We start from the raw sequence: 57,671 nt of genomic DNA, 5'->3' as shown, positions 1-57,671 counted from the left end.
ATCGACGACGTCGAGCGCCTGCTGACCAAACCGGATGCCACCCCCATCACTCACTAAGCCCGCCCTCGGTTGACGGCCAACAAGAAGCCCGCATGATGCGGGCTTCTTTTTATCCACGGCTCGGCAGGCACTTACTCCGGCAAGGGCAGCGCCTTTCTGTCCAGTTTGCCGCTGCCGGTCTTGGGCAGGGCATCCAGCAGGATGAGCCGCGCCGGCACCATGTAGTGCGGCAGCGTTGCCTGCAACCCCTTGCGCAGGGCCAGGCGATTGAGGGTCACCCCGCTTTTCGCCTCCACGTAGCCCACCAGCATGGCCTCGTCCCCCTCGCCCACCAGGCGCACCGCTGCCTCCTGCACCCCGGCCTGGCGGCGCAGCCCCGCCTCCACCTCGCCGAGCTCGATGCGAAAGCCCCGCAGCTTGACCTGATCGTCGCGCCGTCCCAGATAGAGGAAGCTGTCCGCCCCAAGGAGGCGCACCCGATCGCCGGTGCGATAGAGGCGATGGGTGGCAAGGCGCAGGAAGGCGGCGCTGGTCAAGGCCGGCTTGCGCCAGTACCCCTCGCACAGGGCCGGGCTCTCGATGCAGAGCTCGCCGCACTCCCCCTCTGCCACCGGCTGCCCCGCCTCGTCCAGCACCCAGTGCCGATAGCCTGGCAGGCTGTGGCCGATGGTGATCTGCCCCTCCGCCGGCGGCCAGCGCACCTCGCTCACCAGGGACCAGACGGTGGCCTCGGTGGGCCCGTAGCAGTTCCACAGTCGCCGGGTGCGGGCACAGAGCTGCTCGGCCAATCCCAAATCCAGCGCCTCGCCGCCGCACAGGGCGGTGAGGGTATTGCGCCCCTGCCAGCCAGCCTTGAGCAGCATGCGCCAGCAGGCCGGGGTGGCCTGCAGCCAGTTGAGGGAGGGGTCGGCCTCGAGCAGCGCCAGCATCCCCAGCGGATCCTTGTTGTGCTCGCCGCCAGCCACCGTCAGCCGGCCACCGCCCCAGAGCGGTCCCAGCATCTCCAGCAGGGAGATGTCGAAGGCCGGGGTGGTGATAAAGAGCCAGTGACAGTTCGGTGAGAGCCCGAGCCGCTCGCGGATCCCGTCGAGGAAGCAGAGCAGGGCCCGCCGGCTGATGACCACCCCCTTGGGCTCGCCGGTGGAGCCCGAGGTAAACATCATGTAGGCGGCCAGGGCGTCATCCACCAGGGGCCAGGAAACGGCCCCTGCCGCTGCCGACCCATCCAGGGTGAGCAGCGGGCAGCCAAAGGCGGGAGCCGGCCTGTCGCCGTCGCAGATCACCGCCGACAGGCGCGCCTGACGGGCGATCCCCTGCAGCCGCTCCACCGGAAAGTCCGGCTCAAGAGGCACGAAGGTGAGACCGAGGCGCAGGCAGGCCAGCAGGCTGGCCACCAGATCGGGGCTGCGGGAGAGATAGAGACCGACCCGCTCCCCCACCGCCAGCCCCTGCAATCGGGCGGCAATCTGGGCAACCCGATCATTGAGCGCGCCGTAGCTAAGCCACTGCTCATCTGATCCGCCCTCACTGATGCCCTCCCCGCCCATACGGATGGCGGGGGCCAGCGGGGTGGCGGCCAGACATGCCGCCAGCCGCGCACCCAGATTGGCCGCCCCCTCGCGGGGGGCGGGCCGGGTTTGCACGAGCGAAGCCTCATGCTTGATGGTCACCGTCATAGCGCGGCCTCCGTTTGGCGCACCAGCCAGTGTCGATAGAGCCGGCTGGGGGATGGGTGGGCCTTGAGCGTCTGCAGGGTAAGCGGCGCCCGCTCCTGGCCAAACGCCTCGTTGAGGGCCGCCAGCAGGGCGAGCTGCTGCACCGAATCCACCCCGAGTTCACACAGGGTCTGCTGCCAGATGCCGGGTACGCCGCACTGGCGCTCCCACAGGGCCACCAGCACACGGGCCTCGGCCGGCGGCTGAGCCAGGCCGGACTCCGCCCTGGTGGAGGCCACCTGTGGCATCACCGGGGGCTGTGCCGCCGCCACTCTGGCCGGCTGGCTCAGATCCGCCTGCGCCAGCCAGTCGAGCTCGGCCAGCCAGGCAGCCAGCACCGCCTCGGCCCGGTCCTCGGGGATCTGCTCGCCGTCGAATTCGAGGCGCAGCTGGAGCGTCTCGCCCCGGCTGCTGACCACCAAGGAGAGCGGCAGCTCCACCTTCTCCACCACGGTGCCAAAGCGCGGCACCAGCTGGTGGGGTTCGGGGGCGGCAGGGACCGCCGGCATGGGGTAGTTCTCGAACACGAACAGACTCTGGAACAGGCGTGCTCGGCCTTTGGTCAGTGCCGCCAGTGACTGGGTGCCGTGCTCGTTGAGCGCCATCAAATCGGTCTGCAACCGGGCGATATGCTCGGCCAGGGTCAGCTCGGTGCACCACGCCAGCGCCAGTGGCAGGCTGTTGATGTAGAGCCCGACGCTCGCGGTGATCCCCTCGATGGGGTAATCCCTACCCGGGGTCACATTGCCCACCAGGGTGACGGCATCGCCAGAGCGGCGTGCCAGCAGACGGTGCCAGGCATATTGGGCCAACAGGCCCGCAGTCACGCCAAGCTCGCGGGCACGGTGCGCGAGCAAGGTCGCCACCTCGGCCGGCAATGCCGTGGCTCGCACCGCCGGTCGCTGCTGGGTATGGCGCCCGCTTGAGCTAGCGTCCAGCGTCACCCCAAACAGGCAGGTGAGATCGTTAGGCATTGCCAAGAGCTCGCCCCGCCCCTGCCAGTAGGCGTCGGCGCTGCGGGTTTGGCTGGCGATATGGCGGCCAAATTCGAGCCAGGCCGTATCCGGCTCGCGCTGCGGCAACAGGCCGTTCATCAGCGCCTGATAGCCGCGATGCAGGGAACCCAGCAACACGGGGCCGCTCCAGCCATCCAGCACGCCGTGATGGGCGCTGAAGATCACCTTGTGGTGATCGGGGGCCAATTTGAAGCAGGCAAGGCGCAGCAGGGGCGCCTGTTCCAGCGGGATCGGGCGGGCCAGATCCTGCTCGCGATAGGCCTGGACCCGTGCCTCGGCCTCTCCCGCCTCATTCCCTACCTCGGACAAGTCCTCATAGTGGAATGGCAACTCGGCATGCTTGAGGATGCGCTGGAGCGCCACCCCGTCCGCCAGCACCAGTTCGCTGCGAAGGGCCGGCCAAAGGGCGATCTGCCCCTGCCAGGCCTGACGGTAGACCGCCACGTCCAGCGGCTGGTGATAGTCCATCTCGGTCTGCAGGTGATAGGCGTGATCCCCGGGCAGCAACGCCCTGTGATGGAACATGCTCTGCTGCAAAGAGGTCATCGGCAGCAGAGTCTCCACCTCGCGCCCGCTCAGCACCCGATCGAGCGCGCTTTGCGAGAGGCCAAGCCCCGGGAAGTCGCTCGGGGTATGGCGTGGGGCCTTCACCGCGCAGCAGTGTTCCACCAGCGCCGTCAGGTTGTCCGCCAGCCGCGCCATCAAGGCGTCGCTCGCCTGCTGGTTGAGGGCGCCCACCTGGCGCAGGGTGAGGCGGCCATCAAACACGCCCCCGTGCAGACTGACCAGCTCGCGCGGCAGGTTGTCAGGGGACGTGGGGGCCCCCGGCGCCAGCGGCAGGGGTTGCCAGGGTTGAGCGGCCTCGCCCTGATGGCTGACCCCCAGATAGTTGAAGACCACCAGGGCTTCGGGCAGTGCCCAGCCACGTGGGTGGTGCAGCCGCAGGGCGTTGAAACCCACCCCCTTGTCCGGCACGGCGCGCAGCTGCTCCTTGGTGGCGCACACCAGCGCATCCCACGCCCCGGCATCCGCCAGCGCCAGCGGGTAGGTGCTGGTAAACCAGCCGAGGGTACGGCTCACGTCCAGTTCAGCATCGATGGCCTCACGGCCGTGTCCTTCCAGCATCACGCAGTGACGGCTGCCGTAACCCTGCTCGCTCAGGGTACGAGTCAGTGCCGCCAGCAACAGGTCGGGCACCCGGGTGAAGTAGGCCTGGTTGGCGGCGTCGATGAGACGAACCGTGGTCTCCTGACTCAGTTGCAGCAGGCTGGCGGCGGCTCGGCCATCGGCGGCGCGCGCCGCTTCCAGCAGGTGACCCTGGCTGCCTTCCCCCTGAGCCAGCCAGAAGCCAAGCTGTTCCTCTTCCCGTTTGGCGTAGGCCGCCAGCCCCTCGCCCCACTGGCGATAGCTGCTGCCCTTGGCGGGCAGCGGCTCGCCCCTGCTCACCCGAGCCAGATCTTCGGCCAGAATGCGCCAGGAGACCGCATCGATGACCAGGTGATGGAAGGCGAGGAAGAGCCCCTCCACCGTCTCGCCCTCGCGCGCCCCCTCGAGGGCGAGATTGCGCAGGCGGGCCCAGGCCAGGGTGTGGCCGCTGGCAGGGTCGAAATCTCCCTGCAGCTCGGTCAGGCGGGCCTGCAGCTTGGCCTCATCGAAATTGGCGGCATCCAGGGTCGGCAGCGGCGGCAATGGCAGTTCGGCCAGGTAGCGCTGGCCGGTCGGGGTCACCGCCAGACGCAGGGCATCGTGGTGCTGGCGCAACGCATCCAGCCAGCCGCGCAGGGCCTCATCGTCCACCCCGGCCGGCAGGCGCAGGATCACCCCCTGGTTCCAGTGACCGGACTTGGCAAAGCCCTGCTCGAAGAACCAGTGCTGAATGGGGTGGAGCGGGAACTCGCCGGTCAGGCTGCCCTGCTCGCTCCTGTGGCTGACTGCCTGCTGCTGGCCGAGCTGGCGGCAGAGGCGACGCACCGTCTTGGCTTCGAACACGTCCTTCACGCTGCAATGCAGTCCCGCATCCCGCAGCCGGGTGGTGAGCTGGATGCTGAGGATGGAGTCACCGCCCAAGCGGAAGAAGTCATCCTCCACCCCGAGCGGTTGCTTGAGCACCCCTTGCCAGATGGCCAGCACTGTCTGCTCCAGTTCGTTTTGCGGCTCGCCCTTGCTCTGCTGCCAGACGATGGCGGGCAAGCGGCGCAAGTCCAGCTTGCCGTTGGGGGTGAGCGGCATCTCGGGCAGCCAGCAGAGGCGCGCCGGCACCATGTATTCGGGCAGGCACTCGCCGGCTCGCTGCAGCAGGGCGTCGCCGTCGGGCTCGCTCGCCCCGGCCTGCAAACAGGCGTAAGCGAGCAGACGACCCTCCTGCACCACCACCTTGATCTGGCGGATGACCGGGCACAATTCGGCAAGCCGGGTCTCTATCTCCCCCGGCTCGATGCGATAGCCGCGCAGCTTGATCTGCTCGTCTATCCGGCCCAGATACTGGATGTTGCTATCGCGGCGCAGCAGGGCCCGATCGCCGGTGCGATAGAGGCGATGGGTACGTTCCGCCAGCGCCAGCTCGATAAAGGCCTCCTGGGTGCGCTCCGGCAGATTGAGGTAGCCGCGGGCCAGCCCCAACCCTGCCAGGCAGAGCTCGCCGGGCACCCCCACCGGGCAGAGGTTGCCCGCCTCGTCCAGGATCAGCGCCTTCAGGTGGTTGACCGGTCGACCTATGGTGATGGGCTCCCCCGGGGTGAGCCGCGCGCAGAGCGCGGTGACGGTGCACTCGGTCGGGCCGTACATGTTGAACAGCGCCACCCGCTCCCCCCAACGCTCCACCAGGCTGCTCGGGCACGCCTCGCCGCCAAAACCGATGGCCTTGAGGGAACCGAGATCCGCCGCTGGCAATAGATTCGCCAACAGCGCCGTGGGCAGGATCATATGGCTGGCACCGCAAGCGATCGCGGCACTGATCACCCCCTCGCCCGGCTCGCCGAAGTGCAGGGCCGCACCGCAGTAAAGGGGCAGCAAGCTGGTCATGTTGCCCGCATCGAACGAGAGGGACATGCAGTTGAACATGGCCCCATTCTGATCAAGGGCGATGCGCTCGCCATGATCCGCCATCAGGTTGACCAGGCTGCCCTGCTCCACCATGACTCCCTTGGGCAGGCCGGTGCTGCCGGAGGTGTAGATGATCTGGGCCAGCATGGCGGCGTCTCGAGGCAGTGCAGGCGTGCTGGTTGGCATCTTGTCCAGCGCCAGCCCGTGCAGATCGTGATACGCGGCAGTCGTGCCCGCCAGCGCCTCGCCAAGCCGCGGGTCCGGCACGCCACCCAGCACCAGGCTGATGGATGCATCGCCGAGGATATGGGCCAGCCGCTCGGCGGGATAGGCAGGGTCGAGGGGTACATAGGCCGCCCCCGCCTTCCAGCTGGCGAGCAGGGCAACCACGAAGGCGACATCGCGTCTCGCCTGGATGCCGATGGCGGCGCCCGGGGTGACGCCGCGAGCCTGCAGCCAGTGGGCCAGCCGGTTGGCGCGAGCCTCCAGCTCGCCATAGGTCAAAGATTGCGCACCGTCGCGGACCGCCAGGGCGTCTGGGCACTGCCCAGCCCGCCGTTCGATATGACAGAGCAGGGTATCGCGGTTGTGGTAATCCGGCGGCAAGTCGGCAAGCTGTGCGGCCATCGCTGCCTGGTCGGTGCCCGCCTCCAGCGGCAGTTGCCAGATGTCGGTCTCGGGGGCCGCCACCACGGCGCGCATCAGGTGCAGCAGGCGATCGGCATAAACCTGGATGGTCTCTCGCTCGAACAGGGCGGTGGCAAACAGCCAGTCCACCCTGACGGAATCCATCAGCTCGGTCACCTTGACCGAGATGTCGGTCTTGGCCGGTAGCACAGGCGAGGTCTCCTCCACCAGCTGGCAGCCGGGGATGAGATCGTTGAAGTCCACCTTGGCCTGATAGACCAGCATGATCTGGAAGATGGGGTTGATGGCGGTGGTGCGATCGGCGCCGATGGCCTCGGCCAGCGCCTCGAAGCGGTAGAGCTGGTGATCGAAGGCCGCCAGATCCTCCTCCCGGCACTGCTGCAGATAGTCGACAAAGCTGGGCTTGCCGCTGAGTTGAGTGCGCAGCACCAGGGTGTTGACGAAGAAGCCCACCAGCGACTCGATCTCATGGCGCTCGCGATAGGCGAGCGGGGTGCCGATCACCACCTCCTTCTCGCCGCTCTGGCGCACCATCAGCAGGGCAAACAGGGCGTGCAGACCGATGAAGTTGGAGGTGCTGTGACGCTGACAGAGGCGCTTGAAGCTCTCCCACAGATCGTTGTCGATGGTGGAGAAGACCAGCTCGCCGCCGCTGTCCTGATGGGCCGGGCGCGGCTTGTCCAGCGGCAGGCCGTGCACCTCGGGGCTGCCACCGAGCCTGTCGACCCAGAACGGCTTGAACTCGGCGTGATAATCGAGAAAACGCGGTGAGTTGAACCAGCGGGCATAGTCGATGTAGGTGAGCGGCAGCTCGCTCACCTGCAGGGGCTCGCGGTTCTGGTGGGCAAGAAAGGCGCGCTTGAGATCCGCGAACATGTTCTTGACCGACCAGCCGTCGGAGATGATGTGGTGCTGGGTGATCAGCAACACGTGTTCGCGGCTGCCCAGCCGTATCAGATGCACCCGGCTGAGATCCCCCTGGGTCAGGGAGAAGGGGCGGCCAATCTCCTCGCGCACCCGGCGGGCCACATAGGCCTCCCGCTCGGCAATGGGCTCTGCGCTCACGTCCTCAATCTGCAGCGTGAAGGGCACGTGGGGCAGGATCTCCTGCGCGCCCCTGCCCGCCTCATCCTTGATGAAGCGGGTGCGCATGCTGGGGTGGCGGGCAAACAGGTGGTCGAAGGCAAACTCCAGCGCCGCCGTGTCCAGCTCTCCCTTGACGCGAAAATAGACCGGCATGTTGTAGAGGTGGGAGGCCTCCTCGTACTGCTCGATAAACCAGAGCCCGCTCTGGGACGACGAGAGCGGCCCCTGCAAGGCCCCCTCGGCGACGATAGGCGCCTCGAAGGCGGCACGGGCCGCCAGGCAGCGCACCAGCTCATCCTTGTGGGCCTTGATGGTGGCGCCGATGGCCGGTGTCACCGCCTCCTTGCTCGACTGGGAGATAAGCTGGCCCTTGTCGTTCAGCGCCAGCTTGACCCCCTGCCGTTCCAGCTGTTTCAACAGCAAAATCATATTGTTCATCTGTTTCTCAAGCCTCAGGCACTCAGGGTGGCGCCGCCGTCGACGACCAGATCCTGCAGCGTGATGTGGCTGGCCAGATCCGAGGCCAGGAAGAGGACGGTATGGGCGATCTCCGCCGGGGTGGCCACCTTGCGCAGAGGGATGCCGAGCTTGAACTGCTCCGGCAACCCGGCGATGGTGCGGGCCATGGCCTCCTCGCTTGGCAGCATGCCGCGCAGCATGGGGGTATCCGTCGAGCCCGGCGACACCAGGTTGGCGCGCACGCCGAAGGGGGCCAGCTCCAGCCCCACCGTCTGGGTCAGGCTGGTGACCGCCGCCTTGGAGGCGCAATAGGCCGCCATCTGCATGCGCGGCACATGGGCGGCGTTGGAGCCGATGGTGACGATGGCACCGCGCCTCTGTCCCTTGAAGTGGGGCACCAGGGCCCGCAGCAGATAGAAGACGCCGCTGGCGTTGACCGTCATGCAGTCGTGCCAATCGTCATCGCTCAAGGCGTCGGTGGGGCCGAGGCGCAGCACCCCGGCCCCGTTCACCAGCACATCCAGCCCGCCGTCCGCCAGCAGCGCTGCGCAGCAGGTGTTGACCGCCTTCGAATCGCCGATATCGAGCAGCCGGGTGGCATAGGGGTAGTCGGCTTCGGGAAACGCCAGATCCAGCCCCACCACGATTGCGCCGGCCGCCACGAACTGCGTGGCCACCTCGCGGCCGATGCCGCGCCCGGCCCCGGTCACCCAGACCCGCTTGCCAGTGAAATCAAAGGCCATTGCTTGTTGCTCCTTATCCATCACCACACCATCTCCACGCTCTCTTCGTCCTCGGCAAGCAGGCCGTCGAGGAAACGGCAGAAATCATCCAGGCGAGGGTGATCGAACACGTCGGAGACCTTGACCTGCACCCCGAACTCGGCACCGAGCCGGTTGACGATCTGGATGGTCTGCAGGGACTGGCCCCCCAGTTCGAAGAAGTTGTCAGCGGGCCCCATGGTGGCCAGCCCCAGGATCTGCTGCCAGATGGCGCCAACCCGGTTCTCGGTCTCGCTGCCCAGGGTCAGGGCTTCGCCGCCCGCCTGGTAGGCGGCCAGCAGGGCCTTGCGATCCAGTTTGTTGGAGCCGGTACGGGGCAGCTGGTCATAGTGGCGATAGTCGGTGGGGATCATGGCGGCAGGCAGCACCCTGGCCAGCTGCGCCTTGATGACCCGGCTGTCGCGCTCCGGCCCCGCCACGAAGGCCACCAGCCGGCGCACGCTGCCGATGCTCACCCCCTGCACGCAGGCCTCGTCCAACCCGGGCAGGGCCAGCAGCTGGGCCTCCACTTCGCCGGGCTGGATGCGATAGCCGCTTATCTTGAATTCGTTGTCGCGCCGACCGAGGTAGACCAGCCGGCCGGCCACCAAGCGCACCCGATCGCCGGTGCGATAGACGGGCATCTGCTTCGCCCCGACACGCAGGGTGCCAAAGCTCCCCTGCACACCTCCCACGTAGCCGTTGGCCAGCTGCGGGCCGAGCAGCACCAGCTCTCCCTCGCTGGCGGGTTGCTCCCCCGCCCCCAAGATAAGCGCCTGCATACCGGGCAGCGGCAGGCCGATGGGCAACTGGGCCTGGCTCGGGTCTTCCTGCTGCAGCTCCTGGGTGGTCACCACCACTGTGGTTTCGGTGGGGCCGTAGGTGTTGAACAGGCGCACATCGGAGCGGCCCTGACGCTGCCACTGGGCCAGCTGCTCGGGGTAGACTGCCTCGCCGCCGATGATGACGGTGGCCAGATTGGCAGGAATGTGGGCCTGGCCCGCCGTCAGCGCCACCACCCACTCGTTCCAGAACGCGGTGGGCAGGTCGAGGTGGGTGATCCCCATCTGCTCCACCCCGGCCGCAAAGGCGGGCATGGATTCGAGCAGGGCGTCGGTGCGCAGCACCAGGGTGGCACCGGCGCTCAGGGTGGCGAACACCTCCTCGATGCTGGCGTCGAAGTTGAAGGGGGCGAATTGCAGCATCCGCGCGCCCTCGCCCAAGTGGTAGCGGCAGCGGGCGGCGGCGGCGAAGTGATCCAGCGCGCCGTGGCTCACCGCCACCCCCTTGGGCAGACCGGTGGAGCCCGAGGTAAACATCAGGTAGGCGACGGCGCGACCGGCGGCCGGCTGGTTGAGCCGATCAATGCTCACTAGATCCCCCGCCAGCAGGGTGCGCCCCTCAAACAGGCTGGCCAGCTTGTGGCGGTACTCCGCCTGGGTGATCAGGGTCTTGACCTCCCCCAGCCGCAGAATATGGCCCTGGCGCTCCAGCGGCTGCTCGGGGTCGAGCGGCACGTAGACAGCGCCGGCCAGCAGCACCGCCAACTGGACGAAGATGGCCTGGGGGGTGCGGGCCAGCATGACCCCCACCTTGTCGCCGGGGGCGACGCCTTCGGCCTGCAGGGCGGCCGCCATCTGTTCGGATCTGGCCAGCAGCGCCTCGTAGCTGAAGCGGACCTCTCCCTGCTCCAGCGCAATCTTGTCCGGGGTCTGGGCAGCAAAGTGGCAGAGCGCCTCCAGCACCGGCCGCACCTGGAGAGCTTCATGGACGGGGCCGGCGATCAGGGCGCTGGCTCGCTGCTCGGCCAGCCAGTCGGCCTTGAGGGTCCCCAGGGTCTGGGCGGGCTCGGCCAGCCAGCGTCCCAGCAGGGCAAACAGGGTATCGGCGATGGCCGCCAGCTCCCCCTGCTGGTAGCAGCCGGGGTTGGCGTCCAGATCCAGTCTGGGCTGGCCATCGACGCCGACCTGCACCTCTATGGTGAGATCCTCCACCGGGCCGGCGCTGATGTTGAGAATATGGGCAGATAACGGCCCGAAAAGGCGAGCGTGATCGAACGGCATGATGTTGACCAGCGGGCCGAACAGGCGCTTGTCACCCCCCACCAGGCCAAGATCGCGGCGCAGCAGCTCGTAGCGGTAGTGCTGGTGTTTACGCACCCCGCGTTTGGCCTTGACCACGGCGCCGGCAGCCCCGGCCAGATCCAACGCGTCATCAAGCTCCAGAGCCAGGGGAGTGATGTTCATCTGCATGCAGGGCACGGTCAGGGACGCCGAGCCGATGCGGTTCATCATCATCAGGCCGAGCAGGGTCTTATCCTGGCCGCTCGAAAGCGACAGTTGGGCAGAGAGGCCGGCCAGCAGCAGATCGGGCCAGCCCAGCTTGTGCTCGTCGGCAAAGCCGGTCAGGGATTGCCACAGCGCCGCCGGCAGCGGGCGGCTCTCGCGGAGAAATTCGGCCGCGATGGGCGCGCGGGTCTCGCCAAAGGACTTCACCTCGGGCCAGCCTTGCAGCTGCTCCTGCCAGAAGCCGCGGGCGGCGGCGTTCTTGCCGCTCTGCTCGCGGCTCGCCTCTTCCGCCAGCACCTCCGCCAAAGAACCGAAGGGCGACGGGGAGTTCATCTCACCGGCCAGCCCCTCTGCATACAGCTCGGCGATGCGCTGGAACAGCAAGGTGGTGCCAAAGCCATCCAGCGCAATATGGTGCACGCAGCTGTAGAGATAATCGCGGCCGGGGCCGCGCAACAGGGCGAAGCGGCAGGGCGCCTCTTGGGTCAACTCGAACGGGCGGCGCAGATCGGCCCAGGCCCAGGCGCGGGCCAGCGTCTCGTCATCGCGCGCGAGAGAGACCTCTTCATAGGCCAGGGGCCGCTCATGCGAGACGAAGCAGACCGTCTCCTTATCGTCTTCGAAGTGGCCCTTGAGCGCCTCGCACTCCCCCACCGCCTTGGCAAGGGCTGCGACCAGCACGGTCGCCTCGACCTTGCCGTCGAAGGCGATGCACTCGGCGGTGTTGAACATCGCCTTGTCGTCGTTCAGCAGATGTCCGGACCAGAGCCCCTGCTGGGGGATGGTCAAGGGGAAGCGGTTCATGGGGTCACCTCCAGGGCCTGGGCTGCCAGCCTGGCCTCGATGAGGCGCCACCAGCCGTTGAGGGTCGGCAGCTTGGCGAGATCCACGAAGCCGAGCTCCACTCCGGCGGCGCGCCACTCGGTAAGCAGGGCCATGATCCGCACCGAATCCAGACCGTAGTCGATGAGGTTCTCGTCGGGGTCAAACTCATCTTCGTCCTCGTCGATGTGACTCAGCAGCCGCGCCTTGAGCCCCTCATACGTCAGCAACGGATTGGCGGACAACGGATTGCTCTGGGCGGCAGAAACGGAAGCCGGGGCAAGGACCAACACCTCCTCGCAGCGGATCACCTTGCCGCAGCGGGTCGCCACGTAGTCGAGCGCCATCTGGTGGTCGGCCAGGGAGAAATCCGCCACCCCGTCCGCCAGGAAGAAGGGCTGGATGTCGCGCATGAAGGCGTCGCAGGCGGTCATCATGCAGCCGATATGGCCGTAGATGCCGCCGATGATCAGCTGATCCCGCCCCAGCGCTTTGAGCATCTGCTCGAGCTCGGAGCGCTGGAAGGCGCTGTAGCGCCACTTGACCAGCACGGTGTCGTCCCGCTCTGGGCAGAGTGCTGCGACCACCTGCTGCTGCTCTGGCCGTTTGTTGAGCCCCGGGCCCCACATGTCATTGAGCAGGGCGCGATCTTCAGGGGATTGATCCTTGGGCTGGGCGGTGTAGAAGACCGGGATGCCGAGGGCCTTGCACTGCTTGCGCACGGCGGCCAGGCGCTGGGTGAGTTCCGCGATCAGCGGGCTGTTCTCGCCATAGAAGGCGGTGAAGTACTCCTGCATGTCGTGGATCAGCAGGGCGGCGCGTTTGGAGTCCAGGGACCAGTCGACCTTGTTGGCCTTCCACTGGCTGGGCATGGCGTAATTGTTCAGGGTTGGGATAGCCATAACGTCATGATTCCTTTTTAGTTTTATGCTGTAGAGGCTGGTTGGCGGCGATGGCGTGCGCAATGCGCGCCCGCAGCCCCTGCTTGTCAATCTTGCCCACCGCCGTCATGGGCAGGGCGTCCAGGGTTTCGAAACGGTCGGGCAGCTTGAAGTCCGCCACCCCGCGCTCACGCAGAAACTTGCGCAAGGCCAGCGGCTTCAAGGCGGGATCCGTGCTGACGATGAAGGCGCAGCTCTTCTCCCCCATGGCGCTGTCGGGCATGGAGACCAGGGCCGCATGGGTGATGGCCGGGTGGTGCAGCAGCTGGTTTTCCACCTCTTCCGCCGCGATCTTCTCGCCGCCCCGGTTGATCTGATCCTTCTGCCGCCCGACCACGGTGAGGTAACCATCGGCATCCTGTACCACCAGATCGCCGGAGCAGTAGAAACCCTCGGCATCGAACACCCGGGCGTTGTGGGCCGGACTCTGGTAGTAACCGCGGAAGGTGTAGGGACCGCGGGTGTGCAGGGCGCCAGGCTCGCCGGGGGCAACCGGGTTGCCCGCCTCATCGAGGATGCGCACCTCGTCGTCCGGGCTCATAGGGCGGCCCTGGGTGTGAATGACCTTCTCGTCGGGGTCGTCCAGCCGGGTGTAGTTCACCAGCCCCTCCGCCATGCCGAACACCTGCTGCAGCCGGCAGCCGAGCAGCGGCCCTATCTTGCTGGCCACCGCCTCCCCCAGCTTGGCGCCGCCCACTTGCAGCAAGTCGAGGCTCTCGAGCTGAGTGCGCGCAGTGGGGTCCGCTTCCGCGGCCTGCAGCCAGAGCGAGACCGCCGGCGGCACCAGCGAGGTGAGGTTGACCCTGTGGCGGGCAATCAGCGGGAAACAGCTGATGGGGCTGGGGTCGGGCGCGAGCACCACGGTGCCGCCCGCCTCGAACACCCCCAGAGCGCCAGGGGAGCTCAGAGGGAAGTTGTGGGGCGCCGGCAGGGCGCACAGATAGCGGGTATGGGGCCCCAATTCACAGATTTCATTGCTGCGGCGCACGCTGTACAGGTAATCGTCGTGGGTGCGGGGGATGAGCTTGGGGGTGCCGGTGCTGCCGCCGGAGAGCTGGAAGAAAGCCACCTCGTCCGCCGGGGTCGGGCCAGATTTCACCGGCTCACTCTCAGCCCCCTTCGCCAACCAGCGGGTCAGCCCCAGCTCCCCCTCATCGCCATCCAGCAGCACCAGCTCGGCGCCGATGGTTGTCAGCAGCTCGCTCTCGCGACCCTTGCTCGCAAACAGCGGATGGGCCAGCGAGCCGACAAAGAGGCGCGGTGTGATCTGCTCGGCATAAGAGAGGAGCTCCAGCCGGTTGTGACTAAAGAGCGCGTTGACCGGCGCGATACCGGCTTTCAGCAGGGCGAAGAACACCAGATAGAACTCGGCCACGTTGGAGAGCTGCACCAGCGCGGTGTCCCCCACCCCCAGGCCATGGTGGGCCAGATTCGCGGCCAGCCGGCTCGAGGCGGCGTCCAGCTCGCCATAGCTGAAGCGGCGCTCGCCGCAGAGGATGGCCTCGGCATCGGGGGCCAGCTCGCACTGACGCGCCAGCATGGCGGTCAGCGGCTCGCCGCGCCAATAGCCCTTGGCGCGGTAACGCTCCGCCAATGCGTCGGGCCAGCGGGTATAGGGCAGGAAGCTCATTGCGCCACCTCCAAATCCAGGCCCAGGGCTTTGAGCATGGTCCCCAGCTTGGTGCCGGTCTCGGCCCACTCCATGGCGGGATCCGAGCCCGCAACGATACCGGCGCCGGCAAACAGCTCCACCTGATGGCCGTCGAGCACCCCGCAGCGGATCACCACGGCCCACTCGCCGTTGCCCTGGCTGTCGCACCAGCCGACGATGCCGCTGAAGAGGGCTCGCCGGAAGGGCTCCTGCTCGCGAATAAACTGGCGGGCCAGATCGGTGGGATAGCCGCACAGGGCCGGGGTGGGATGAAGCTGGCAGGCCAAGGAGAGCACCGATGCCTCGCCGCCATTGAGCCGCCCGGCGATGGGGGTGCCCAGATGCCAGAGGGTATCCGTGCTCATCAGCGAGGGGCTGGACGGGATCGCCAGCTCGCGGCAGTGGGGGGTCAACACCCGGCGGATCTCGTCGATCACCAACTTGTGTTCATGCTGATCCTTGCGAGAGGCCAGCAGATCCCGGGCGACCATTTCGTCTTGCGCCGGCTCGCTCGCCCGTCTGGCGGAGCCCGCCAGCGGGTGGGTGAACACCTCTCCCCCGCTGACCCGCAGCAGCAGCTCCGGACTGGCGCCAAGCAGGCGGCGGCCCTGGCCGAGCGGCAGGGAGAAGTGGAAGGCGTGGGGATTCTGGGCCATCAGACGGGTCATCACCCGCTTCGGATCGGCGGGTTGATGCAGGGTGAGTGTCAGCTTGCGCGACAACACCACCTTGGATAGCCGGCCTTGTGCAAACGCATCCAGCGCCGCGCTGACCGAGGCCTGGAATTCGCTGGCCGGCGGGGTGCTCTGCACCGAGATGACCCGGTTGGCCTCGACGGTCTGCTCCACTTCTGTCGCCGGTGTCGGCTCTATCGGGGCTAGTTTCTCGCCCCACTTATAGCGGCCGGGCACATAGAGGCAGGAGGCCTCCGCCGGATCGAACGCGAAGGCACCGATAAGCAGGGGGTTGGCCTGGCCGGCGACCCTGGCGGCATCGAGGGCCAGAGTTATCTGCTGTGCCAGCAGGGGCCAATCGCAGGCGGGGGTGGTGATAGGCTGGCCCAGGTCAGTGGCACTGAGAGTGCCCTGACCCGAGGTAAACAAGAAATCAGGCGACATCTTCGCCTCGGCAGGTGCGCCATTGTCCATTACACGAGTATTCACGTTACTCCCTCAAAGAAGATTCAAAATGATAATGATTATCAGTTTGACTTTGTGCGGCGGTAAAATACTCGCTTTGAAATCACGGGGTCAATGGGATTCTGAGGTGATAAAACAGGAGCCTGTCTGTGGGTATTGCGGGGACGGCGCCATGGCGGGCCTGTTGGCACAGGGGATGACAACGCTACTCGAATGAAAACGGATTGCCATCCCCATATGGGGAATGCGACAGAAACGGGACGAGGGGCCCCCACTGGCGGCCGACCCGCTTTGCCCCTAAGATGGCGCCATCTGTTGTTGCCACCCATTTGATGGAACCTTCCCATGTTGAAACACCTGCTTCTGCTCCCCTTCGCCCTGCTGCTGGCAGCCTGCTCCCTCACCCAGTACAGCGTCAGCGAGGGGGAGATCAACCAGTACCTCAAGGAGCGAGTCGCCTTCGAGAAGCAGCTGGGGATCCCCGGCATCATGTCGAGCAAGATCCGCCTCGATGACATGCAGAGCCGTATCGGTCGCAGCCAGGCCGACAAGGTCGAATTGGACGCCGCCGGCGATCTGCAGGTGGCGAGCCCCCTTGGCAGCCAGCAGATGAAGATCCGCCTCTCCCTGCGGGCACGCCCGGACTATGTGGCCGAGCAGGGCGCCATCTACCTGCGCGATCTGGAGCTGCTCTCGGTCAAGACAGAGCCGGCCGACGTGGGGGCCGCCCTCACCCCGCTGCTGCCCACCTTCAACCAGTCCCTCTCCCTGTTCCTCTCCCAGACCCCGGTCTATCGGCTCGATGGCAGCCGCCAGAGCGAGGCGCGGCTCAAGGACAAGGTCGAGGCCCTCAAGGTGGAGCCGGGTCGATTGGTGATCCCTTTCAAGCTGATGTAATGCTTATCGCCGCGCTTCTCTCCACAACACTCGGCAGCGCGGCTTTTCACTTCTCAAGCCCGTCCTTTTGCCCCATAATGCACACCATTCTCATTTAGATTCATGAGAAGCGTCATAATAAAATCAAATATATGGGTGAAAAGGACATGAGAAAAACCGTACTGGTGCAGGCGATCGCCTGTGCGTTGCTCAGCAGTGCCGCGCACGCTGCCGTCAAGGTGGAAGACAAGACCTTCAACACCGCCGCCAACATGCTGGCCTACACCGAATTCGAGCTCTCCGGCGAGCCGCTGGCCGAGGCCCTCGGCCTGGATCTGGATGTGCTGGACGCCAACCGCGCCGATGAGCCCACCCCGTTCGACTTCGCCGCCGGCATCGAATCCTATGAATACTCCGAAGAGGCCATGTACGCCCTCAATTACCAGTCCGGCATGGGCCCGCACCTGGTGAACGGGCCGCAGAACCTGGCCCGTGGTGGCACCCTGGCCGACCTGGGCAAGCGGGTGCTAGCCATGGCCGAGGCCGTTGGCTTCCCGGCCGATGAAATCCCCCAGGGCATGTATCCCCTCTCCCTGCCCTACGCCTCCGCCAACCCGGAGTTCGCGCAAGCCGTGAACACCACCCCGGTCAATGGCGACCAGATCACCATCAAGCCCGCCAAGGGCAACGAGAAGAGAGTCAAGACCCAGGTGCCGGCCTACTTCCGCGACTACGCCACCCTGCGCTGGAGCGGCAGTGACAACCTGCTGGTGCCGGCGGCCGTGGGCGGCATCCTGCTCAAGGAGGTGATGTGGTCCCAGGACTTCCTCGGCGGCATGCACGTGGCCGAGAGCGATGAAGAGGTGGAAGCGGCTTCCGCCACCATGGATCAGGACGGCAAGCACAAGCTGGGGGTCTCCGCCGCCGACGGCTTCAACGGCATGATGCTGACCGAGCAGTCCATCGACAAGCTGGCCATCCTGCAGGGCCAGCTCGGCTTCGACGGCAAGACCCTGGGCGCCAAGATCACCCCGCAGTACGATCCGGCCAAGGGTGTTGTCTACTTCCCCCATCAGGTGAAGGTCACCGAGACAGCCAAGAACGATGCGGGCGCCATCGGCAAGCTGGAGGTGGTGGACGGCTCCGCCCAGCTGCGCGACGCCTGGATGCTGCTGTGGCCCCTCTCCGAGTTCTATGCCTTCAGCGATCAGCGCACGGCAAACACCAATCAGAACCCGACCTTCCACGCCGTGTTCGACGGTGCCCCGTTCGCCGCCGCCCCGGCTGCCAACCAGACCAATGATCTGGGCAAGGCGGTGGCGGGCAGCGATGCCTTCTCCCTGGCGCTGAACCTCTCCAACCTCACCTTCAAGAACCTCGATGCCCTGCACTTCAATGCCAAGGCCGGCACCCTGGTCGACAGCTGGCAGGCAGGCAAGCAGAGCCAGCACGTCACCACCTTCGACGCCGCCTACGCCCTGGTCGCCCTGCAGATCTTCCAGCGCGCCCAGGATGCCCTGCCGGTCGGCTACGCCGCCGGTGACAACGGCGAGCTGAACCTCAAGACCCAGCAGGGTCAGCAGGCGCTCGCGCTGGTGCGCAAGCAGGCCGATTTCATCCTGGCCAACCTCAAGGGCAAGAACGGCCTGGTACACGACGGTCTGACCCTGGGTGGCCAGCTTGACGCGGGCCAGTCCATCGAGACGCAGTTTGCCGCCATCCGCGGCCTGACCGCCGCCTTCCTGGCCACCTCGAATGCCAAGTACCGCACCGCGGCCCGCGATCTCTTCATCGCCACCGACAAGGCCTACTTCAATGCCAAGGCCGGTACCTGGCTCGCAGGTACGCAGGGCGAATACACCCCCTGGACCCAGGCCGCCATCTCCGGCGCCCTGCGCTCCGCCATGCTGAACCTGCGCAACGAAGGCGGCGAGAAGGCGCCCGAGCTGGAGCTCGCCAAGCTGACCCAGCAATATGTCAGCTGGTTCCGCGGCACCAATAACGGCGGCATGCAGATGGCCGAATGGGTCGGCGACTCCGGCGAGAACGTCATCGACGGCGCAGGCCATGACACCGACGAAGACGGCGTCCCCCAGGTGACCGCCGCCGGTGGCAAGCACGGCACCGCCATGGTGATGGCAGGCAAGGCCCTGATCAGCGAAAAATAATCAGCCGCCGGCTGAACAAGCAAAGGGAGCCATAGCGGCTCCCTTTTTACTTGTGGCGTCTGGCAATGGCGTCAGCCCAGTTTGGCCAGCATCTCCTTGGTCACCAGCACTATGCCCTGCTCGGAGCGGTAGAAGCGGCGGACATCCTCGTCCGCATTCTCCCCCACCACCAGGCCGTCGGGCAGCTTGCAGCCCTTGTCCACCACCACCCGGCGCAACCGGCAGCCGGCCCCGATCTCGACACCGGGGAAGATCACCGCCTGATCCAGGGTGCAGAAGGAGTGCACCCGCACATTGCTGAAGAGCACCGAGTTGAGCACGAAGGAGCCGCTGACGATGGAGCCCCCCGCAAACATGGAGTTGATGGTCATGCCGTGCTGGCCGTTTCTGTCCTGCACGAACTTGGCGGGCGGCGACATGTTCTGGCTGGTCCAGATGGGCCAGTTTTCGTCATAGATGTCGAGCTCGGGCACCACGGAGGCGAGATCCATGTTCGCCTCCCAGAAGGAGTCCAGGGTGCCCACGTCGCGCCAGTAGGGTTTTTGTCCCTCCCTGGCCCCGACGCAGGACATGGTGAACGGGTGGGCAAACGCCTTGCCCTCCCCCACGATGCGCGGGATCACGTCCATGCCGAAGTCGTGTTTGGACTCCTGGTTGTGGATGTCCTCCTCCAGCAGCTGATAGAGGTACTCCGCATCGAAGATGTAGATCCCCATGGAGGCCAGGGAGACCTGGTCATTCCCCGGCATGGCAGGCGGGTTGGCGGGTTTCTCCACGAAGGCACGGATCTTGCGCTGCTCGTCGATGTCCATCACCCCGAAGGCGGACGCCTCCGCGCGCGGCACCTCGATGCAGGCCACCGTCACCTTGGCGCCGAGGCGCACGTGATCGAGCAGCATGGCGGCATAGTCCATCTTGTAGATATGGTCACCCGCCAGCACCACTATGTATTTGGGGCCGTAGTCGCGGATGATGTCCACGTTCTGGTAGATGGCGTCCGCGGTGCCGCGATACCAGTGCACCTCGTCCACCCGTTGCTGGGCGGGCAGCAGATCGATGAACTCGTTCATCTGGTAGCGCAGGAAGGACCACCCCGATTGCAGGTGGCGCAGCAGGCTGTGGGACTTGTACTGGGTCACCACACCCACCCGGCGGATGCCGGAGTTGATGCAGTTGGAGAGCACGAAGTCGATGATGCGGAATTTACCGCCAAAATGGACGGCGGGCTTGGCGCGGTTGTCGGTCAACTGCTTCAGGCGGCTGCCCCGTCCCCCTGCGAGCACCAAGGCCATACTCTGATTCAATAGTTGCCGTGCTTTGGCTGTGTCTACGGGTTCTAGCAACATATCTACCTCTGCTCTGTTGGGGCTGTTTTCAACCCATCTTCGCCTTTTTTACAGACTGTGAAAGTGTTTTCACTCACATTTAGTTGCATTCCGCCGGTGCTTTATCATGGAGTTGCGTGAGTACTCATGTATTGCGCCTGCGACTTGGTTAGAATTTCTACATCACGAACATCATCAAGGATGGAACGATGTTGAACAAAGATGAGGGGAACCTGCTGCTGGTCAGCGCGCTGGTCTGCATTCCCATGCTGCTGCTGCAGGGGATCCTGCTCGCTCCCCCCGCCTCGCCGCTCACCCTGCTGCTGGTCATGACGACCACCCTGACGGGCTTTGCCCTGCTGCTCTTTCTCACCCACAGCGTGCGTCGGGGGGAACGGGCGAGGCAGGAGCAGCGCTGGCTGCAGGCGCTGCAGCAGCGGGATCCCGCCATGCTGGACAGCGTAGAGGCACAGACGGCACTGCGCCAGTTGCTCGCCTCCTTCAATGAGGCCGAACTCGACGCCCATCGCCAGATCACCGAGCTGCACAACCAGGCGACCCGGGACGAGATGACGGGCCTGCACAACCGCCATGCCTTCAGGCGCGATCTGACCGAGCTGTTGCAGCAGGAGAACACCCAGACCGCCATCCTGATACTGATCCGCGCCACCGAGCTTGGCAAGCTCAACGCCCAGCGCGGTTTCCAGTCCGGCGATGCCTACATCCGGGACATCGCCGCCCTCATCAGCCACACGGTGAGCCGCTTCCCCGGCCACCAGGTCTATCGCATCTCGGGCGCCGACTTTGCGGTCCTGATGCCGCCCCTGGCCCAGATCCCCCCGCACCTGCTGGGGCGGGATCTGAAACTCGCCTTCGATCGCTATCAGCACGACCATGAGCTGGAGAGCGCCGCCTACTCGGGCATGACCCGGCTCAGCAGCGAGCAGAAGATAGAGGCCATCCTGGCCAGGGCGGATCTGGCGCTGGCGCGGGCCCAGACGGAGGCAGTCAACGGCTGGGCCATCCAGCAGAGCGACGAGGTGGTCGAAATTCAGGGGCAACGCCACTGGACCCAGGTATTGACCGAGCTGCTGGAGCAGGAGAGCGTCAGCTTCACCAGCCAGTCCATCCAGCCCCTGCATCGCGGCATGCTGGCCTATCACGAGATCTACCCCCGTTTTTGCGGCAGCGACGGCACCGTGCTGCCAAGCGACACCCTGCTCGCCATGGCGCAGCGGCTGGACATGGTGCTGCGCCTGGCCCAGATGGTGATCCGTCACGTCATCCGCCAGTACAGGGCGTTCGGCAACCACAGCAGCCGCTGGGGCCTCAACCTGCCGGGTAGCCTGCTGCAAAACAGCGCCTTCCTGATCTGGCTCGACCATCAGTTGCAAAAGGATCCCGACATCGGGGCCAACCTGGTGTTCGAGCTCGACGAGGAGCATCTGGAGCGCAATCTGACGGGGGCCAAGCGGCTGTTCGAACTGCTCAGGCGCCACGGCAGCCGCTCTGCCATCTGCAACTTCGGCAAGGGGATCGGCTCCTTCAGCCTGTTTCGCGAGCTCAAGCCCGACTACATCAAGCTGGATCCCGGCCTCATTACCGAGCTGGAGCAGGATCTCACCAACCAGCAGTTCGTGCGGATGATAGTCGACGTCTCCCATCGCATGGGTTGCCTGGTGATTGCGGAGGGGGTGGAGCAGATAGGACAGAAGCAGATGCTGCAGAGCATGTACGTGGACGGCCTGCAGGGCTATCTGATCGCCCGACCCCAGGAGCTGGGGCCGGAGATGGGTCAGCAGGGGATCTTCACGGAGAGCGTTTCAGCTTCAACAGGGTCAGAATGATGTCGTTGAGCTGGCGATAGCGCTCCAGCTCCTTCTGGTCGTAACGGGTCGCCAGCATGGTCGGGTTGTGGCGATGCTTGAGGTAACGGTTGATCTGCAGACGGTTGAACCCGGCCACCTTGTAGACTTGGCCGAGCAGGGCATTGAGCTCCTCGTCATCCAGCCCGACCTTGGCCAGATAGTCCTCCTGGGACGGGCTCTCCAGCCGGCAACTCTGCTTGTCGAGATGGCCGCGCTCCTGCAGGTAGGCGAGCCACTGCTCCACATAAAGCGGCTTGCAGCCCCCCAGCAGGTTGAAGTAACCCACCGCATCGCAGCGACAGCCGGTCAGCAGCACCAGGGCCAGCTCGTCGTTGTCGCACTGGAAGCTCACCGGGCCGCTCTGGCCCCAGTCCAGCGCCTGCACCCGGATCTGCGCCTGCGCCCCCGCTCGTGTGGTCACGTCAAAGACAAACATGTCATCTCCCGATCGGCAAAGGGATCATGATGACCCATCGGGGGAGCGGGTGCAAAGCCAAAACGCCTTTTCAGCCGGGTTCAGGGCCCAGCATAAAAAAACCGGTCCCTCGCGGGAACCGGTTTCTGGGGATGGACAGGGCTGTCGCCGGGGCGGACTCAGGCGTCCAGCTCGACCAGCGCCTTGGCCAGCTCGATGGGCTCGAGCTCCTGGCCTTCCAGATCGGCGTTCCAGTTCGGGCCGACCAGCACGTCGTCCTCGTCCAGATCGTTGATCCAGATGTCGAGAAACTCTTCCAGCTCGATCACCTCGGGCTCGTAATCCGCCCACTCGTCCACGCAGTGCAGACGGGCATCGGCCTCCGCGGACCAGAGCGGCATGACGTCGGCGTCCTCGAACTCGGCGGAGCGGCACACCACCCAGTCTTCACCGTAGCGCAGACCCCACACCTGACCCGACTCGCGGACTTCTTCGATGAACAGCTGGAAATTGGCGTCAAGATTGTCAGTTAGTTTGCTCATGGGGTCTCTCTCTTGCAAAGCAATGGCAGGCAGTCGGCCAGGGCTGGCCGAGAATGGGGCTGATGGTGTCCCAAAAGCCCCCCAGACTCAAGCCTTATCCCCAAAAAGACAGGGATAAACGCCGTCAGATGCGATATTGCGCCACCAGGGCGCTCAATTCGTCGCAGGCGAGCGCCAGTTGCCCGGACGCCTGCTCGGTCAGGCGGTTCTGGGCCAGGGCATCCGCCGCCAGCTGGGTGATGGCCACCAGCCGCTGGTTGATCTCCTCCGCCGCCCGGCTCTGCTCGGCCGCCGCCGTGGCGATCTGTCCATTCATGGCGGTGATGGTGTGCACGGATCCATCGATGGCATGGATGGCGGCGTCCGCATCACCGGCCCGGTCGGCGGTCGAGCGGGAGAGCTGCTGCAACTGGGTGATCCCGCCGACCACCTTGCCCGCCCCCTCCTGCAGCCGCTGTATCATCTGCCGGATCTCGTCGGTGGAGCTGTGGGTGCGGGTCGCCAGGGTGCGCACCTCGTCGGCGACCACGGCAAAGCCGCGCCCCTGTTCGCCGGCCCGGGCGGCCTCGATGGCGGCGTTGAGGGCCAGCAGGTTGGTCTGCTCCGCCACCCCGCGGATCACGTCGAGCACGGAGCCAATCTGCTGGGTCTCCTGCTCCAGCCGGCTCACCGCCTGCACCGTCTCCACCATCTCGTCCGCCAGCTGGCGGATGGTCTCCCGGGTCTGGGCCACCACCTGGCGGCCATGCTGGGCCAGATTGAGCGCGGAGTCCGCCGCCTCGGCGGCCTGGGCCGCGTGCTGGCCCACCTCGCGACTGCTCACCGTCATCTGTTCCATGGCGCTGGCCACCCTCAGGGTATCCTGCTCCTGGCCGGTGACGATGGCGCCGGTGCGATCGACGATCCGCTCCAGTTGATGGGCCTGCTCCCGGTTCTGGCTCGCGATCTGCTGGCTGCGTGCCACCAGTTGCGCCATCTGGCCGGCGAAGAGGTTGAAGTTGACGCTGAGCTGGCTCAGCTCGTCCCGCCCCGACTCAGGCAGACGAAACCTCAGGTCCCCCTCCCCCCTGGCGATGTTGCCAAGGGCCGAGACCGACTGGGAGAGCGGCACGACGATGCTGCGCACGATGAGGCCGACCACGGCAAACAGCAGAACGGCCAGCACCAGCCCTATGCCGAGCAGGGTGCGCAGCACCTCCTGGTACTGGGCCTCGACGTCGTCCACATAGACGCCGGTGCCGATGATCCAGTCCCAGGGGGCGAAGCGCTTGATGTAGGAGATCTTGCGCACCGGCTCGTCCACCCCGGGCTTGGGCCAGTAGTAGGCGACCTCCCCCGCCCCCTGCGCCCTCGCCAGATCGGCGAAGGCGACGAACAGCCTGAGCCCCTGCTTGTCCTCCACCCCGGAGAGATCCTTGCCGTCCAGCTCGGGCTTCATGGGGTGCATCACCATGGTGGGGTGGCTGTCGTTGATCCAGAAGTAGTCCTCCTCGCCATAGCGCAGCCCCCTGAGCAGCGCCAGCGCCTCGGCCTTGGCGCTCGCCTCGTCCAGCTCCCCCTTGCGCACTCTGGCCTCCAGTCCCGCCACCAGGCTGTAGGCGGTCTCGACCTGGGCCCGGGTCTGGCGGCTCTTCTCCCCCATCAGCCCCTGGTGATAGGCCTGCAGGGAGAAGAACAGCAGCAGTCCCAGCAGCGCCAGCACCATCAGGGTCACCAGCGACAGGCGCCGCCCGATACTCCATTGTCTCAACATACCCTCACCCCGCATCCGCTACATGTCGTTAACACAAGGTATGTCGCCGGGGCGCGGACTGTCCACGATGCAGGCAAAAGCGATGCCAAAAACATGATCCAGCCCAAAAATAAGAAAGGGTGCCTGATGGCACCCTCTTGGCTTCATGACCGGCCGACGCCATCAGCGCTCCCAGTACACCTCTTCCAGGCTGTCTTCCTTCTCGGGCAGGCCCCGGGAGAGGCGCGGGCTGCTCTGGGCCAGCACCTCGTAGCTGACCCGGTTGGCGTACTTGCACACCTGAGCCAGAGAGGAGTAGGTGAGGAACTCGGAGAGGTGCTTGGCGGAGTTCGGCACGTTCATGCGGTGGTAGGCGTTGGCCACCATGTCGTGCAGCACCGCGGAGAGCGCCCCGTCACCGGCGCCGTTGGTGTTCTTGATCTTCTCCGGGCCGCCCATGTAGGGGGAGATATGGGAGTAGATCCGCGCCGGCTTGCGGCACTTGTCCCGGGCCATGGGGCGGCTGAACTCGTACATGTTGAACTCGGGGATGACGCCGGGCAGCAGGGTGTGGGTGGTCTCGCGCTTGTAGTCCTCGTCGGTGTAGCTCGCCATGTAGAGGCCGATGGGGCCGGCGGTGCAGAGCACCATGTCCGCCCAGTCCAGCGCCTTGTCGGCCGCGCCGAGCGGATCCTTGATCCCGGTCAGGGCCTCCGCCTCGTCCTCGTTCATGGCGAGCACGGTCACGTTCTCGCTGATGAAGTCGCGCCACCACTGGGGATTCTCGTCGATGACGAAGCGGGTGCCCAGGGTCAGCACCACGGGCACGCCGGCCTCGCGGGCATAGCGCACGGCGGCCATGGCGGCCTCCTTCATGGGGGTGCCGTCGGCGCCGCGCACCAGGTAGGCGGTGATCACCAGGGCCGAGGCCTCCTTGATGATGGACTCGGGGATGTGGTCCACGTCCAGGTGGTCCATCTTGCCGGCGTTGATGCCAAAGCTGCGCTCCCCCCCTTCGGTGATGAAGGTGAAGCAGCGACCGACCGGGCCGTCCACCGGCTGCAGGTAGTCCAGGTTGACCCGGGACGAGGTGTTGCACAGATAGCGGTAGGCGTAGCTGCCGATGCGGATGTCCTGGCTCATGACCCCGAGCAGGATGGAGTGGGAATCCGCCAGCACGGAGTAGTTGTGCATGGTGTTGCCTATGGTGCCGCCGGCAAACTCGCTCACCACCATGTTGTTGGCCTTGAGCTCGTTGTAGACCTGTTCGGCCACCTCGTCGGAGATGAGCATGGAGTGACCCTTGCTCAGGCCGTACCGGTTCAGGAAGTCCTCGTCCACATGGGCTTCGATGTCCACCAGAGTCTGATCGATGCCCACCACATAGGCCTTGCCCAGTTCGGTGAGCTGGGAGCTCTGCGGGATCAGGGGATCCCGTCTGTCGACCGGGAAGTAGTGTTTGGACTTGCGCTGACCGGGAAATTTCATGGCGATGTTCTGTGCTCTGGGGAAAAGAGGGGCGGGATTTTAACACAATCCACCACGCCGAAAAGTCGCACGATTGAATTTTGAGGTCAGTATAGACAAGGGGTTGCGGGGCAAACGTTTGATCTTTCGCCCTCAAAAAAACCACCCCGTGACGGGGTGGTTTTGCGGGGTGACATTCAGCTTTGCGAGAGTCCCTGTACCAGGGCCAGCACCGAGAAGATCCCCAGCGACAGCCAGAAGAAGAGGGTGCCGAAGAGGCGCGGCTTGTTGGGGGCCCTGGGGATCTGGATGCCGATGGCGTGCAGGATGCGCCCCACCAGCAGCAAGACACCGCCGAGGTGCAGCCAGAAGACCCCGACGCCCGCCAGCTCGCACAGGGCCATCAGCAGCAGGGTGAGGGGCACGTACTCGGCGAAGTTGCCGTGGGCGCGGATGGCGGCGAGCATCTCGGGTGCCTCCCCTTCCCCTATCATCACCCTGAACTGGGCGCGGCGCTTGACCACCCAGAACGAGAGCAGCAGGAACAAGAGCCCGAGCAGGCCGGCGTAGATCAGCGTGATATGCATCATCAAGACACTCCTTTATCGTGAAACCCGGGCATCCGCCGTCCTGAACGCGGCCGGATGCAGACAATCATCACGCCAGCTCGCGGCAGATCAGCGACACCATCATGCGGATGTGGGCCTGATCGCTATTGAGGGCCGGGATGTATTCAAACTGCTCGCCACCGGCGTCCATGAAGATCTCCCGGTTCTGCACCTGGATCTCCTCCAGGGTCTCGAGGCAATCCGCCGAGAAGGCCGGGCAGATCACATCGAGCCGCTTGACGCCGCGGGCGGGCAATCCCGCCACCGTCAGGTCCGTGTAGGGCTTGAGCCACTCCTCCTTGCCGAAGCGGGACTGGAAGCTCGCGGTCCACTGCTCCGGGGCCAGCCCCAGAGCCTCCGCCAGCAGGGCGGCGGTGCGCCTGCACTGATGACCATAGGGATCCCCTTCCCGCTCGTAGCGTTCGGGAATGCCGTGGAAGGACATCAGCAGATGCTCCCCCTGGCCGTGCTGCTCCCAGTGGCGACGCACGCTCATGGCCAGGGCCTGGATGTACTCCGGGTGGGCGTGGTAATCGCGGATGAGCCGCACCACCGGCAGGTTGCGCTCCTGCTTCATCGCCCTGGCCCAGGCATCGAACACTGAGGCTGTGGTACTGACCGAATACTGGGGATAGAGCGGCAACAGGATCACCCGGTTGACCCCCTGGGCCTTGAGGGCCTGCCAGCCCTCGTCCAGGGAGGGGGAGCCATAGGTCATGGCCAGCGCCACCGGCACCTCGACCCCTTCCCGCTTGAGCTCCTGCTCCAGGGCCGCGCGCTGCTGCTGGCTTATCACCATCAGGGGCGAGCCCTGCTCTGTCCACACCTGCCGATAGAGTCTGGCCACCTTGGGGGAGCGCGTCGGCAATATGATGAAGTGGAGCAGGGGGCACCAGAGGTAGCGCGGCAGGTCGACGACCCGCTGATCGTGCAGAAACTGGCTGAGAAACGCCTTGACGGCGGCCGTGGTGGGCGCGGCTGGGGTACCCAGATTGACCAGCAAGATCCCGGTTTTCGTGGTCACGTTTGCTCCCTGTCTTTCTGTTGCGATGTCTGAATGCAAGAAAGGGCCCATGCCGGGCCCTTGTCTCAATGGCGCATTGCCGCTGGCCCCTTGGGGGCTATGGCAATGGCGGGCTTAGCCCAGGATGGTCGCCAGCTGCTTGCTGACCAGCTCCACCGGCTGGGTGCCGTCGATCTTGACGTAACGGGTGTTGCCCGCTTCCGCTTCCTTGCCGTAGAAGCCGATGAGCGGTGCGGTCTGCTGATGGTAGACATCCAGACGCTTGCGCACCGTGGTCTCTTCGTCGTCGGCACGGATCACCAGATCCTCGCCGGTCACGTCATCCTTGCCTTCCACCTTCGGCGGGTTGAACACCACGTGGTAGGTTCGGCCGGAGCCGGAGTGCACGCGGCGGCCGCTCATGCGCTTGACGATCTCTTCGTCAGGCACGTCGAACTCCAGCACGAAGTCCACCGCCACGCCGGCATCCTTCATGGCTTGCGCCTGGGGAATGGTGCGGGGGAAGCCGTCCAGCAGGAAGCCGTTGGCGCAATCCGGTTGCGCGATGCGTTCTTTGACCAGGCCGATGATGATGTCGTCGGAGACGAGCTGACCTGCGTCCATCACGGCCTTGGCCTTGAGGCCCAGCTCGGTGCCCGCCTTGATCGCCGCACGCAGCATGTCGCCGGTGGAGATCTGCGGAATACCGTGTTTTTCCATGATGAACTGAGCCTGGGTACCCTTGCCGGCGCCCGGAGCTCCCAACAGAACAATGCGCATACACGCTCCTAGTTGATTGGTTATTCAATTCTTGAGAAGGCAAAAAACTACACGTTTTCGCCCGTATTAACAAGCTCGCCCCGTGTGAGTGGCCAGATTATCACCACCATCCCGCCCCGTCTCTGCGACCAAAGACGCAGACGACAACACCGAAAAATGATTGAAAATGCAGCACTCACCCGAAGCGGGCAATAGCGATCCCTGGGCCGCCTCCTCCCGCACACAGGGGCGGCGTCGGCCACAAAAAAAAGCCCACTGCATGCAGTGGGCCTTGGGTCAGGGGATCACGCCTGCAGCAGCAGACGGTTGATGCGGGAGACGAAGCTCGCCGGGTCGTTCAGCCCGCCCTGCTCCGCCAGCTGGGCCTGTTCATGCAGGAGGGCGACCCACTCGCCAAACAGGCTGTCGTCTTCGATGGTGCCGAGCTTCTTCACCAGAGCGTGGTCGGGGTTGAGCTCCAGGATGTACTTCTGCTCCGGCACCGGCTGGCCGGCGGCGCGCATCAGCTTGATCATCTGGGTGCTCATGCCGTAGGCGTCGGTGACGATGCAGGACGGAGAGTCGGTCAGGCGGTGGGTGACGCGCACCTCTTTCACCGCATCCCCGAGGCTCTTCTTGACCCGCTCCACCAGGCCGGCGTTGGCTTTTTCAGCCTCCTCCTGCGCCTGTTTGGCGGCCTCGTCTTCCAGATCGCCGAGGTCCAGCTCGCCACGGGTGACGGAGACCAGCTGCTTGCCGTCGAACTCGGTGAGGTGGCTCATCAGCCACTCGTCGACGCGCTCCCACATCAGCAGCACTTCGACGCCCTTCTTGCGGAAGATCTCGAGGTGCGGGCTGTTCTTGGCCGCGGCATAGGAGTCGGCGGTGATGTAGTAGATCTTCTGCTGGCCTTCCTTCATGCGGCCAACGTAATCCTCGAGAGAGACGGTCTGGGCTTCGCCCTCGCCGGCGGTGCTGGCGAAGCGCAGCAGTTTGGCAATCTCTTCGCGGTTCGCGTAATCCTCGGCCGGGCCTTCTTTGAGCACATTGCCGAACTCGCTCCAGAACTTGGCGTACTTCTCGGCATCATCCTTGGCCAGCTTGGCCAGCATGGTGAGCACGCGCTTGGAGCAGGCCTTGCGCAGGGAAGCGGTCACCTTGTTGTCCTGCAGGATCTCGCGGCTGACGTTGAGCGGCAGATCGTTGGAGTCCAGCACCCCTTTCACGAAGCGCAGGTAGGTCGGCATGAACTGCTCGGCGTCGTCCATGATGAAGACGCGCTGCACGTAGAGCTTGAGGCCGTGCTTCTGCTCGCGGTTGTAGAGATCGAACGGCGCGCGGGCCGGGATGTAGAGCAGGCTGGTGTACTCCTGGGCCCCTTCCACCCGGTTGTGACCCCACAGCAGCGGATCCTCGAAGTCGTGGGCGACGTGCTTGTAGAACTCCTGGTACTCCTCGTCCTTGATGTCCTTCGGGTTGCGGGTCCAGAGCGCGGTGGCGCGGTTGACCTGCTCCCACTCCCCCGGGGTACCAACGATGGTTTCACCGTCCTCTTCCCTATCCGGGGTGCCCTCTTTATACATCTCCACCGGCACGCTGATGTGGTCGGAATACTTGGCGACCACGGAGCGCAGGCGCCAGTCGTCCAGGAACTCCTCCTCCTCGGCGCGCAGGTGCAGGATGACGTCGGTGCCGCGGCCTTCTTTGGTCACGTCGGCCACGGTGAAGGAGCCTTCCCCCTCGGATTCCCACTGCACGCCCTGACCCGGCTCGCTGCCGGCGGCGCGGGACACCACGGTCACCTTGTCAGCCACGATGAAGGCGGAGTAGAAGCCCACCCCGAACTGACCGATCAGCTGGGAGTCCTTGCCCTGATCACCGGAGAGGTGCTTGAAGAATTCGGCGGTGCCGGATTTCGCTATGGTGCCCAGGTGCTCGATCACCTGGTCACGGGTCATGCCGATGCCGTTGTCCGAAATGGTCAACGTCTTGTTCTCTTTGTCCACCACCAGTCGCACGCGCAGCTGGCCGTCGTTTTCGAACAAAGAGGCATCGGAAAGCGCCTTGAAGCGCAGCTTGTCCGCCGCATCGGAGGCGTTGGAGATCAGCTCGCGCAGGAATACTTCTTTGTTGGAGTAGAGGCTGTGAGCCATCAGGCTCAGCAATTGTTTGACTTCAGTCTGAAAGCCGTGGGTTTCGGCGTGAACACTTTGGGTCATCGACCAATCCTCAAAACGTCGGGTTGAACAGATTCCCAAGCTAGATGGGGTTGGCCTTTCAAATATCAAGGGGCTTGCGTGCAAACTTGAGAGCAAATTTGCACACCGGCCCCTTGTTTGGCCCACATGCAACCCCCTCCCGGCCTCCCCCTTCATAAGGGGGAGGTGCACTGTCGTTCCCTATCTGGCGAGGAGGGTCAGATTGGGATCGAGAGTGGAGCCAATAGCGGGGTCAGCCTTGCTCTCCCCTGCCAAGGGGAGGAGTGGGGTGAGATCCATTGCACCCTCCCCTGCCAAAGGGAGAGCCGGGGTGGGGTTCGTGGCGTCTTCAGCTCAGACGCTGGCGCCCCATCAGGGAGTGCGACAGCGTGGTGCCATCCACCAGCTCCAGCTCCCCGCCCACCGGCACCCCGTGGGCGATGCGGCTCACCTCGACCCCGGCGGCACGGGCCATGTCGGCGATATACCAGGCGGTGGCATCCCCTTCTATGGTGGGGTTGGTGGCGAGGATCAGCTCCTTGATGTGCTCATCCTTGAGGCGCCGCTCCAGGATCTCCAGCCCCAGCTCCTCCGGGCCTATGCCGTCGAGCGGCGACAGGTGCCCCATCAGCACGAAGTAGCGGCCTGAGAACTGGCCGGTCTGCTCGATGGCGGCCACGTCCGCCGGGCTCTCCACCACGCACAGCAGGCCGTTCTCCTCGCGCTTGGGGTTCGCGCAGATCTCGCAGCGATCGTTCTCGGTAAAGGTGCGGCAGTGGCTGCAGTGACCGATCTCGGTCAGCGCCCGATTGAGCAGGGAGGCGAGACGCAGGCCGCCGCTGCGCTCGCGCTCGAGCAGGGTGAACGCCATGCGCTGGGCCGATTTCGGGCCCACGCCCGGCAAGACCTGCAGCGCCTTCATCATCTCATCGAGCAGGGGACTGAATTTCATGGGGATATCCTTTAAAGCCGCGCCGAAGGAGTGATTCGGCCCGCTTGCCTGACGCGGCGCCGACTCCTCCATCCGAACCTATCTTGTTGGCGCAGGACTATACCCGAGCCGGCCCCGAGCGCCAATGATCGGTGCCCCACCGAGTGGCTACTCAAGGCAGCCTCCACTCTGGGCACAACGCCCGGTCCGGCGTGAAACGGCGCAGGCCACCTCACAGGTACGACACCCAATACAGAGACTGGGATCTGCAATCACGAAGCTGTTTATAGAGAGGGATCCTAAATGGTTCGTTACACCCGACCGCCCTCACCCACCTGGCAGGCGACAACGCGGTCTGCCCCCACAAGGCATTTATCAGACCAACACGGGCAGATGGCCCGTCATAAAATCACAAGTCTATGAAAATAAATGGGTAATCTGGATGGTAAAGGCGGTATTTGCCGTAGCTGACGAGCGTGACGAAGGGGCTGGCCCCCTGATCGGGGGAATCATTGGCACCATCAGAAAAACTCCTGGAGCATCTTATTATTTAGTTTTCATATCGAACCCACCAGCATCAAGTCAGACAAAACCAAACGATAATGCGCCGCATATTGGCTGATTTTTTGAGCCAGAGCTGGTTTTCAGCTCATGCCTCTTTAGTTTTTCACCTGCCTGGTTATTATGGCTCACTTGGCAACCAGAAACTGATCATGACCTTGCCGATAAAAATTATGATTAACTTTCAGAGTTAGCATGTACGTATAAGCGTGCGAATGTATGAATTAAGCCTAGAGAATAAAAATGAACGAAATGCAATTTAAAATTGATGGTGAAAAATTAAAGGACGGCGTTCCATTACATATCGCGATTGCAGCATTAGATCAGTTTCAAAAAATTGTCGATAAGTCATATCTAGGTGTAAGCGGGAATAAACGTCTCACCCAAAAAGAGCGAGATAAATTCTTCATCCGTACAACAGAAATTAAGCATGGTTCACTTCTCACCTACTTTGATATTGCACTACAAGGTGTCCAATTAGGATTGCCTTTTGTTTCTGTATATGGACCTCAAAATATATGGGATGCAACAAAGGATACCTTTAATTTCCTGAGAACTGTCTGCACTGCGGTACAAAATGGGAAACAACCAGTCTACGAATTCAGCAACAATGGGGATGCCAAAGTACATATAGGGGATGAGGTTCATCACTATCATGGCACTGTAATTCAAATTGGGAAGATGGCTCTTCCAAACTACCAAGAACTTGCAACATTACTGGGAAAAAATAAGTTAAATGAGATCTCTGCTGGTCCGATTAAAAATGAAGTGAAAGATATTTTTCTTGGAGCAGAAGATAGTGGTGCTTTTGATGTTCCAACAAAAATACAAAAAGATACTATTGAGTTACATTGTGAAGTTTTTGACTTTAATAAATACAAAAATGCAGGAAAACTAAATGTCAGCGTGGCGGGCCAAGAGATTCCTGTTGGTGAATATAGCTTCTCGATATTGGGAAACCAAGATAACGTTGATTATATTTACTCAATGCTAAAGCCTGTTGTGATACTAAATTGTTTAGTTGAGCTAGCCATAAGCCCATTTGGTGGTGAGGAAATTCATCTATTACACATCATTGGGATTGGAGCACAATCGTAATGAAAAAACACTGCAGGATGCAATAAGCGCAGTGCATTGCCCTCTTGCATTTTAATTAACGGTGCAATTCACTTCGTTCATTGCACCCTACTTCCTATCTCTTGATAAATAAAGACTCCATCGCAGCCTTCCCCCCTCTCTTTTACTGCTAAAGCCTCTCTTTATTAGTCAGCATTTTATCGTTTATTTTTCATCCAGCTTGATGTAATACGCTGGCAAAAATGGATAGCTAGCTAAAACAATCACTTGCCAAGGTCTGGTCGGGGTATTTCAATCAGCGGCCAATTAATAATTTCGTTACCCACCCCTTTTTGATTATTTATATCTGAGCATAAACCCGCTCACTCTGTGTCATTATTCACCGAATGGCAGATAAACAGACAGTGTTCCATGATTAGCCCCCTATTTATATCCAGTTGACCCCCTACCCCACCATTACCCCGGAAATCCCCTGAACGGTGCGCCGAGATCCTCGCGTGTTCGGGTCCCTGTGGTGACAGCTTTGTCATCCTCACACTGACAGACAACTTTATGAACTGTACTAACAAACCCGCCCTGTCCGGCGTCATGCTGGCGGCGATCGGCGTGGTCTATGGCGACATCGGCACCAGCCCGCTCTATACCCTGCGCGAGTGCCTCTCCGGCCAGTTCGGTTTCGGGGTGGAGCCCGCCTCCATCCTGGGCTTTCTTTCGCTTATCTTCTGGCTGCTGATCCTGGTGGTCTCGGTCAAGTATCTCTCCTTCGTGATGCGGGCGGACAACGCCGGCGAAGGGGGCATACTCACCCTGATGTCGCTCGCGACCCGCAATACCCCGGCCAAGTGGACACCGGTGCTGATCATCCTGGGGCTCGTCGGCGGCAGCTTCTTCTATGGCGAGGTGGTGATCACCCCGGCCATGTCGGTGATGTCGGCCATCGAGGGCTTGAAGATAGCGGCCCCCTCCCTGGATCCCTATATAGTGCCGCTCTCGGTGCTGGTGCTGACCCTGCTGTTCGCCATCCAGAAACACGGCACCGCCGCCGTGGGCAAGCTGTTTGCCCCCATCATGCTGATCTGGTTCCTGACCCTGGCGGTGCTTGGGCTTCGCAGCATCCTCCAGCACCCCGAGGTGCTGGGGGCGCTCAACCCGGTCTGGGCGCTGCGCTTCTTCATGGCCTACCAGAGCGCCTCCTTCTTTGCCCTGGGCGCCGTGGTGCTGGCCATCACGGGGGTGGAGGCGCTCTATGCGGACATGGGGCACTTTGGCAAGAGCCCCATTCGCCGCGCCTGGTTCATGGTGGTGCTGCCGTCCCTGGTGCTCAACTACTTCGGCCAGGGGGCCCTGCTGCTCGGCAATCCCGAGGCCATCGCCAACCCCTTCTTCCTGCTCGCGCCGAAATGGGCCCTGCTGCCCCTGCTGCTGCTGGCGACACTCGCGACGGTGATCGCCTCCCAGGCGGTGATCTCCGGGGTCTTTTCCCTCACCCGGCAGGCGGTGCGGCTCGGCTATCTCTCCCCCATCCGCATCGTGCACACCTCGGAGCAGGAGTCCGGCCAGATCTATATTCCGGTCATCAACTGGCTGCTCTATCTCTCTGTGGTGATCGTCATCATGAGCTTCGAGCACTCCAGCAACCTGGCGGCGGCCTATGGCATCGCCGTCACCGGCACCATGGTGCTCACCTCCATCCTCTCCTGCTCGGTGGCCCGCCACAGCTGGCACTGGCGCAAGCCGCTGGTGGTCACCCTCTTCGCCCTGCTGCTCGCCATCGACGTGCCGCTCTTTGCCGCCAACCTCGCCAAGGTCTTCTCCGGCGGCTGGCTGCCGCTCACCCTGGGGGCCGTCATGTTCACCCTGATGACCAGCTGGAAGAGCGAGCGCTTCCAGCTTATCCGCCGCCTGAACGAGCACGGCAACTCCCTGGAGCCCATGATCGCCTCCCTGGAAAAATCCCCGCCGACCCGGGTGGCGGGCACCGCCGTCTATCTGTCGCGGGTGGTCAACGTCATCCCCCATGCGCTCCTGCACAACCTCAAGCACAACAAGGTGCTGCACGAGCGCGTCATCCTGCTCACCCTGAAGGTGGAGGATGTGCCCTATGTCCACAACGTACGCCGGGTCTGCATCGAGCAGCTCTCACCCACCTTCTGGCGGGTGGTGGCGAGCTATGGCTGGCGCGAGACCCCGAACGTCGAGGAGATATTCCACCGCTGCAACCTTGAGGGCTTAAGCTGCCGTATGATGGAGACCTCCTTCTTCATGGCCCACGAGTCCCTCATCATGAAGGAGCGCCCCTGGTACCTCTATCTGCGCGGCAAGCTCTTTATGCTGCTGCAGCGCAACGCCCTGCGGGCGCCCGATCAGTTCGAGATCCCGCCCAACCGGGTGATCGAGCTGGGATCCCAGGTGGATATCTGATGGCGGGCGCTGGGCCCAAGGTCATGGCACGCAAGAGGGAGGCAACCGCCTCCCTCTTTCATTGCTGAGCGCCTCTCTCTTCCGACCGGGATCTCGAGCCGCCAGGAGACGTGGCGCCCCTCACAGGATCGCAAAGAAGCGCCGCGTCTGGCACTCAAACCGGTGCGAGATCAAGGTAATGGCGACAAGTGCCCCGGTAAACTTGGCCCCCGCAGCAGGATGAGAGGCCCGCCTCCCTCCCCTGCCCAGGCTACGCCCCCGCTATCGAGACGCAGCTCGTTGCAACCCTGTGCATTGCATTCCTGTCCTGCCCCTGTCCGTTGTACCCAATGGCCGGCGCCGTGGCGGCAGGCCTGCAGATGGGAGTTCGATATCACATGACACCCCTCAAGATGATCGCCTTCTGGCCCGGCCTGACCCCCCCTCAGGGTGGCGCCATGACGGCCAAGACCCCGACACTGTCCCGGCTGCGCCGCGAGTTCCATATCGACGGCATAGTGCAGGGGGTCGGCTTTCGCCCCTTCGTCTATGGGCTGGCACTGCGCCACGGCCTTGCCGGTTATGTGTTGAACGATGCCAACGGCGTCACTATCGGCGCCGAGGGTTCCCCTGAGCAGCTGGCCAGCTTTGCCCGCGAACTGCGCGAATTGGCACCGCCGCTCAGCCGCATCGATCACTTCAGCGAGCGGGAACTGCCCCTCGCTTATGATCCCGACTACGACGGCCAGTTTCGAATTCAAGCCAGCCAGCAGCAGAGCGCCGCCACGGTCGCCATCTCGCCGGATCAGGGGATGTGCGAGGCGTGCGCCACGGACGTGGCCAATCCCAACGATCGCCACCACCACTACCCCTTTACCAACTGCACCCACTGCGGCCCGCGCTACACCATCATCCGCCGCCTCCCCTACGACCGCCCCCACACCGCCATGGCCGGCTTTGCCATGTGCCCGCGCTGCGCGGCGGCCTATGAAAACCCGCTGGACAGACGCTACCATGCCCAGCCGGTGAGCTGCCCCGAGTGCGGGCCCCATCTCAGCTGGCGAAATGGCCGTGGCGAGGCCTTGGCCGAGCGCGAGGATGCCCTGCAGGCCGCTGCAAGCGCCCTGCAAGCGGGGGCGCTGATTGCGGTCAAGGGGATGGGGGGTTATCACCTGATATGTGATGCCCGCAATGAACAGAGTGTTGCCAGATTGCGAACGCTCAAACGGCGCGCGCGCAAGCCGCTGGCGGTGATGATGGGCTCCCTTGCCGAGGCCAAATTGCATGTCACCGGCTGCGAGGCAGAGTGGACGCTGCTCGCCTCTCAGGCCAGACCCATCACCTTGCTGCGCAAACGCAAAAACGATGATCGGCCGTCAGAATCGCAGCAACCTGCAGCGCCGCTGGCCGAGGGGATAGCCCCCGGCATCCCCTACCTTGGGGTCATGCTCCCCTATACCCCGCTCCATCAGCTGCTGCTGGATACCTGCGCCATGCCGCTGGTGGCCACCAGCGCCAATGGTCGCGGCAGCCCGATCCTCATCGAATGCGAGGCGGTGGTCAGGGAACTCGGGGGCGAGATTGACGGCATACTGGATCACAACCGCCCCATCCTGCACCCGTGCGACGACAGTCTGGTGCAGTGGGCAGGCGGGCGACGCCAGACCCTGCGGTTGGCCCGGGGCTATGCCCCCTGCACCCCCAGCCTGCAAGAGGCGGTCAAGGCGCCGCTGCTGGCGGTCGGGGCGCAGCAGAAGAACCAGCTGGCGCTCGCCTTCGGCCGCCAGCGCATCTACAGCCCCTATATCGGCGATCTGCACAGCCTGCCGATGCAGGAGCACTTCGAGCAGACCCTGGCCACCTTTCGCGATCTCTACGATCTCAAGCCCCAGCTGCTGGTCTCGGACAGCCACCCCGGCTACCTCAGCCACCAGTGGGCCAAAAGCTATTGCCAGGAGCTGGGTACAACCCACCTCGAGGTGCAGCACCATCACGCCCACCTGCTGGGGGTGATGGCCGAGCACGACATCACGGGCCCGGTGCTGGGTGTTGCCTTCGATGGCACCGGCCTTGGCGATGACGGCACCCTCTGGGGTGGCGAGCTGCTGATCGCAGACGTTCAGGGATTTGAGCGGGTTGCCCACCTTGCCCCCTTCAAGCTGATCGGCGGCGAAGCGGCCATTCGCGAGCCGGTGCGTCAGCTGCTGGGGCTGCTGTTTGAATCGCACAGCCCTGAGGAGATCAGTGCCCTCGATATTCCGTTGATCAAGCAACTGCCCCTTAAGCGGATCAGCAACCTGCACCAGCTCTGGCAGCTGGGTCGAAACGCCCCTTACTCCAGTTCCATCGGTCGACTGTTCGATGCGGTGGCAGCGATCTTGGGAGTGATCGACACCCCCGATTACGAGGGCGAAGCGGGGCTATTGCTGGAGGCAGCCGCCTTGCAGCTGGCCCCTGATGAACAGCCCTTACCCCTTGCCTTTGATCTCAGCCAATCAGCGGAAGGGCCGCTGCAGATCGAGTGGGCCGAGCTCATCAATACCCTTGTCAGCGAGCGGCGCCAAGGCACCTCCACCGCCAGCCTGGCCGCCGGTTTTATCCGCGCCATCAGCAATCTGGTGGTTGCCCTTGCCGAACGCTTCCCCGGCTATCCGGTGGCGCTGGGGGGCGGCGTCTTTCAAAACCGGGTGCTGATGGATCAGCTGGTTCCCGCGCTCGAAGCGGCCGGTCGGCAGGTATTGACCAGCGAAACCCTGCCGCTCAATGACGGTGGCATCGCCGCCGGTCAGCTCTGGTTTGCCATCCACCATATTGCCACGCATCAGCCTGTCACAACCGGTTGTGCCACCTTGTCGGAGTCCTGAAATTCATGTGTCTATCCATCCCCTCTCAGGTGGTGCAACTGCACCCCGAAGATAACTGCGTCACCGTCGACACCCTGGGGGTGCAGCGGCGCGTCAGCTGCATGCTGCTCGAAGAGCCTCTCCAGGTGGGCGACTATGTGCTGCTCCATATCGGCTTTGTGATGAGCAAGATTGACGAAGAGGAGGCGCAGGCCAGCCTCGAGAGCTTCCGCCAGATGGTGGCCCTGATGCCAGAGCAGGATATTTTGCCATGCTGACCCTCAATGATCTCTTTCAGGGCTTTCGCCAGCCCGACGTCATCCGCGCCCTCGCCGCGCAAATTACCGAGCTTGCCAAAGATCTGCCCGAGCCGCTGCGGGTGATGGAGGTGTGCGGCGGCCATACCCACACCATCATGAAGTACGGCCTGCACCAGCTGCTGCCGGCCAGCATCGAGTTCGTCCACGGCCCCGGCTGCCCGGTCTGCATCATGCCCAAAGAGCGCATCGATCAGGCCATCGAGCTGGCTTGCCAACCGAACGTCATTCTGGTCACCCTGGGGGACATGATCCGGGTGCCGGGATCCAGGGGCACGCTGGCCCAGCAGCGGGCCAAGGGGAGCGATATCCGCCCGGTCTATGACCCCCTCGATGCCCTGCGTATCGCCCGTGAGAATCCGGAGAAAATCGTGGTCTTCTTCGCCATCGGTTTCGAGACCTCCACCCCGATGACCGCCGCCTTGTTGGCTGCGGCTGAAGCTGAGGGGATTGAGAATCTGCTGTTTCATATCAACCATGTGCTGGTGCCGCCCGCCATTCATGCGGTGATGGCCGACGGGGTCGCCAAGGTGAACGCTTTTATCGGCCCCTCCCACGTCAGCGTCATCACCGGCGCCGATATCTACCTGCCCATCGTCGATCGTTATCAGGTGCCTGTGGTGGTGAGCGGTTTCGAGCCGGTGGATGTGATGGAGGCGCTCTTGATGATGGTGCGCCAGAAGGTGGAGGGTCGCTACGCGCTGGAGGTGCAATACAGCCGCGCCGTCACCGCCAGCGGCAATAAAGCCGCCCAGCGGCTGGTCGAGCGCTTTTTCGAGACCCGCGAGCACTTTCGCTGGCGCGGTCTGGGGGATATCAACGCCTCCGCCCTGCGCCTGCGGGACGCCTTCGCCAGGCGCGATGCGGAGCGCCACTTTCAACTCAGTCAGACCCCCATCGATGACCACAAGGCGTGCCAGTGCGCCGATATCCTGCGCGGCCTGGCCAAGCCCAACCAGTGCAAAGTCTTTGGCCGGGGCTGCACCCCGACCCAGCCCATGGGCAGCTGCATGGTCAGCTCCGAGGGGGCCTGCAATGCCTACTACCGATATATGGGGATCCAGGAACAATGAGAGAAATCCAACTTAGCCACGGCGGCGGCGGCGTGGAGATGAACCAGCTGATCAACCAGCTCTTCTTTCGCCACTTCGGTAACGAGATCCTGCTGCGCGGTGAAGATGCCGCCCTGTTGCCGGTAAACGGCCCCGTCGCCTTCACCACCGACAGCTTTACCGTCTCGCCGCTGTTCTTCGAGGGGGGCGATATCGGCAAGCTGGCCATCGCCGGCACGGTCAACGATTTGGCCATGATGGGGGCCAAGCCCGAGTATCTGAGCTGCAGCTTTATCATCGAGGAGGGTTTCCCCTACGCCGATCTCGCCCGCATCGTCGAATCGATGGCCACTGAGCTTGCCAACAGCGGTGCCCGCATCGTCTGCGGCGACACCAAGGTGGTGCCCAAGGGGGCAGCCGACAAGATCTTTATCAACACCAGCGGGGTCGGCACTTTCCCTCTGCCTGAACAGAGCCGGGGCATCTCGGTACGGAGCCTCAAAGCCGGTGACGCCATTCTGGTGTCGCGGGATATCGGCAGCCACGGCGCCTGCATCCTGATGGCCCGCGACGCCCTGCAACTGGGATCTGATCTGAAAAGCGACTGCACCACCCTCTGGCCGCAGGTAGAAGCGCTGCTAAAAGCTGGTATTACCCCGCACGCCCTGCGCGATGCCACCCGTGGCGGCCTTGCCGCCGTGCTCAACGAGTGGAGCACCGCCTCCCAGGTGGCCATCGAGCTGGAGGAGTCCGCCATCCCGGTGTGCGATCCGGTGCGCGGCCTGTGCGAGCTCTACGGTTTCGAGCCCCATGATCTCGCCAACGAGGGGACCATGGTGCTTGCTCTGCCTGCCGAACAGGTGCAGGACGCGCTGGGCATCTTGCGGCAATTCAACCCTTCGGCAAGCCAGATCGGCGTGGTGCAGGCGAGCGATCGCCACAAGGTGATCCTCAACAACCCCTGGGGCAGCCGCCGTTATCTGGAGCTGCCGCAGGGGGAGCTGCTGCCGCGGATCTGTTGAGCAGCCATGCCGTTCCGTCAATTACAGGGAGGAGTCACTGCTCCTCCCCATATCGGTTAAGGAGCCACCATGCACGAAATGTCTCTGGCCATGGCCGCCATCGATCTGGCGGCCGAGCAGGCCACCCAGCGGGGCTTTAACAAGGTGACCGCCCTCTGGCTCGAGGTCGGCAGCTTCTCCTGCGTCGACCCGGACACCATTGCCTTCTGTTTCGAGGCGGCCGCCAAGGGCACCGCCGTCGAAGGGGCCCAGCTGCACTTTCAGCACCAGGCGGCAGAGGCCTGGTGTTACGACTGCAACCAGACGGTCACCCTCACCGAGCGCGGGCAGGCCTGTCCCGAGTGTGGCGGATACAAATTACGAGTCGCGCAGGGTGATAGCCTGCGCATCACCGACATCGAGGTAAGTTGATATGTGTAGCGTATGCGGATGCGGCCAGGCGCGGCTCGCCAGCCATGAGCACGATCATGAGCATCATCACGAACATGAACATCACCATGAACATGGTCATGAGCACGACCATCATGACCACGAGCAGAGCGCGCCGCGCACCCTCATCATTCACCACCACTATCACCATCAGGGGGATGTCCATCACCACTACCACGGGGTGCGGGCTCCCATAAGCCATAAGGGGCATGATCACCCCCACGACCATCATCATGATCATCCCCACTCTCATGACCACGGCCATTCCCATGCGCATCCCCATGCGCATCCCCATGATCACAGCCATGACCATGACCATGACCATGACCATGACCATGACCATGACCATGACCATCAGCAGGGTGATCTGCACTACGGCAAAGGGGAAGCGGGGTTGTCGGTCCCCGGCATGGGGCAGCGCCAGCTGATCGCCATCGAAATGGACGTGCTGGCCAAGAACAATGCGCTGGCGGCCCACAACCGTGAGCACTTCGACGAGGCGGCCCAGCTGGTGCTTAACCTGGTGTCGAGCCCGGGGTCAGGCAAGACCACCTTACTGTGCGAAACCCTGCTCCAGCTGGCCGACAAGCGCCCCTGCGCGGTGATCGAAGGGGATCAGCAGACCAGTGCCGATGCGGATCGCATCCGTGCCACCGGCGTCCCTGCCGTGCAGATCAACACCGGCAAGGGCTGTCATCTGGACGCCAAGATGGTCCACGACGCCTGCCACCAGCTGCCTGCCAATGAAGGGGGCATCCTCTTTATCGAGAACGTGGGCAATCTGGTCTGCCCCGCCAGCTTCGATCTCGGCGAAAAGTACAAGGTGGCGATCCTCTCCGTCACCGAGGGGGAAGAGAAGCCCCTCAAGTACCCGGACATGTTTGCCGCCGCCCAGCTGATGGTGATCAACAAGATCGATCTGCTGCCCTATGTCAGCTTTGACGTGGCACGCTGTATCGAGAACGCCAAACGGGTCAACCCCTATATTCAGGTGATCCAGGTCAGCGCCACCACGGGCGAAGGGATGGATGCCTGGCTCAACTGGCTGGCCAGTGCCTGAGTGGTAAACCGGTTAAATGCCGTTGCCAACGGTGGATAACAAAAGCGGGAGGCTGATGCCTCCCGCGTTTGTAGTGGCAGGGGGCGCGTTGTCCATCATCAACCCGCAAACCATTTTTCCACGCTGAGGCAATAGGTGGTGAAATCATTCCCCGACAGCGTCGTCCTCTTCACCTTGGTGGATCGCCTGGCGAGAGCCCGATATTCGGGGCGTGTGCTCAGCAGATGAAACATGACCTCCCTATGCCCCATCTGCCTTGCCCATTCCATCATCTCCTTGAAGATGGCTATCCCCGCCCCCCAACCCGCCTTGGCGATCACGACGGCCATCTCGACCCCCTCGTCGTCGGGTTGTATCCCGCACCATCCCACCAGTTCACCGTCAATGACCACGGCACGCACCCGACAACCGGGTAACCTGTCTATTCGCATCTTGTCATCCATCCAGGCGCGCACACTGGCCACATCGAAGGGAGGATGATCAATCAGATGCGTTCTCACGGTCTGATCGTTGACCACGGGCAGAAAATCCACCGCGCTCACGTCACTGAACGGTTTAAGTTCCATGCAATTCATAGTGAATGATGTCCAAAATGGTGGGCCCGGCCATCTGATGACCCCATGGGTGCTGATTGCATCCCTGACAGGGCGCCCCCTCGTTATGCCAGACAGGCCAGGATGTCTGCAAGGGACCCAAGGATATACCGAATGCCCGCCGTGAGGCTTGGCAACGTCGGCATCATCAGCCACCTCCTGGGCATCGCACATGCATCGCCTTCTCCCCTCGCGGGAGAAGGCCAGGTGATGAAGGAGGAACCACCCCTCAGGCAACGCTGCGAGCCATCAATGCCTGCTCAGCCACTTTCTCGCCAAAGCGCAGCACCCGATGGCAGATCTGGCGCAATAATGCCTGCTGGTGACTGAAGACAAGTATCCCAAGCCCGCGCTGCTCACACTCAACCATCAACTCCCGCCAGAGTTGGCGCTGGATTTGCGGATCCAGCTGGGCGGTCACCTCGTCGGCAATCAGCAGACGGGTGCGGGGATCGAGGGCACGCAGCAGTGCGATACGGGCCAGCTCACCACCGGAGAGCTGACCGGGTTTACGGCCAAGCCACGCAGGCTTGACCATAAAACGGGCCAGCATGGCGTCATCGGGACGCCACACATCCCACAGCGCCTGCCCGGTGGTGCGATAGGGATTGAAGGTGAGTTCCGGGTGCTGGGGCACCAGCTGGATGGGGTTGTAGCCTTTTACCCGTTCAGGCACCGGCTGCCCATCCAGCAGGATCTGCCCGCCTGCACGAACTGGTTGCCAACCCGCCAATACCCGCCCCAACGTGGTCTTGCCATGGCCGCTCGGGGCAGAGATGCCGAGCCGTTCGCCCGCTCTGACTGCCAGCGATAACCTCTGCCAGAGGGGACGTTCCCCCTGGGCGATGGTGAGACCCCGTACTTCGAACATCAGGAAACCTCCGGCACAGAGAAGAGCGCGTTGAATTCCGGCAGCGCCTGCCACTGAATGTCTGCCGCGCCGCACACGGCCAGTCTCAGAGACACCCGCATCAGGACACCTCCGGCACAGAGAAGAGCGCGTTGAACTCCGGCAGCGCCTGCCAGTGGGCTCTGAGCATCTCGCTCCCCTGCCCCTGGCGCAGATGGTGGCTGCTCAAGGTGTCGCTCACCTGGCCCTGATGGAGCGCAACGATGCGATCGGCAAAGCGGGCCGCCAGCGCCAGATCGTGGGTCACCCAGAGGATACCGCTGCCCTGATTGGCCAATTCACGCAACTGGCTGAGCAGCTGGCAGGCCAGCCCCTCGTCGAGCCAGGCAGTGATCTCGTCCGCCAGAATGTAGCGGGCGCCGCCAAGGGCCGCGGTGCAGGCCAGAATGCGCTTGGCCATGCCGCCGGAGAGCTGGCGCGGATAGCGGTCCAGCGTGGTGGCGGGCAGCTGGTAGCGCAGCAGTTGCTGGCCGAGCCGCTCGCGAGAACCGCTCTGACCGCAGAGGCGCGCCGCCCGGCCCAGCTGACGCTCCACCGTCAGCAACGGATTGAGGGCGCTCACCCCCTGCGGCACATAGCAGAGGGTGTGGCCGCGCAGACGGGCCCTACTGGCATCGCACAGAGGCGTGCCATCGAGGGAGATGGTGCCGCGCATCCGCAGATTGTCCGGCAGCAGGGTCAGGGCGCTTTGCAGCAACAGGCTCTTGCCCTCGCCGCTCCCCCCCACCAGCGCCACTATCTCCCCCGGCGCCAGTTGCAGGCTGATATCGGTCAGCAAAGGCTGCCAGCTGCGCCGCCCCAGCCAGGAGTAGTGGGCCGCCTCTATGGTTACCTGGTCAAAACTCAGCATGGTTCACCCCTGTGCCACTGCAGCTGTTGCAGGGCCCGCGAGTAATCTGAGCGAACAGCAGCACCAGCCAGACTGTGCTGACGCCAGATGGCGCTTTCAAAACTCAGCATGTATCTCCCCCAAACCCAAACCAGAGTTGTTGCAGTGCCCGGGTAGCCTGATCAAACAGCAGGACCAACGTCAGCAGCATCAGACCGGGGAAAAGGGCCAACCACCAGCCGCCGCCGGCCAGATAGCGCAGAGCATCGGCCAGCAGCAGGCCAAGGGAAGCCTCGTGGGCCGCCAGGCCAAAGCCGAGGAAGCTCAGCGCCGCGCTGTGCAGCACCGCGTGGGGGAACATCAGCAGGGTGCCGATAAACCACTGGGGCAAGAGCCCCGGCAACAGATGGGTACGCCAGCGCCGCAGCGCTCCCATCCCCTGACAGCGCGCCAGCACCACGTAGTCGCTGCTGGCGATGCGCCGCGCCTCGGCGCAGAGAATGAGCGCCAGCTTGGGCCAATGGGTGAACGCCACCGCCAGGATCACCCCGCGCATGCCACCCCCTGCGGTGAAGCAGATCAGGATCAACAGCAGCATATGGGGCAGCGCCAGCATGGCGTCGATCACGAGGCGCACCGCCGTATCGCACTTGGGATGGATGAGCGAGAGGCTCGCCGCCACCATGGCCAGCAGGCCGCTGCAAAGGGCCGTGCTGATCCCCAGCTCCAGACTGGTGAGGGTGCCCTGAAAGGCCCGCAGCCAGAGATCCCGCCCCATCTGATCGGTACCGAACCAGTGAGCCGGCGAGGGTGGCTGCTGGCGGGCCAGCAGATCCATCGGCACATCCTGATGAGAGAGGCTCCAGCCATAGCTGGCCAGCAGCAGCAGGCAGATCAGCGCAACGCCCAGACGCAGCAAGGAGGGGAGCGGATTAAACAGCATGCACACCCTCCCAGCCCCGGTTGATGCGGACCAGCAGCACCCGCGCCGCCGTGTTGCCCAAAAAGACCAGTAGGGTGCAGAAGAGCACGATTCCCATCAGCAGGGGGATATCGCCCCTGAGCCCCGCATCGACTGTGGCCTGGCCCAGCCCCGGGTAGGAGAAGACCTTCTCTGCCAAGAGCGATCCGCCAATCAGTTCCCCCAGAGAGGCAAACTGCAGGCAGAGCGCCGGGGTCAGGGCGTGGCGCAGCACGTGAAAGCGCAGCATGGGCCAGCCGCCATCTCCCTGGGCGCGGGCGTAGCGAATAAAATCGCTCGCCAGCACCTCGGCCACCCGCTCCCGGGTATGCAGTGCGATATTGCCAAGCCCCAGCAGGGCCAGGGTTGTGACCGGCAGCAGCAGATGGCGCAAGCGCATCGACCAGTCCACCTCATCGGCAGCGAGGCCCGGCGTCCAGGCGCAGCAGACCGGCAACAAGGGCCAGTGCACCGCAAACAGCGCAAGCAGCAACAGGCCGACCCAGAAGGTGGGCAAAGAGGCGAGCAGGTAGGCAAAGCGGCAGATCAGGCGATCGGGCCAGCGGTTGAGATAGCGACCGGCGCAGAGCCCAAGCAGAATGCCGAAAAAACCGGAGAGCAGCCAGGCCCCCGCCAGCAGCAGGAAGGAGGCGGCAAAGCGCTGACCTATCACCTCGCTCACAGGCGCGTTGTAGAGCATGGAGTAACCGAGATCTCCCCGCAGCACCTGGCTAAACCAGTGCCAGTAACGCAACCAGAGCGGCTGATCCAGCCCCCAGCGAGCGGCGATGCGAGCGTACTGCTCGGGCGGCACATGCAGCAGATCGTTGCCGATATAGGCCTTGATGGGATCGATGGGGGAGTAGCTGAGCAGCACAAAGGTGGCAACAGAGACCAGACAGAGCAGCCCTGTCAGACGCAGCAGGGCTTTGAGACTTGCCGTCATCATGGTGGACGAACTTAGCGGCACGTCCACCGCCAATCCTGCAGGTTGCCCAGCAAAGACCAGCTACCGTGAATTTCCGGCGCCCCCTTGCCAAGGTCGATGCAGCGGCTGGCCAGATAGGTGTGCTGCACGTTGAGCAGCCAGGCCCAGGCGGCATCCCCCTGCACCCCGGCGCCGGTCTTGCCATCCCACTCCACCTGCTGCCAGAACGGCACGGCCGCCTGCCAATCGGGGGCATCCAGCGCCTGCTTGAGGTGGCCATCCACCACCGGATTCTGGTAATAACCCGGGTTGTAGAACTCCACCCCGGCGGAGCCGCTCTGGTAGTGGTGATAGAGCTCCATGGGATCCAGACTCCCCCACCCCATCAGCACCGGATTGGCGTGCATCTCCCGCTCCACCTGCTCCCAGCTGCCGGACTTGAGGCTCACCTCGAGACCGATGGGCCCCAGCATGGCCCGCACCGCTTCCGCCAGATCCCGGCGGGAGCTGTCGCCACTGGTGTACCAGAGGGTAAAGGCGGCGCGCAGGTCGCCCTTGTGACGAACGCCGTCGCTGCCCATCTTCCAGCCTGCCTCGTCGAGCAGGGCGTTGGCGTGGACGACATCCCCATCCTTGAAAGCGGTGGCTTTATTCAGCCAGGGCAAGCCTTCTACCGCGCTGTAAGCGGGGATGGCATGCCCTTCCAGCAGTTGATCGGCCAGCAGCTTGCGGTCGATGGCGTAGTTGATGGCGCGGCGCACCGCTACATCCGAGGTCACGTCGTTGCCAACGGGATAACCCTTGGCATCCTTGCCGCCCGCAGGCGGAATGGGGAAGACGATGCCGCGGTTCTCCACGCTCGGCCGCACCCACAGCTTGAGGGTGTCGGGTACGGTGGGCGCCAGCGACGGGGCGATGCGCACCAGGTCGAGCTGGCTGCTCCGGGCGGCAGCGTAGGCGCTCTCTTCATCGATAAAGACAAAGACCAGCCGTTTGAAGTCATTGCTGCCGCCGGCGTAATGGGGGTTGGCCTCCACCACCAGCTGCTGGCCGGGCAGGAAGCTCACCAGCCGGTAAGGGCCGGCACCGACCGGCTCGCGGGCATAGCGCTTGGGATCGTAATCCTGCTTCGACACTATCCCCAAAGATCCCAGCACGTTGACGAAGGTGCTCTGGGGGGCACTCAAGGTGATGGCCACCTCGGTAGGCGAGAGCACCTTGGCCGAGACAAAGTTGCCCATGTCGATCTTGCCGCCGCCCCGGGCGGCGCTGTTGTAGGTAAAGGCCACGTCCTCGGCGGTGAGCGGCGCGCCGTTGGAGAATGTCAGATCCGGCTTGAGGCGGATAAGCCACCCCTTGCCATCCTGGTTCGGGGTCACCGATTGGGTCAGCACGTTCTGCCAGCCGAGATCGGCGCTTTGTTTGAGCAGCGGGCTGTGCAGCAGCAGATGGCTGCCGTGGCTCCAGCCGAGCAGCGGGTCGAACCCTTCGGTGGGCTCACTGCCTATGGCGAGCGTGAGTTCGGCGGGGACGGGCTGAGCAGCCAGCGCGGCGAAAGAGAGGCCGCCCGAGAGCAGGGCCAGCAAGGCGGCCGCGAGCCCACTGCGACGGCCAAAGAATGGGATGGTCATGAAACTCCTTGTTCGCCTCGTTCACTCACCTCGGCGCAGGGCACCGAACAGTCGTCGGCGCCCCAGATCCACGCCGCCAGCCCCCTGCTGCACCGGCAAGGAGAGCAGCATCTTGAGGGTGCTGCTCACCAGCGCCCGACCCTCGTCGGCCCCCAGATGCGGGTCGATGGGGGACATGAGCGAACAGGCCAGCAACTGCCCCGTCTCGGGCAATGCCCCCACCATAAAGGTCAGGTTGCCGCAGGGGAGCTGCAGGGCGAGCCGATCGCGGCTGCCACGCACCGGCCAGAGCTGATCCGGCCCCGGCAACACCACCACGCTCAGCATCCAGGGGGTGAGCACGCAGCCGAGCCACTGCCCTTCAAACAGGGTGCACTCGGCCACAATCGGCATGGTGGCGTGATAGAAGGGCAGCCCTTGCATCTCCTCCCGGGCGATCCGCTGGTACTGGGCCATCAGCAAGGGAGCCGGGTTTTCGGCAAAACCGCTAAACTCCTGCGCCGCCTCTTTCGCGGCCTCGTTCACTGCCTCATTCACAAAGGATTGCGCCATACGTCCTCCCGCGCTCGCTCGGCCTTCTCCTGCTCAGAGAGCGGGATGGCTGGCGCTCCCAGGCTGGCCAGCAGGGTCAGGATCCGATCCGTCGCCTCCCCCAGCGCCGCCGCCACCACGGGGGTAAGGCCGATGCGGGGCTCGAGGGATTCAGGCTCGACCCCGATCAGGGTGAGCCGCTTGGGGGATTCCCCCGTCATATGCAGCGCCGAGAGCACGTCCGCCAGCCCCAGCTGATGGGGGGAGATCTTGCGACCAAACAGGGTCGGGATCTCCTCATCCTTCAGGGTCACCACGGTACCCGGCGGATTGCCGCTGCGCACCGCGTCCGCCAGTATGATGTGGTCGCGACTGGCCATGGCTTCGAGCAGCTCCATGCCGGCGGTGCCGCCATCGAGCAGCTCGATGCCGGGGGCGAAGCGGTAGTCGCGCTCCAGCCCCTCGACGATCCGCACGCCGACGGCCTCGTCACTCAACAGCAGGTTGCCCACGCCCAGGATCAGGGTGTTCATCACAGCACCTTCACCTGAGTTGTTTCACCACTCTGGGTATCCACCACGTGCACCGCGCAGGACATGCAGGGATCGAACGAGTGGATGGTGCGCACCACCTCCAGCGGCTTGGCAGGATCCGCCACCGGGGTACCTACCAGAGATTGCTCGTAGGGACCGGGCTCGTCATTGAAGTTGCGCGGGCCCGAGTTCCAGGTGGATGGCACCACCGCCTGATAATTCTCGATCTTGCCGCCCTTGATGACTACCCAGTGGGATAGCATGCCGCGCGGCGCCTCTTCAAAGCCCACCCCGCGAAACTCCTTGTCCGCCGGGATCTCGGCCTTGATGTAGGCGCTGACATCCCCCTTGCCGATGTTGTCCACCAGCGCCTTCCACTGGTGCGCCAGGGTATCTTTCAGCACACAGCAGCGCACCGCGCGGCCGATGATGCGGCCCATGGTGGAGTGCAGCTGCTCGGTCTTGATGGCCGAGCCGGTGAGCGCCTTATAGATGCCGTTCAGCTGATCGAAGTGCGCCACCGTCTCCGGGTGCTTGGCGGCCAGCTTGACCAACAAGTCGGCAAGCGGCCCCACCTCCACCACCTTGCCGTAGAAAGTGGGGGATTTGACCCAGGAGTATTTGCCGTCATCCTGCCAGCCGGTGTAGTTCGGCTCGGTCTTGCCCTCCCAGGGTTTGAGGGGCTCGTCATCCTTGTACCAGGCGTGCTTGTTGCTCTCGGCGATGCCGTCCATCAGCCAGCCATCCTGATGGCTCTCGATGGGGCGATATCCCGCCAGATTGCCGTTCTCGATGTAGCCGCCCGGCATCAGGAAGCTGCCGCCGTCACCGTCGGTGGGCAGCTCAGGCACGCTCAGGTAGTGCCTGGCACCTTGCCCCAGGTTCAGCCACTCGGGGTAGTGCGCGGCTATGATGGCGGCATCCACCTTGTAGACCTGCTCGATGAACTCGCCGAGCCGGTCGATGAAGCTCTTCACGTAGAGCAGCCGCTCCAGGTTGAGCACGCTCGGTGCATCCAGGTTGATGGGGTTGGCCACGCCGCCCACCGCCAGGTTCTGGATGTGGGGGGTCTTGCCACCGAGAATGGCGACGATGCGGTTGGCATCGCGCTGGCACTCCAGCGCCTGCAGGTAGTGCGCCACGGCGATGAGGTTCACCTCCGGGCTCAGCTTCATCGCCTTGTGGCCCCAGTAGCCGTTGGCGAAGATGCCGAGCTGGCCGCTCGCCACCAAGGCGCGGATCTTCTCCTGCACCTTGGTCAGCTCGTCGGCGCTGTTGAGGGACCAGGTCGATACCCCCTTGAGCAGGTCGGCCGCTTTTTGCGGATTGGCCTGCAGTGCGGCCGTGATGTCCACCCAGTCCAGCGCGGAGAGCTGGTAGAAGTGGACGATGTGATCGTGGATGTTGTGGGCCGCAATGATCAGGTTGCGGATGTACTGGGCGTTGACCGGCACCTTGGCGCCGATGGCGTTCTCCACCGCCCGCACCGAGGCGATGGCGTGAATGGAGGTGCACACCCCGCAGATGCGCTGCACTATCATCCAGGCATCGCGCGGGTCCTGGCCCTTGACGATCTCCTCCATCCCGCGCCACATGGTGCCGGACGACCAGGCCTTGGTGACGACGCCGCCTTCGATTTCACAGTCGATACGCAGGTGCCCCTCGATGCGGGTGATGGGGTCTATGGTGATACGTTGGCTCATACGTTGGCTTTCCCTCGGGCCTGATAATCTTGGTGAACACGTTCAAGTGATGGTAGTACCGGCAGCAGCCGGATCAGCAGCAAATAGGCACACACCTCGATGGCGACGAAGCCCAGGGAGATCAGCACTTCCGTCGCGGAGGGGAAGTAGTGGTAGCCATTGCCGGGGTTGAAGGCGAGCAGGGAGTAGTCCAGTCGCCAGAGGGCGGCGCCCAGCAGCATGCTGAGGGCCCCCAGGAACAACATGCGCGAATCGCGGCGGCTCTTGTCCCAGTGGAACACCAGCAGCGGGAAGATCATCAGCGCGATCTCGCTCCAGAACATCAAGGCGTAGCGATTCCACTCGGAGAGGTACTCCGACTTGTCGTTGATGACGATCTCGGCAAAGCGCAGCGCCACAAACAGGATCAGGAAGATGTCGATCACCTGGGTCAGCTTGTAGAAGAGCGACTTCTCGTTGGGGCCGCGCCCCGCCAGCCCCGCCTGCACCAGGGAGCCCTCGAACACGACGATGGAGAAGCCCATGATGAAGGCGGTCAGCAAGGAGAAGACCGGCAGCAGCTCGTAGCTCTGCCAGAGCGGATGGATCTTCTCCCCCGCTACTATCATCAGGGATCCCATGGAGGACTGGTGCATGGTGGGCAGCAGGGCCCCGAGCGCCAGGATGAAGAACATGATCTTGTTGAGCCGGGCCATGGAGCTCTTCCAGCCGAACTTCTCCAGCAGCACGGGAGCGAACTCCAGCGCCATCACCCCGATGTAGATGGTCATGCAGACCGCCGTCTCGAACAGCACCGAAGAGGTGTTGAAGTGATCGGGCAGATAGAAGTAGGGCAGGTTCCAGTAACGGCCGACGTCTATGGTGATGGAAAGGCCGCCCAGGGAATAACCGAACAGGCTCGCCAGCAGGGCCGGCCGCACCAGGGGATGATACTCGCCCCGGTTGAAGACGTAGACCGCCCAGGCCAGTGCCCAGCCGCCGCAGGCGAAGCCGGTGCCGATCAAGAGGTCAAAGGAGATCCAGAGCCCCCAGGGATAGCCGCCGTTGAGATCGGTGACCGAGCCCAGTCCGAACACCAGGCGCTTGAGGATCAGCATGGCGCACAGCACCGCGAAGGGGGCCAGCACCAGCACGGGCCAGCTGACCAGCCTGCCCCCCAGCGGATGTGCCTTGTGACTACTCATGATCCTTGCCTCCCTTTGCCGAGCTCTGATCCGGGCGGCTGCCCGGCCCATGGCCCCCGTCACCCTGGTGATCGTGGTGATCGTGGCCGTTCTTCTTGCTGTTGCGGCGAATGAGCACAGAGAGCCCGGTCAGCACCACCATGGGCAGCACCATCCCCTTGTAGAGGGTGTGCTGGATATGCTCGGAGCGGGCCCCGGAGGAGAGCTCGGGCAAGTCGGGCATGTCGAGCTTGCCGTAGGGCACCCCGGCCAGCACCAGCACCTGGGTACCGCCCCCCTCCTTCTCGCCATAGACGTAGGGCTGGTAGCTCGGCACCTGATGCAGGTAAGGGTCGTTGGCGGAGAGGGTCTGGCGCGGGTAGGCATACTCGCTGCCCGGAGTCGCCAGCAGGCGGCGCCTGGCCTCGGCCATCAGCTCCTCGCGGGTGCCGAAGATGACGGCCCCGGTCGGGCACACCTCGACACAACCGGGCAGCTTGCCTTGGCTGATCCGCTCAAGCCCCTTCTGGTTGCAGAGCTCGCACTTGTGAATGGCTCCGAACGGGTTGTCATAGTCGTATTTGGGCACGTCGAACGGGCAGCCCACCATGCAGTAGCGGCAGCCGGTGCAGACGCTCGGGTCGTAGTGGACTATGCCGGTCCTGGGATCCTTGGTCAGCGCCTGCACCGGGCAGACGGAGACGCAGTTGGGATCGACGCAGTGCATGCACTGCTTCTTGATGTAGGCATAGCCATCCACCAGCTGATCCTTGTGCTCGCCGGTGCCGCTCTTCCACACCTGAATGATGTTGTTGGTGTAGGGGCTCAGCTTGTCGTTGCCAGACCAGGTGGTGTCAGCCGGATTGGCCGGGTTGCCGTTGAGGCGCTGACACTCGGCCACGCAGGCCTGACAGCCGACGCAGAGGGTGGAGTCATACAACATGCCGAGCGCACCGGGAATGGGCGGCTTGTTCTGGGCCCCGGCCATGGCGGTGCCCGGCACAGTGGCACCCGCCGCCAGCGCACCGACGGAGGCGAATTTGAGGAAGTTGCGTCTGTTCACGGTCATTCCTCCCGTGATGGGTGCTGCCCGGCTTCGTGGCGCTTCTGCTGGCGACCTAGCTCGCGCACCGTCATCAGACTCACCCCGACCAGCACCCCGAGGGCGCCCCCGATAAGGCCGGTGGCGGTGGGCGAGATATGCCCCCCCTCCTGAATGGCCACGTCGGGTTTCTCCACCCTGGGGGTCGGATTTTCCACCTTGGCGAGCTGGAAGATCCCCTTGCTAAAGCCCACCCCCTGCTCGTTGCAGCCGTAGCAGGGATGGCCTATGCCCACCGGCCAGATGCCGCCGCCCACGTCGCAGAACTCCAGGGTCGAGCAGTTGCCGTAGGTCTCCGGCCCCTTGCAGCCCAGGTGGTAGAGACACCAACCCTGACGGTGGCCCTCGTCGCCAAACTCCTTGGCGAAGCGGCCGGCATCGAAGTGCGGGCGGCGCTCGCAGTTTTCGTGGATGAGCCGTTCATAGGCAAACAGCGGGCGCTTCTTGGCATCGAGCGCCGGCAGCTTGCCGTAGGTGATGTAGTAGGCGACCGTGGTGAGGAAGTTGTGGGGGTTGGGCGGACAGCCCGGGATATTGATAATCGGCGTGCCGAGGTTACCGAGAGCCTCTTCCAGGCTGACGGCGCCGGTCGGGTTGCCACCGCTGGCGGGCACCCCGCCCCAGGCGGCGCAGGAGCCGATGGCGATGACGGCGGCGGCGTCACTGGCGGCGCGGCGAATATGGTCGACGATGGGTTCACCGGCCACCATGCAGTAGATGCCGCCATCCTTGAGCGGGATAGAGCCATCCACCACCAGCACATACCTGCCCTTGTAGCGCTCCATGGCGTTGTGCTTGTTCTCTTCGGCCTGATGGCCAAAAGCCGCCGAGAGCACCTCGTGGTACTCCAGCGAAATGGTGTTGAGGATCAGGTTCTCGATGGTGGGGTGAGTGGCGCGCAGCAGTGATTCGGTACAACCGGTGCACTCCTGCGCCCCAATCCAGATCACCGGTGGCCGCTCGGGGCTGGTGAGCGCGGTAGCCATCTTGGCCACGGCATGCTGGCTTAATCCAAGGGTTGCGGCCATCCCGGCGCACAATTTCATAAAGTCACGGCGATTAATTCCATGAGCCGATAAAAAAGTATCCTCGACCATTCTTCTTATTCCCGTCAGTGAGCATTGTTTGACAAATGCTTAATGGCGGGAATGCTATTCCTCCCCCTCGCTCTGTATGTTGATCTTTATCAAGTCACCACACTTTAATACGATCCAGACCCAGTAGAGTGAAAATAAAAAGCTATATATAACATGCGCTTATTTTTTATTTTCGCAACCTAAAATACCCAAAAAGGAGCATATCAATCAATATGTGAATTAAGTTCATATAAACTCCGATAATGAATATTGAAAAATAAAAGCGTAGTCACAGAATTTGTCTTCAGCCCCTGTTAACCCTTCATTTCATCTCCTCAGGGTCTGTTGAGGCAAGGTTCGTCGCTGTTGAATCAAGCCATTGACTCGCCGGGCATTGAATAAATTAATCAATGCATGATGACCGCAGGAAATACGTTTCAGGCCATCAAATAAAATAACGGCGTTAGTTGGCAGCAGAGGCCCTTGTTGACTCAATTGGATGAAGATCACACTTTGGTTGGGTTCTGGCCGGGTTGTGTTCAGCTACATCATCAGCACACAGCATTTCCATTATGCCCTTCACATATAACTTGTTCACACCACGCAAAAATGTTGCTTGGTTATCACACCGCTCACATGACGAGCGCTATACCTATCACCATGGGGGCTGGTTCAGACCCATTGGTGTCATCCCATGGCGCTGGCCGTGATTTTCCCCTGCCTGCCCTGCCCATCCGGGCTCACGACAGACAAGAGGCGCGGCGATCAGAGGAGCTCTTACGACACCCATGGCGCCAGCTCCCGATGCCGGCGTGTACCGCCCTCACGTTGAACAAGAAAGCGGCCCACTCTCGCCGGATGCCATCGTCATCACACACATAAAGGTGATCACATCATGTCCCACCACAAGCCTGTCGCCCCGCCCGATCCGCTCTCCCCTCAGCTTTCGGATCCAGCCAACTTTTCCCTCATTCTGGGTGGCCCCCTCTACCAGTTGTGGAGCCGGGCCCACCTTGGCGATATCGAGGCCCATATCAGGCGACGTATCCTCATCCTGTGCGGGATCTGCTGGCTCCCCCTCCTGCTGCTGTGCGGCTGGGAGGGCAGCCTGCTGCAGGGCGTGGCCGTGCCTTTCCTGCTGGACATCGAGACCCATGTCCGTTTCCTCATCTGCGTCTCCCTGCTGGTGTTTGCCGAGCTGATCGTCCACCAGCGCATCCGTGGGATCGTCAGCCAGTTTGTCGAGCGCGGGTTGATAGACCCGCTCTCCATGCCCCGTTTCCACGAGGCCATTCGCAGCGCCATGAGCTGGCGAAATTCGATTCCCGTGGAGATCGGCCTCATCCTCTTCGTCTTCTCCATGGGCTACTTCATCCGGACCAGTACCTTTGTGCTGAACTCCTCCACCTGGTACGCCACCCTTCAGGAGGGGCATGTGTCCCTGACCCTGCCCGGATTCTGGTTCTTCTGGGTGAGCAACCCCATCATCCAGTTCCTGCTCCTGCGCTGGCTCTACCGGATCCTGATCTGGGCCCGCTTCCTCTGGCAGGTATCCCGGATCCCGCTCGTCCTCATGCCGACCCATCCGGATCGCAACTGCGGCCTCGGCTTTCTCGGCGGCTCGGCCTATGCCTACTCGCCTCTGCTGACCGCACTGGGTGCCCAGCTTGCCGGGTTCATCGCCAACCGGATCTTCCATGACGCCGCCGTGCTGACCGCCTACAAGCCGGAGATCATACTGCTCGCCGGTTTCGGCCTGCTGCTCGTGCTGGCTCCCCTGGCGGTCTTCACCCCTCATATCCTGAAGGCCAAGCGCCAGGGGTTGCGGGAATATGGCGCCCTCGCGGCCGAATACAGCCGCAGTTTCGAGCACAGATGGCTGCGCACGGCCGATCGGGACGGGGAAACCCTGCTCGGCGCCGCCGATATCCAGTCCCTCGCCGATCTGGGCAACGCCTACGCCATCATCAAGGAGATCAGGCCCATGCCATTTAGCCGGGACATGTTCCTGCAACTGGTACTGGCCACCGTCGCCCCCTTCCTGCCCCTGCTCCTCACTCTGTTCTCCTTCGAGACGCTGCTCGACAGGCTGGTCGGGGTGATCTTCTGAGCAAGAGGCCGGGCCCGCAACAGAGCCGGGAGAGGGGAGATTATGGGCCGGCAGTAGCGGGGAAACGCCCGCCGTCGGCAAGGGGCTCCCCCTCCCTCATCGGCTCCCGAGATTGGCCGACCGCGAAAACAAAAAACCGACCCTGGGGTCGGTTTTTTGTAATTTGGCGGGGAGGGAGGGATGATTCGCCACTGCGTGGCTCACCCCTTCGGGGCGGCCGTTGGCCGTTCATCGCGGCAAGCCGCTCTGCTCGAACCGGCGAGGGTTCTCACCCTCCCTCTTTGGACATCAGGGGATGTGGTCAGCCCAGATGCAAAAAGCCCGACTATATAGTCGGGCTTTCAATTTGGCGGTGAGGGAGGGATTCGAACCCTCGATACGTTGCCGTATACACACTTTCCAGGCGTGCTCCTTCAGCCACTCGGACACCTCACCAAATTTTCACTTCTTTGAAGTGGCTTTCGTAACATGCGATGCGTGCTTCTTGCCAACTTCGTCGGTGGGCGGCCCTCGGGCACCGCACCAAAGTTCTGTCTGTGATTTAACGTGTTCAGCCAACACGGGTTCGTTGCGCTGCTGCGCCGGAACGGGGCGTAATGTAAGGGATAGGAGCGGGCCGGTCAATCCAATTTTTTATCTTTTGCCACTGATTGCTCAATTAGCGAACCAAGTGACCAAAAAGTTGCCGTTTCCTATCCCTTTCCATCAATTTTCAACCGCTTCGTGCAAATGTTCCCCTCGAATGGCCTCTTCCAGCGAACCGTAGAACTCCAACTCCCCCGCCACCGGGCGCACCTTGCCCCGGGCCAGGGTCTTGAGGGGCTGGAACTGCAACTCGGCCACCTTGAGCCGGACACCCGACTTGGCCATCCGTCTGGCAAACTGCTGGAAGGCGGAGAGTCCCCCCGCATCCAGGATGGAAACCGCCTCCATCTGCAGGATCAGCACCTTGTGATCCCGCACCTGGGCCAGCAACTCGTCGAAGACCCGCTCCGCCGCCGCAAAGAACAGGGGCCCGTTGATCTTGTAGATCAGGGTCTGGGCCGGCACCTCGCTGGCATAGCGCTTGTGCTCCGCCAGGTTGTGCAGCCGGGTCATCTTCGCAATTTCCCGCATGAACAGCAGGGAGGCCAGGATCACCCCGAAGGTGATGGCGATGACCATGTCGAAAATGACGGTGAGAGACAGGCAGACCAGCAGCACCAGCACGTCGGATCTGGGGGCTCGGCGCACCAGATCCACCACCTTGTGGGCCTCGCTCATGTTCCAGGCCACCAGCAGCAGCAGGGCCGCCATGGCGGAGAGCGGCAGCCAGGAGAGCCAGGGGGCCAGCACCAGGATGGCGGCCAGCACCACCAGGGCATGGACGATGCCGGAGAT

44 protein-coding genes, 1 tRNA gene, 1 other RNA gene and 1 pseudogene (2 of these 47 only partly in view) are annotated in these 57,671 nt (G+C 63.6%); 13 read left to right on the top strand and 34 right to left on the bottom strand.

Going from position 1 to position 57,671, the window contains the following annotated elements; translation table 11 throughout:
* Positions 1-57 carry the end of an ABC transporter substrate-binding protein gene (locus BN1132_RS04365; protein ID WP_042075338.1) on the top strand. The gene continues 882 nt to the left of window position 1, outside the view, so only the last 57 of its 939 coding nucleotides appear in the window; the start codon falls outside the window, past its left edge; it ends in the stop codon at positions 55-57.
* Between the two features lie 74 nt (positions 58-131).
* Here BN1132_RS04365 and amoH read toward each other — a convergent pair whose 3' ends face one another.
* Genes amoH through BN1132_RS04330 form a run of 7 tightly spaced genes read right to left on the bottom strand, consistent with a single transcriptional unit; the run spans position 132 to position 15,592 of the window.
* Positions 132-1,676 carry an amonabactin biosynthesis glycine adenylation protein AmoH gene (gene amoH, locus BN1132_RS04360; protein WP_042075336.1) on the bottom strand — a complete coding sequence of 515 codons (1,545 nt, stop codon included), beginning with the start codon at positions 1,674-1,676 and terminating at the stop codon, positions 132-134.
* On the bottom strand, positions 1,673-7,945 hold the full coding sequence (gene amoG, locus BN1132_RS04355; RefSeq protein ID WP_042075334.1) for an amonabactin biosynthesis non-ribosomal peptide synthetase AmoG: 6,273 nt from the start codon (positions 7,943-7,945) through the stop codon (positions 1,673-1,675). The genes amoH and amoG overlap by 4 nt, the downstream gene beginning before the upstream one ends.
* Before the next feature lie 14 nt (positions 7,946-7,959).
* Positions 7,960-8,709 (bottom strand): amonabactin biosynthesis protein AmoA, encoded by a 750-nt coding sequence (gene amoA, locus BN1132_RS04350; protein WP_042075332.1) that lies wholly within the window; start codon positions 8,707-8,709, stop codon positions 7,960-7,962.
* 20 nt (positions 8,710-8,729) lie between these two features.
* Entirely contained in the window at positions 8,730-11,819 is a 3,090-nt protein-coding gene (gene amoF / locus BN1132_RS04345) for an amonabactin biosynthesis non-ribosomal peptide synthetase AmoF (protein ID WP_042075331.1), read from the bottom strand.
* A complete protein-coding gene (gene amoB / locus BN1132_RS04340) occupies positions 11,816-12,739 on the bottom strand; it encodes an amonabactin biosynthesis bifunctional protein AmoB (protein ID WP_042075330.1) in 924 nt (307 codons plus the stop codon). The genes amoF and amoB overlap by 4 nt, the downstream gene beginning before the upstream one ends.
* Before the next feature lie 4 nt (positions 12,740-12,743).
* Positions 12,744-14,408, bottom strand: coding sequence for an amonabactin biosynthesis (2,3-dihydroxybenzoyl)adenylate synthase AmoE (gene amoE, locus BN1132_RS04335; RefSeq protein ID WP_042075328.1), 1,665 nt, complete (start codon positions 14,406-14,408; stop codon positions 12,744-12,746).
* A complete protein-coding gene (locus BN1132_RS04330; protein ID WP_042075326.1) occupies positions 14,405-15,592 on the bottom strand; it encodes an isochorismate synthase in 1,188 nt (395 codons plus the stop codon). Before BN1132_RS04330 ends, amoE begins: the two co-directional genes overlap by 4 nt.
* A gap of 321 nt (positions 15,593-15,913) precedes the next feature.
* On the opposite strand from BN1132_RS04330, the gene BN1132_RS04325 reads away from it, so the two are divergent.
* Positions 15,914-16,465, top strand: a complete 552-nt coding sequence (locus BN1132_RS04325; protein WP_042075324.1) for a lipoprotein — start codon at positions 15,914-15,916, stop codon at positions 16,463-16,465.
* A 146-nt stretch (positions 16,466-16,611) separates the two neighbouring features.
* Positions 16,612-18,612 carry a hypothetical protein gene (locus BN1132_RS04320; RefSeq protein ID WP_042075589.1) on the top strand — a complete coding sequence of 667 codons (2,001 nt, stop codon included), beginning with the start codon at positions 16,612-16,614 and terminating at the stop codon, positions 18,610-18,612.
* Positions 18,613-18,683: 71 nt separating this feature from the next.
* Here BN1132_RS04320 and glgC read toward each other — a convergent pair whose 3' ends face one another.
* The gene (glgC, locus tag BN1132_RS04315) at positions 18,684-19,958 is read right to left on the bottom strand and encodes a glucose-1-phosphate adenylyltransferase (RefSeq protein ID WP_042075322.1); all 1,275 of its coding nucleotides are present in this window, start codon (positions 19,956-19,958) and stop codon (positions 18,684-18,686) included.
* 188 nt (positions 19,959-20,146) lie between these two features.
* On the opposite strand from glgC, the gene BN1132_RS04310 reads away from it, so the two are divergent.
* Positions 20,147-21,784 (top strand): EAL domain-containing protein, encoded by a 1,638-nt coding sequence (locus BN1132_RS04310; RefSeq protein ID WP_042075321.1) that lies wholly within the window; start codon positions 20,147-20,149, stop codon positions 21,782-21,784.
* Here the strand turns inward: BN1132_RS04310 and BN1132_RS04305 are convergent.
* The 10 genes and pseudogenes from BN1132_RS04305 to BN1132_RS20230 form a co-directional block, all read right to left on the bottom strand.
* Positions 21,747-22,241 carry a hypothetical protein gene (locus BN1132_RS04305; RefSeq protein ID WP_042075320.1) on the bottom strand — a complete coding sequence of 165 codons (495 nt, stop codon included), beginning with the start codon at positions 22,239-22,241 and terminating at the stop codon, positions 21,747-21,749. The two genes, BN1132_RS04310 and BN1132_RS04305, sit on opposite strands and share 38 nt — an antisense overlap.
* Positions 22,242-22,399: 158 nt before the next feature.
* Positions 22,400-22,762: a DUF2750 domain-containing protein gene (locus BN1132_RS04300; RefSeq protein ID WP_042075319.1), complete on the bottom strand. Its 363-nt coding sequence runs from the start codon at positions 22,760-22,762 to the stop codon at positions 22,400-22,402.
* A gap of 124 nt (positions 22,763-22,886) precedes the next feature.
* The gene (locus BN1132_RS04295; protein ID WP_042075316.1) at positions 22,887-24,515 is read right to left on the bottom strand and encodes a methyl-accepting chemotaxis protein; all 1,629 of its coding nucleotides are present in this window, start codon (positions 24,513-24,515) and stop codon (positions 22,887-22,889) included.
* A gap of 162 nt (positions 24,516-24,677) precedes the next feature.
* Entirely contained in the window at positions 24,678-25,982 is a 1,305-nt protein-coding gene (locus BN1132_RS04290; RefSeq protein WP_042075314.1) for an inosine/guanosine kinase, read from the bottom strand.
* Between the two features lie 176 nt (positions 25,983-26,158).
* Positions 26,159-26,551: an MAPEG family protein gene (locus BN1132_RS04285; protein WP_042075313.1), complete on the bottom strand. Its 393-nt coding sequence runs from the start codon at positions 26,549-26,551 to the stop codon at positions 26,159-26,161.
* 67 nt (positions 26,552-26,618) lie between these two features.
* Positions 26,619-27,593 carry a ferrochelatase gene (hemH, locus tag BN1132_RS04280; RefSeq protein WP_042075312.1) on the bottom strand — a complete coding sequence of 325 codons (975 nt, stop codon included), beginning with the start codon at positions 27,591-27,593 and terminating at the stop codon, positions 26,619-26,621.
* A gap of 114 nt (positions 27,594-27,707) precedes the next feature.
* Positions 27,708-28,352, bottom strand: coding sequence for an adenylate kinase (gene adk, locus BN1132_RS04275; protein WP_005301834.1), 645 nt, complete (start codon positions 28,350-28,352; stop codon positions 27,708-27,710).
* A gap of 284 nt (positions 28,353-28,636) precedes the next feature.
* Positions 28,637-30,550 (bottom strand): molecular chaperone HtpG, encoded by a 1,914-nt coding sequence (gene htpG / locus BN1132_RS04270; RefSeq protein WP_042075311.1) that lies wholly within the window; start codon positions 30,548-30,550, stop codon positions 28,637-28,639.
* A gap of 328 nt (positions 30,551-30,878) precedes the next feature.
* Positions 30,879-31,481 carry a recombination mediator RecR gene (gene recR, locus BN1132_RS04265; RefSeq protein ID WP_042075309.1) on the bottom strand — a complete coding sequence of 201 codons (603 nt, stop codon included), beginning with the start codon at positions 31,479-31,481 and terminating at the stop codon, positions 30,879-30,881.
* Positions 31,482-31,652: 171 nt separating this feature from the next.
* A pseudogene (locus tag BN1132_RS20230) lies at positions 31,653-31,748 on the bottom strand (4Fe-4S binding protein); the annotation flags it as partial.
* A 516-nt stretch (positions 31,749-32,264) separates the two neighbouring features.
* On the opposite strand from BN1132_RS20230, the gene BN1132_RS19320 reads away from it, so the two are divergent.
* From BN1132_RS19320 to hypA, 7 genes are all read left to right on the top strand, one after another.
* Entirely contained in the window at positions 32,265-33,119 is an 855-nt protein-coding gene (locus BN1132_RS19320) for a fructose 1,6-bisphosphatase (RefSeq protein ID WP_084202575.1), read from the top strand.
* Positions 33,120-33,650: 531 nt separating this feature from the next.
* On the top strand, positions 33,651-35,519 hold the full coding sequence (kup, locus tag BN1132_RS04255) for a low affinity potassium transporter Kup (protein WP_042075307.1): 1,869 nt from the start codon (positions 33,651-33,653) through the stop codon (positions 35,517-35,519).
* A 437-nt stretch (positions 35,520-35,956) separates the two neighbouring features.
* Positions 35,957-38,362 (top strand): carbamoyltransferase HypF, encoded by a 2,406-nt coding sequence (hypF, locus tag BN1132_RS04250; RefSeq protein WP_042075588.1) that lies wholly within the window; start codon positions 35,957-35,959, stop codon positions 38,360-38,362.
* A 5-nt stretch (positions 38,363-38,367) separates the two neighbouring features.
* The gene (locus BN1132_RS04245; RefSeq protein ID WP_017784111.1) at positions 38,368-38,619 is read left to right on the top strand and encodes a HypC/HybG/HupF family hydrogenase formation chaperone; all 252 of its coding nucleotides are present in this window, start codon (positions 38,368-38,370) and stop codon (positions 38,617-38,619) included.
* Positions 38,613-39,731 carry a hydrogenase formation protein HypD gene (gene hypD / locus BN1132_RS04240; protein WP_042075306.1) on the top strand — a complete coding sequence of 373 codons (1,119 nt, stop codon included), beginning with the start codon at positions 38,613-38,615 and terminating at the stop codon, positions 39,729-39,731. Before BN1132_RS04245 ends, hypD begins: the two co-directional genes overlap by 7 nt.
* Positions 39,728-40,732 carry a hydrogenase expression/formation protein HypE gene (gene hypE / locus BN1132_RS04235; protein ID WP_042075304.1) on the top strand — a complete coding sequence of 335 codons (1,005 nt, stop codon included), beginning with the start codon at positions 39,728-39,730 and terminating at the stop codon, positions 40,730-40,732. The genes hypD and hypE overlap by 4 nt, the downstream gene beginning before the upstream one ends.
* A gap of 69 nt (positions 40,733-40,801) precedes the next feature.
* Positions 40,802-41,143 (top strand): hydrogenase maturation nickel metallochaperone HypA, encoded by a 342-nt coding sequence (gene hypA / locus BN1132_RS04230; protein ID WP_005301911.1) that lies wholly within the window; start codon positions 40,802-40,804, stop codon positions 41,141-41,143.
* Here the strand turns inward: hypA and BN1132_RS20225 are convergent.
* Complete coding sequence (locus BN1132_RS20225) at positions 41,121-41,474, bottom strand: hypothetical protein (RefSeq protein ID WP_244462908.1); 354 nt, start codon at positions 41,472-41,474, stop codon at positions 41,121-41,123. The two genes, hypA and BN1132_RS20225, sit on opposite strands and share 23 nt — an antisense overlap.
* Here BN1132_RS20225 and hypB point away from each other — a divergent pair.
* Complete coding sequence (gene hypB / locus BN1132_RS04225) at positions 41,355-42,221, top strand: hydrogenase nickel incorporation protein HypB (RefSeq protein WP_209428951.1); 867 nt, start codon at positions 41,355-41,357, stop codon at positions 42,219-42,221. The two genes, BN1132_RS20225 and hypB, sit on opposite strands and share 120 nt — an antisense overlap.
* A 98-nt stretch (positions 42,222-42,319) precedes the next feature.
* Here the strand turns inward: hypB and BN1132_RS04220 are convergent, their stop codons facing one another.
* From BN1132_RS04220 to hybO, 12 genes are all read right to left on the bottom strand, one after another.
* Positions 42,320-42,787: a GNAT family N-acetyltransferase gene (locus tag BN1132_RS04220; protein ID WP_209428948.1), complete on the bottom strand. Its 468-nt coding sequence runs from the start codon at positions 42,785-42,787 to the stop codon at positions 42,320-42,322.
* A gap of 256 nt (positions 42,788-43,043) precedes the next feature.
* Positions 43,044-43,685 carry an ATP-binding cassette domain-containing protein gene (locus BN1132_RS04215; RefSeq protein WP_042075301.1) on the bottom strand — a complete coding sequence of 214 codons (642 nt, stop codon included), beginning with the start codon at positions 43,683-43,685 and terminating at the stop codon, positions 43,044-43,046.
* Between the two features lie 100 nt (positions 43,686-43,785).
* Entirely contained in the window at positions 43,786-44,574 is a 789-nt protein-coding gene (locus tag BN1132_RS04210; RefSeq protein WP_042075300.1) for an ATP-binding cassette domain-containing protein, read from the bottom strand.
* 103 nt (positions 44,575-44,677) lie between these two features.
* Positions 44,678-45,496, bottom strand: a complete 819-nt coding sequence (locus BN1132_RS04205; RefSeq protein ID WP_042075299.1) for an ABC transporter permease — start codon at positions 45,494-45,496, stop codon at positions 44,678-44,680.
* Complete coding sequence (locus tag BN1132_RS04200) at positions 45,486-46,490, bottom strand: ABC transporter permease (protein ID WP_084202574.1); 1,005 nt, start codon at positions 46,488-46,490, stop codon at positions 45,486-45,488. Before BN1132_RS04200 ends, BN1132_RS04205 begins: the two co-directional genes overlap by 11 nt.
* Positions 46,475-48,073, bottom strand: a complete 1,599-nt coding sequence (locus tag BN1132_RS04195; protein WP_042075298.1) for an ABC transporter substrate-binding protein — start codon at positions 48,071-48,073, stop codon at positions 46,475-46,477. Before BN1132_RS04195 ends, BN1132_RS04200 begins: the two co-directional genes overlap by 16 nt.
* A 21-nt stretch (positions 48,074-48,094) precedes the next feature.
* Complete coding sequence (gene hybE / locus BN1132_RS04190; RefSeq protein ID WP_042075296.1) at positions 48,095-48,625, bottom strand: hydrogenase-2 assembly chaperone; 531 nt, start codon at positions 48,623-48,625, stop codon at positions 48,095-48,097.
* Positions 48,607-49,137 (bottom strand): HyaD/HybD family hydrogenase maturation endopeptidase, encoded by a 531-nt coding sequence (locus BN1132_RS04185; RefSeq protein ID WP_042075295.1) that lies wholly within the window; start codon positions 49,135-49,137, stop codon positions 48,607-48,609. The genes hybE and BN1132_RS04185 overlap by 19 nt, the downstream gene beginning before the upstream one ends.
* The gene (gene hybC / locus BN1132_RS04180; protein ID WP_042075294.1) at positions 49,137-50,840 is read right to left on the bottom strand and encodes a hydrogenase 2 large subunit; all 1,704 of its coding nucleotides are present in this window, start codon (positions 50,838-50,840) and stop codon (positions 49,137-49,139) included. The genes BN1132_RS04185 and hybC overlap by 1 nt, the downstream gene beginning before the upstream one ends.
* Positions 50,837-52,024, bottom strand: a complete 1,188-nt coding sequence (gene hybB, locus BN1132_RS04175) for a Ni/Fe-hydrogenase cytochrome b subunit (RefSeq protein ID WP_042075293.1) — start codon at positions 52,022-52,024, stop codon at positions 50,837-50,839. The genes hybC and hybB overlap by 4 nt, the downstream gene beginning before the upstream one ends.
* The gene (gene hybA / locus BN1132_RS04170) at positions 52,017-53,072 is read right to left on the bottom strand and encodes a hydrogenase 2 operon protein HybA (protein WP_209428947.1); all 1,056 of its coding nucleotides are present in this window, start codon (positions 53,070-53,072) and stop codon (positions 52,017-52,019) included. The genes hybB and hybA overlap by 8 nt, the downstream gene beginning before the upstream one ends.
* Complete coding sequence (hybO, locus tag BN1132_RS04165) at positions 53,069-54,202, bottom strand: hydrogenase 2 small subunit (protein ID WP_042075290.1); 1,134 nt, start codon at positions 54,200-54,202, stop codon at positions 53,069-53,071. Before hybO ends, hybA begins: the two co-directional genes overlap by 4 nt.
* Before the next feature lie 874 nt (positions 54,203-55,076).
* Between hybO and BN1132_RS04160 the strand changes: the two genes are divergently transcribed.
* Positions 55,077-56,291, top strand: coding sequence for a hypothetical protein (locus BN1132_RS04160; protein ID WP_042075289.1), 1,215 nt, complete (start codon positions 55,077-55,079; stop codon positions 56,289-56,291).
* A 164-nt stretch (positions 56,292-56,455) separates the two neighbouring features.
* Here BN1132_RS04160 and BN1132_RS19315 read toward each other — a convergent pair.
* The 3 genes from BN1132_RS19315 to dauA form a co-directional block, all read right to left on the bottom strand.
* Positions 56,456-56,583: non-coding RNA, RtT sRNA (locus BN1132_RS19315), on the bottom strand.
* Positions 56,584-56,638: 55 nt separating this feature from the next.
* Positions 56,639-56,726, bottom strand: a tRNA-Ser gene (locus BN1132_RS04155).
* A gap of 270 nt (positions 56,727-56,996) precedes the next feature.
* Positions 56,997-57,671: the 3' end of a C4-dicarboxylic acid transporter DauA gene (dauA, locus tag BN1132_RS04150; RefSeq protein WP_042075287.1), read on the bottom strand. The gene runs 1,062 nt beyond the window's last position; only the last 675 of its 1,737 coding nucleotides appear in the window; its start codon lies beyond the right edge, outside the window — the gene reads right to left on this strand; its stop codon occupies positions 56,997-56,999.

This window comes from Aeromonas sanarellii, assembly GCF_000820085.1.
GTDB lineage: Bacteria > Pseudomonadota > Gammaproteobacteria > Enterobacterales > Aeromonadaceae > Aeromonas > Aeromonas sanarellii.
This window is presented reverse-complemented; position numbering and strand designations above follow the sequence as displayed.

Coding starts and splice junctions, on each gene's coding strand:
- amoH (WP_042075336.1), bottom strand. CDS start 1,676: ATGACGGTGACCATCAAGCATGAGGCTTCGCTCGTGCAAACCCGGCCC.
- amoG (WP_042075334.1), bottom strand. CDS start 7,945: ATGAACAATATGATTTTGCTGTTGAAACAGCTGGAACGGCAGGGGGTC.
- amoA (WP_042075332.1), bottom strand. CDS start 8,709: ATGGCCTTTGATTTCACTGGCAAGCGGGTCTGGGTGACCGGGGCCGGG.
- amoF (WP_042075331.1), bottom strand. CDS start 11,819: ATGAACCGCTTCCCCTTGACCATCCCCCAGCAGGGGCTCTGGTCCGGA.
- amoB (WP_042075330.1), bottom strand. CDS start 12,739: ATGGCTATCCCAACCCTGAACAATTACGCCATGCCCAGCCAGTGGAAG.
- amoE (WP_042075328.1), bottom strand. CDS start 14,408: ATGAGCTTCCTGCCCTATACCCGCTGGCCCGACGCATTGGCGGAGCGT.
- BN1132_RS04325 (WP_042075324.1), top strand. CDS start 15,914: ATGTTGAAACACCTGCTTCTGCTCCCCTTCGCCCTGCTGCTGGCAGCC.
- BN1132_RS04320 (WP_042075589.1), top strand. CDS start 16,612: ATGAGAAAAACCGTACTGGTGCAGGCGATCGCCTGTGCGTTGCTCAGC.
- glgC (WP_042075322.1), bottom strand. CDS start 19,958: ATGTTGCTAGAACCCGTAGACACAGCCAAAGCACGGCAACTATTGAAT.
- BN1132_RS04310 (WP_042075321.1), top strand. CDS start 20,147: ATGTTGAACAAAGATGAGGGGAACCTGCTGCTGGTCAGCGCGCTGGTC.
- BN1132_RS04305 (WP_042075320.1), bottom strand. CDS start 22,241: ATGTTTGTCTTTGACGTGACCACACGAGCGGGGGCGCAGGCGCAGATC.
- BN1132_RS04300 (WP_042075319.1), bottom strand. CDS start 22,762: ATGAGCAAACTAACTGACAATCTTGACGCCAATTTCCAGCTGTTCATC.
- BN1132_RS04295 (WP_042075316.1), bottom strand. CDS start 24,515: ATGTTGAGACAATGGAGTATCGGGCGGCGCCTGTCGCTGGTGACCCTG.
- BN1132_RS04290 (WP_042075314.1), bottom strand. CDS start 25,982: ATGAAATTTCCCGGTCAGCGCAAGTCCAAACACTACTTCCCGGTCGAC.
- BN1132_RS04285 (WP_042075313.1), bottom strand. CDS start 26,551: ATGATGCATATCACGCTGATCTACGCCGGCCTGCTCGGGCTCTTGTTC.
- adk (WP_005301834.1), bottom strand. CDS start 28,352: ATGCGCATTGTTCTGTTGGGAGCTCCGGGCGCCGGCAAGGGTACCCAG.
- htpG (WP_042075311.1), bottom strand. CDS start 30,550: ATGACCCAAAGTGTTCACGCCGAAACCCACGGCTTTCAGACTGAAGTC.
- recR (WP_042075309.1), bottom strand. CDS start 31,481: ATGAAATTCAGTCCCCTGCTCGATGAGATGATGAAGGCGCTGCAGGTC.
- BN1132_RS19320 (WP_084202575.1), top strand. CDS start 32,265: ATGAACGAAATGCAATTTAAAATTGATGGTGAAAAATTAAAGGACGGC.
- kup (WP_042075307.1), top strand. CDS start 33,651: ATGAACTGTACTAACAAACCCGCCCTGTCCGGCGTCATGCTGGCGGCG.
- hypF (WP_042075588.1), top strand. CDS start 35,957: ATGACGGCCAAGACCCCGACACTGTCCCGGCTGCGCCGCGAGTTCCAT.
- BN1132_RS04245 (WP_017784111.1), top strand. CDS start 38,368: ATGTGTCTATCCATCCCCTCTCAGGTGGTGCAACTGCACCCCGAAGAT.
- hypD (WP_042075306.1), top strand. CDS start 38,613: ATGCTGACCCTCAATGATCTCTTTCAGGGCTTTCGCCAGCCCGACGTC.
- hypE (WP_042075304.1), top strand. CDS start 39,728: ATGAGAGAAATCCAACTTAGCCACGGCGGCGGCGGCGTGGAGATGAAC.
- hypA (WP_005301911.1), top strand. CDS start 40,802: ATGCACGAAATGTCTCTGGCCATGGCCGCCATCGATCTGGCGGCCGAG.
- BN1132_RS20225 (WP_244462908.1), bottom strand. CDS start 41,474: ATGGTCATGGCTGTGATCATGGGGATGCGCATGGGGATGCGCATGGGA.
- BN1132_RS04220 (WP_209428948.1), bottom strand. CDS start 42,787: ATGGAACTTAAACCGTTCAGTGACGTGAGCGCGGTGGATTTTCTGCCC.
- BN1132_RS04215 (WP_042075301.1), bottom strand. CDS start 43,685: ATGTTCGAAGTACGGGGTCTCACCATCGCCCAGGGGGAACGTCCCCTC.
- BN1132_RS04210 (WP_042075300.1), bottom strand. CDS start 44,574: ATGCTGAGTTTTGACCAGGTAACCATAGAGGCGGCCCACTACTCCTGG.
- BN1132_RS04205 (WP_042075299.1), bottom strand. CDS start 45,496: ATGCTGTTTAATCCGCTCCCCTCCTTGCTGCGTCTGGGCGTTGCGCTG.
- BN1132_RS04195 (WP_042075298.1), bottom strand. CDS start 48,073: ATGACCATCCCATTCTTTGGCCGTCGCAGTGGGCTCGCGGCCGCCTTG.
- hybE (WP_042075296.1), bottom strand. CDS start 48,625: ATGGCGCAATCCTTTGTGAATGAGGCAGTGAACGAGGCCGCGAAAGAG.
- BN1132_RS04185 (WP_042075295.1), bottom strand. CDS start 49,137: ATGAACACCCTGATCCTGGGCGTGGGCAACCTGCTGTTGAGTGACGAG.
- hybC (WP_042075294.1), bottom strand. CDS start 50,840: ATGAGCCAACGTATCACCATAGACCCCATCACCCGCATCGAGGGGCAC.
- hybB (WP_042075293.1), bottom strand. CDS start 52,024: ATGAGTAGTCACAAGGCACATCCGCTGGGGGGCAGGCTGGTCAGCTGG.
- hybA (WP_209428947.1), bottom strand. CDS start 53,072: ATGACCGTGAACAGACGCAACTTCCTCAAATTCGCCTCCGTCGGTGCG.
- hybO (WP_042075290.1), bottom strand. CDS start 54,202: ATGGTCGAGGATACTTTTTTATCGGCTCATGGAATTAATCGCCGTGAC.
- BN1132_RS04160 (WP_042075289.1), top strand. CDS start 55,077: ATGTCCCACCACAAGCCTGTCGCCCCGCCCGATCCGCTCTCCCCTCAG.